Here is a 56653-nt window from a genome sequence, read left to right on the forward strand (position 1 = left end):
GGCCCGCAAACCACGGTGATCGAGGTCGAAATCACCAGTGGCAAGATCAATCGTGCCCGCATCAACCGCGCCAACCCGGTTCGCGCTCGGGAGATCCTGGGCATGGTGCGCACCGTGCTCTTCGCCCCGGAGGACATGGCACTGATCAAGGGCGACCCGTCCAACCGCCGCAAGTTCTTGGACGAGCTCCTGGTAGCACTGCGCCCGGTAGAAGCCGGCACCAAGAATGACTACGACCGCATCGTGAAGCAACGCAATGCGCTGCTCAAATCCATCCGCGGCAAGTCCAAGCTGAGCACCTCGCAGGAAAACACCCTCAAGGCCTGGGATCTGCAGTTGGCCTTGACGGGTGCTCGATTGATCCGCGGACGCCTTGACGTCCTGGCCTTGATACGCCCGTACATGCAGGCCGCCTACGCGGATTTGGCCGATGGCGCGAAGGAAGCGCGCGCCGTCTACCGGTCCTCGCTCGAGGGCGAACTCGATGAAAACAGCCTGCCGGCAGAGGATCTTGAGTCCTTGGACCAAGAAGAAATCCAGGAACTGCTGCTGAACGCCATTGAAGTTAATCGCGGTCGGGAAGTCGACCGCGGAATTTCGCTCTTTGGACCGCACCGGGACGATCTGACCCTGATCCTGGGACCGACCCCTGCCAAGGGCTATGCCTCGCACGGGGAAACCTGGTCATTTGCCCTGGCCCTGCGCCTTGCGGCCTACCGTGTTTTCGGCGATGACGATCCGCGCCCAGGTTCCGGACCCATCCTGATCCTGGATGATGTCTTTGCCGAACTGGACACCACCCGTCGTGATCGTTTGGCGCATATCGTTGCCGGAGCCGAGCAGGTTCTGGTGACCGCCGCCGTTGTCGAAGATGTCCCAGAAGCGCTGAAGGGACATTTCTTCCAGGTCTCCCCTGGCCAGGTTGTCGATGCATGAGCCATCAGAACGGGATGAACACCGCTTCGATCCAGAGATCGATGCGGCCAAAGCACTGCTCAACCGCATGCGGAAGCTCGCCGAAGAACGTGGCGAGAAGCGCATAGATGCGGCGCGCATGGACAAAGTGCGCAAGCGAAAAGCCGCCCGCCGCGGATTCGCCGCGGAAAAGCCGGAATCAGCCGAGGGCGCGATCCGCGATCCGCGCGCCATCGGCGAAGTAGTCTCCCGCTTGTCCAAGTCCCGCGGCTGGAACACCCAGGTCGCGGTCGGATCGGTACTCGGCCGCTGGCCCGACATCATTGGCGTGGAGAACGCGAAGCACTGCAAGCCGGAATCCTTTGAAGACACGGTGGTGGTGATGCGCTGCGATACAACAGCGAGAGCTGCGCAAATGCGCCTGCTCAGCCACGATATTCTGAAGAAATTCGATGCCGAGTTGGGTCCCGGGATCGTCACCGTGATCAAGGTGCTCGGTCCTAATGCTCCCTCCTGGCGCCATGGCATGCGTTCGGTGGCCGGCCGGGGTCCACGCGACACATACGGGTAGAAATTGCTGGCACGGCATATGGCGCACTCACGGACCCGGAGGGTGGATCCCCCCACACTTGATCGCCCCAACTGCCTCAGAACGTCAATTAGCAGCTTTTGGTGGGCGATTTAGGCCTCAAAGTCACCGTTTATTTTGGTCTACGCGGTAGAATTAGAGGTAGTGAAATGACTCCGCTGCGGGCTTGCCCGGCGGCGGTGTCCCTCCAGACCATGATTGCCTGACGCGCTGAATCCATCGCAGCGGGCAATCGCGCGCCAAATCCGAGGAGTTCGTAGCACCCGTGTCTACCGAAAATGCTTCACCGCAGGAACCGGCTGAAAGCCAAGCCCCCGCGGAATCGATGACTTCCAAAGTCGAACACACTTACGGCGCCCAGGATATTACCGTCCTCGAAGGACTCGAAGCGGTACGCAAACGCCCGGGCATGTACATCGGTTCCACCGGCCCTCGAGGCCTGCACCACTTGGTCTACGAAGTCGTCGACAACTCCGTCGATGAGGCGCTGGCTGGCTACTGCGACACCATCAACGTCACGCTGCAGGCCGATGGCGGCGTGCGCTGTGAAGATAACGGCCGCGGCATCCCAGTAGACATCCACCCAACCGAGGGCAAGCCAACCGTAGAGGTTGTCATGACCATCCTGCACGCAGGCGGCAAGTTCGGCGGCGGCGGCTACGCGGTCTCCGGCGGCCTGCACGGTGTGGGCATCTCCGTGGTGAACGCGCTGTCCGAGAAGGTCAACACCATCGTGCGCCGCCAGGGCCACGCTTGGCGCATCGGCTTCGGCAACGGCGGCCACACCGTCCAGGAGCTGACCAAGGGCGAAGAAACCGAGCTGACCGGCACCAGCCAGACCTTCTACCCTGATCCGGAAATCTTCGAGACCACCGAATTCGATTTCGAGACGCTTCGCGCCCGTTTCCAGCAGATGGCCTTCCTGAACAAGGGCCTGCGCATCACCCTCACCGATGAGCGCGTGCAGGACAACGAAGAGCCCGAAGCCGAGGTCGAGGAGGAAATCGAGAACCAGGTAGTCAAGCCGCGCACCGTTGACTACCTGTACAAGGACGGCCTGCTGGACTACGTCAAGCACCTGAACGCCGCCAAGAAGATCGAACTGGTCCACGACGAGGTCATTGCCTTCGAATCCGAAGATGCTGCCCGCGGCATCAGCCTGGAAATCGCGATGCAGTGGACCAGCGCCTACGCCGAATCCGTGCACACCTACGCGAACACCATCAACACCCATGAAGGCGGAACCCACGAAGAGGGCTTCCGCGCGGCCCTGACTGGCTTGCTCAACCGCTACGCACGCGATAACAAGATCCTGCGCGAAAAGGACGACAACCTCACCGGCGAGGACGCCCGCGAAGGGTTGACCGCGGTGATTTCGGTCAAGCTCTCCGAGCCCCAGTTCGAGGGCCAGACCAAGACCAAGCTGGGCAACTCGATGGCCCGAGGCTTCGTCCAGGGCGTGGTCAACGAGGAACTGGGCGACTGGTTCGAGCGCAACCCGAACGTGGCCCGCGACATCATTCGCAAGGCCCAGCTGGCTTCGCAGGCCCGCATGGCCGCCCGCAAGGCCCGCGACAACGCCCGCCGCAAGTCGCCGATGGAATCCTTCGGCATGCCGGGCAAGCTCTCGGACTGCTCCTCGAAGAACCCTGCCGAGTGCGAAGTGTTCATCGTGGAGGGCGACTCCGCAGGCGGCTCCGCCAAGCGCGGACGCGACCCGCACACCCAGGCCATCCTGCCGCTGCGCGGCAAGATCCTGAACGTGGAGCGTGCCCGCCTGGACCGCGCGCTGGGCAATGCCGAAGTGCAGGCGATGATCACCGCCTTCGGCACCGGCATCGGCGAAGAGTTCGACATGGCCAAGCTGCGCTACCACAAGATCGTGCTGATGGCCGATGCCGACGTCGACGGCCAGCACATCACCACGCTGCTGCTGACCTTGATCTTCCGCTTCATGCGCCCGCTGATCGAGCACGGCTACGTCTACCTGGCAGCCCCGCCGCTGTACCGCATCAAGTGGTCCAATGCGCCGCATGACTACGTGTTCACCGACAAGGAACGCGACCAGGAGCTGCTTGCCGGCCAGGCCGCCAACAAGCGCCTGCCCAAGGACAACGGCATCCAGCGCTACAAGGGCCTGGGCGAGATGGACTACTCGGAACTGTGGGACACCACCATGGATCCGGAACACCGTACGCTGCGCCAGGTCACCATGGATGACGCCGCAGCCGCGGACGAGGTGTTCTCCGTGCTGATGGGCGAGGATGTCGAGTCCCGCCGCAACTTCATCCAGCAGAATGCCAAGGACGTGCGCTTCCTGGATATCTAGCCGGCCGCCGCCACCACAGATATCCACCGAAGACTTTTTTGACTTGTAAGGGAAGAAATTGAGCGACGAGCAAACCCCTGAGAACGCACCAATGGACGGCGAGATCATCGAGCCGGTCCCAGAAGGCGGTCGCATCGACCAGATCGACCTGCAGACCGAAATGCAGCGTTCGTACCTCGACTACGCCATGGCCGTTATTGTCGGCCGCGCGCTGCCGGATGTGCGCGATGGCCTGAAGCCGGTGCACCGCCGCGTGCTGTACGCAATGTACGACGGCGGCTACCGCCCTGAGCGCTCGTACAACAAGTGCGCCCGCGTGGTCGGCGAAGTCATGGGCCAGTACCACCCGCACGGCGACACCGCGATCTACGATGCGCTGGTCCGCCTGATCCAGGACTGGGTCATGCGCTACCCGCTGGCCCTGGGCCAGGGCAACTTCGGCTCCCCGGGCAACGACGGCGCCGCCGCCCAGCGTTACACCGAAACCAAGATGGCCCCGCTGGCCATGGAAATGGTCCGCGACATCAACGAGAACACCGTTGATTTCCAGGACAACTACGACGGCAAGAACCAGGAACCAACGGTTCTTCCGGCGCGTTTCCCCAACCTTTTGGTCAACGGCTCCTCCGGCATCGCCGTGGGCATGGCCACCAACATCCCGCCGCACAACCTGCGCGAAGTCGCCGAGGGCGTGCAGTGGTACCTGAAGAACCCGGAAGTTTCGCGCGAGGAGCTGCTCGCCGAGCTGATGCTGCGCGTGAAGGGCCCGGACTTCCCATCCGGCGCCATGATTCTGGGCACCAAGGGCATCGCCGATGCCTACCGCACCGGCCGCGGCTCGATCACCATGCGCGCAGTGGTCAACGTGGAGGAAATCCAGGGACGCACCTGCCTGGTGGTCACCGAACTGCCGTACATGGCCAACCCGGATAACCTCGCGGTGAAGATCGCCGAGCTGGTCCGCGACGGCAAGATCGCCGGCATCGCCGACATGCGCGACGAGACCTCGGGCCGCACCGGCCAGCGCCTGGTCATCGTGCTCAAGCGCGATGCCGTGGCCAAGGTCGTGCTGAACAACCTGTACAAGCACACCGAGCTGCAGTCGAACTTCTCGGCCAACATGCTCGCGATCGTCGACGGGGTGCCGCGCACCCTGCCGCTGGATGGATTCATCCGCCACTGGGTCACCCACCAGATCGAAGTGATCGTCCGCCGTACCGAATACCGCCTGAAGAAGGCCGAGGAAGAAGCCCACATCCTGCGCGGCCTGCTCAAGGCCCTGGATGCCCTGGACGAGGTCATCGCCCTGATTCGCCGCTCGGCTACCACCGAGGCGGCGCGCGACGGGCTGATGGAACTGCTGGACATCGACGAGGCGCAGTCCCGCGCCATCCTCGACATGCAGCTGCGCCGCCTGGCCGCCCTCGAGCGCCAGAAGATCCAGGATCGCCATGCCGAGCTCGAGCGCATGATCGCCGAATTCCAGGCGATCATCGCAGATCCGGCACGCCAGCGCCAGATAGTCTCCGAAGAACTGGCCGAGATCGTCGACAAGCATGGCGACGACCGCCGTACCAAGGTGCTGATGGGCTACGACGGCGACATGAGCGTCGAAGACCTGATTCCCGAAGAGGAAATGGTCGTCACCATCACCCGCGGCGGCTACGTCAAGCGCACCCGCATCGACAACTACCGTTCGCAGGCACGTGGCGGCAAGGGCATCAAGGGCGCGAACCTGCGCGGGGACGACGTGGTGGAGCACTTCTTCGTCACCTCGACCCACAACTGGCTGCTGTTCTTCACCAACCACGGCCGGGTTTACCGCACCAAGTGCTACGAGCTGGCCGAGGCCGGCCGCGATGCCAAGGGCCAGCACGTAGCCAACGTGATGGCCTTCCAGCCGGATGAGCACATTGCCCAGGTGCTGGACCTGCGCACCTACCAGGATGCGGCCTACCTGATGCTGGCTACCCGCAACGGCTTGGTGAAGAAGACCCGCCTGGAGGATTACGACACCAACCGCACCGCCGGCGTGATCGCGATCAACCTGCGCGAGGACGATGAACTGGTCTCCGCGCAGCTGGTCAGTGAATCCGATGACGTGATGCTCGTCTCACGCAAGGGCCAGTCGGTCCGCTTCACCGCCACCGATACCGCGCTGCGCCCCATGGGCCGTGCAACCTCGGGCGTGACCGGAATGAAGTTCCGCGAAGACGATGAGCTGCTGGCAGCCGATGTGGTCCGCGAAGGCTCCTATGTCTTCACCGTGACCAACGAGGGCTACGCCAAGCGCACCACCGTGGAGGAATACCGTGTGCAATCCCGCGGTGGTTTGGGCATTAAGGTGGCCAAGCTCAACGAGGAACGCGGTGAGCTGGTTGGCGCGCTGATCGTCGACGAGACCGATGAGGTCTTGGTGGTGATGGGCTCGGGCAAGGTGGTCCGCTCGGCCGTTTCACAGGTTCCTTCGAAGGGCCGCGACACGATGGGCGTCATCTTCGCCAAGCCGGACAAGAAGGACCGGATCCTTGCGGTTGCCAAGAACTCTGAGACCGAGCTCGAAGAGAACTTGGAGGAAGATGCCGTAACGTTGGACGCAGAAAACACGATCGATGAGTCATCGGCTGTGCCAGAAAACGAATCCGGCGCGGAAAACGATGACGACACTAACGGAGGTAACGCATGAGCACGCCCTCGACGCCACGCCCCAGCGGCGGTGCCCCGAAGAGCGCAGCGCCGCGACCTACCCAGGTAAAGCGTCCGGCTCCGACCGGTACTGGCGCCCGTCCGGCTAGCGCCGGCGCACGACCAGCAACAGGCCAAGCGCGTCCAGCGGGCCAGCGCCCGACAGGAGCGCCGCAGCGCCCAACCAGCCAGCAGCGTCCGGCCAATGGCCAGGATCGCCTGGTTCGTCCAGCGCCCAAGGCAAAGGTCCGCAAGGCCCGCCTGCTGGTTTCCAAGGTGGAGCCCTTCTCGGTTCTGAAGCTGGCCTTCCTGCTCTCGGTAGCTTTCGGTGTGATCACCGTGGTTGCCGCCGTGGGCATCTGGGCTGTCTTGGATCTGACCGGAACCTTTGATGCGTTCAACCAGCTGATGCGCGAGGCCATTGGCGCCGACGGCAACTTCGACCTGCGCGACACCATGTCGCTGGGCCAGGTGGCTTCCTACGCGACGATCATCGCAGTGGTGAACGTAGTGGTAATTTCCGTGGTCTCCATGCTTGGCGCGGTGCTGTACAACATTGCTGCTTCACTGGTCGGCGGAGCCGGAGTGACCCTCACCGACGACTAGGAACACCCCAAGTCGAGCCCGGGATTCATGCTGTGATGCATGACACCCGGGCTCGATTTGTATCTTTGGGAGAACACCGGTAAAGTTTTATTTCGTTCCGAAGGGAACAAAAACAAAAGCAAGGGCGTATAGCTCAGGCGGTTAGAGCGCTTCGCTGATAACGAAGAGGTCCCAAGTTCAAGTCTTGGTACGCCCACGGAAACCTTGCTGGAGAGAAAGAGGGAGTAATGAAAAAGTTCCTGGTTCTCGCATCGATCGCGGCTGCTGCAGTAGTCTTGGTCAAGAAAGCGAAGGCTTCGTCGGAAACGAAGGAAACCTGGCATCAGGTAGCCGATAAAGTTTCCTAAAGCTTTTGGGGCCTTAGCTCAGTTGGTAGAGCGTCTGCTTTGCAAGCAGAATGTCAGGAGTTCGATTCTCCTAGGCTCCACAAAAGAAAGTGGCGGAAAGTGAAAACTTTCCGCTAATTCTTTTTGATTGATTCGGATGAATTGATCTTGGAGTGGAAACTTCAAAATTGAATACGGGGCCTTAGCTCAGTTGGTAGAGCGTCTGCTTTGCAAGCAGAATGTCAGGAGTTCGATTCTCCTAGGCTCCACATTTGCCAAAAGGCGGAAAGTGAAAACTTTCCGCCTTTTGCGTATCCAGAAGAAAATTCTATTTCGCTAGTGCCGGATCCGGGCCATCCGGACATGCTCATAGTGTCCAATAAGCTGCTCGCCAATGCTGTGCCAGGACCGATCCTGGACACTGCTAAGCGCAGCGCTGGCAAAAGCCAGCCGTTTGGCATCGTCATAGGCCAAGTCGCTGACCCGACTGCGCAGCTCACTAAGGTTTCCTGGCTGATAGAGCCAGCCCGTGCGCGAGGAATCCACCAGATCCAGCGGTCCCCCACGGCCTACGGCCACGACAGGCACACCACAGGCCATGGCTTCCTGAATGGTCTGGCAAAAGGTCTCTGAGGCGCCAGGATGCACAAAGATGTCCATCGAAGCCATGACCTCGGCCAAGCGTTCCCCGGAAAGGAAACCGGTGAAGTGGGCGTTGGGCAAAAGGCTGCGCAGTTCGTCCTCGAGTGGGCCGGAACCGACGATCACCAGCCGAGTATTCTCAAGACTCGCCAGGGCCTGCAGGTCCGCGACCTGCTTCTCTGCTGCCAGCCGGCCGACGTAGCCAATGACTACCTCGTCATTCGGGGCAACCGCCTGCCTGAACTGCTCGCTTCGCCGTCTTGGCGTGAACTGCGCTGTATCTACTCCCCTGCCTGAAATGGCAAGCCGCGGAACGCCCAGGGATTCGAGCTGGTGGTAGGAAAACGTGCTTGGAACCAGAGTGAGGTCCGCACCCGTGTGGATCGCTCTGACGTGCTCCCAGAGCCTCTGCGTCAGCCACGGCATTTTGTAGCGTGCCGCGTAGCTGGGAACCTCGGTCTGATACAGCGCCACGGTGGGCAATTCGAGTTCCTGTGCAGCGCGCAGAGCCTGCCATCCAAGGATGAACGGGCTAGCCAGATGAACTACGTCGACGCGCTCTCGAGCCAGCATCTTGCGCAGGCGCGCCACACTGGTGGCAGCTACCCGAACCTCGGGATAGCTTGCCAAAGGCATCGACGGAACTGTGAGGATCTTGAAGCCCTGATAGAGCTTTGGCACGCCATGGCCTGACAGCTCCCCTGCCAGCGAGCCTGCAGGGGTAATGACCACGGCCTCCTGGCCAGTCTGCCTGAGGTGATCCAGCGTCTTGAGGATTGAGTTGGTGACCCCATTGAAATGGGGAAGGAACGATTCAGCGACGATTGCTACCTTCACATCTTCAGCATGCTTTTCGTCAATTACACGCAAGTGAATATGACAAGGGCAGTGGATTAACTTCAGTTGTCTCGTTGTGGCCGCAACTCTTTAGTGGCAAAATACCTAGGTGCCCTATGAACAGTCCAGCCCTTCCGCCGCGGCGGCAAATGCCAACAAGAACGAAAAAGACTCCCGCATCGCGGTATTGCTCTTCCCTGTGCTGATTTTGCTGGGCGGACTGTGCGGAATGCTTGTTCCCCAAGCGTTCGTGGGGTTTTCCGGATGGATAAATCCCCTGCTGATGGTGATCATGTTCTGCATGGGGCTGACGCTGACCTTGCCAGACTTCGCCCTGGTGTTCAAGAACCCGTTGCCGGTGCTCGGCGGTGTCACAGCGCAGTTCATCCTGATGCCATCCATGGGCTGGCTGGTCGCCACGCTGCTGCAGCTTGAACCTGCCTTGGCCGCCGGCCTGATCCTGGTTGGCTGCGCACCAGGAGGCACGGCATCGAATGTGGTTTCCTACCTGGCTCGAGGCAATGTCGCCCTGTCCGTTGCCATGACTTCCGTGTCGACCTTGCTCGCACCGCTGCTGACCCCGGCGCTGGCCTTGTGGCTGGCTGGCCAGTACATGCCAGTCGATGCTGGATCCATGGCCGTCAGCGTCATCAAGATCGTACTGATCCCTGTGGTCCTAGGCATCGTCCTGCGTATGCTGTTCAACCAGTACGTGGCGAAGATCGATGGTGTGCTGCCATGGCTGTCGGTACTAGCCATCACCTTCGTGGTGACGGTCATCGTCGCGGGCAGTGCACAAACGATTTTGACTGCTGGCCTGCTGGTCCTGGTTGCGGTCATTTTGCATAATGCCCTGGGCCTGGCTTTGGGGTATGCCATGGGTGTCCTGTTGCGCGTTCCCGAAGCTTCCCGGCGAACAATCGCCATCGAAGTCGGCATGCAGAATTCAGGCCTCGCCGGTGGGCTCGCGAAGCAATACTTCTCGCCTGAAGCCGCTCTGCCAGGTGCAGTATTCTCTGTTTGGCATAACTTGTCCGGCGCATTGATCGCAGCTTATTGGCGGAGAAAAGACGCTAAATAGCTCGAGAGTGCGGGCACAGATAAAAGTATTCCATCATAAGAATATCTTGATCTGTCCAAGTATTCGCCGGATCCGGCACGTTCCAAGTTCGAATGAAGCCCATGCGCTGGGAAACTGTAATCTTGGTTGGTGACCATCTTGCTTGCCTTGGTCGGAATTCTCGGGATTTCGGCATCTGGCCCCATTATTGCCGCCTTCCCTGGTGTCCCGGTTCTCTCCATGGCCTTTTGGCGCAATGGAGCTGCGGCGGCCGCGCTCAGCGCACCGGCACTGCGAAAGAACTCCAAAGCTTATCTGCAGATGACCGGGCGAGAATGGTTCTTCACCGGGGTAGCAGGTGTAGCTCTCGCACTGCATTTCGTGTGCTTCATGTATTCGATGCGACTAACCAGCGTGGCTGCTGGAACGGCACTGGTGTGCATCCAAGGTGTCTGGATCGCGATTTACCAGGTTCTTCGCGGAACCAAATATCGAACGCAGGTTTTCCTTGGCATGGGCATTGCGCTGCTTGGTGCAATCATCATCACGGGATTCGACATGGGGCTGGGACGTGATGCCATCATTGGCGACCTCTTGGCACTAGCCGGTGGCGTCTTGGCCGCTGTGTACACGCTGGCCGGATCCGTGGCTCGCAGGACCTTGGGAACTACAACGTATGCCTCGAGCTGCTATGCCATTACCGCCGCAGTGCTGCTAATCCTTTGTTTCCTGACTGGAACGCCGATTTGGGGTTTCGACGCCCGAGGATGGATGGCGATCATTCTGCTGACGCTTTGCGCGCAGATCTTTGGCCATACCGCCATGAATCATTTGCTCAGCGTGCTCGGTCCGCTCACGGTCTCGACGCTGATTCTGCTCGAGATTCCTGGCGCGGCAATCCTAGCGGCAATGTTCTTGGGGCAGGTAGTTCCTATCGCTACCTATGCCGGGTTGGCCGTGATACTTGTTGGGCTTGCCCTCGTGATTCGAGGGCAAGCCCAACCAAAAGCAGCCTAGACGGCTTTATTTGTCATCTTCGAGGATTTCGCGGATTTCTTCCACGCTGGCTTCACGCGATTCAACAGGCTCGTGCGGTTGTGCAGGAAGTGGTTCGTTTTCCCATGGATCCTCAATTGGTTTCGAGGCCTTCCACACGGCTACCAGCACTGCGACAAGTCCCGCAATCAAGCCAACGGCTAGTACTTTTCCTGCTTTGCTCTTCTTGCTCATGCATTGCTCCCGATCCGAAAAAATTCACGCTATCCGACAGTCCAAGACTAGGCAGTTCTATGCCCAGTGGCCAGCAGTATCGGACAAGCAACCTAAGAATGGTCCAAATTTTCTCTCAACGCGTACGTCAGTATTTGGCGGGTCGAGCATAGATCATGGAAGAATGAAGGCATGACCGCAAACGCAACTCATAAAGCCACGATTCACACTACTTTGGGCGATATCGTTGTCGATCTCTTCGGCAACCACGCGCCAAAGACCGTAAAGAACTTCGTTGGCCTCTCGACCGGTGAGCAGGAGTGGGTACACCCAGAATCCGGTGACAAGAAGACCAACACCCCGCTGTACAGCGGAACCATCTTCCACCGCATCATTTCTGATTTCATGATTCAGGGTGGCGACCCACTGGGCCAGGGCTTCGGCGGCCCAGGCTACCAGTTCGATGATGAGATCCACCCAGAACTGAACTTCAACGAGCCTTACAAGCTGGCCATGGCCAACGCGGGCATCCGCATGGGCCGCGGAACCAACGGTTCGCAGTTCTTCATCACCACCGTTCCTACCACCTGGCTGCAGGGCAAGCACACCATCTTCGGTGAAGTCCTTGACGCTGACTCGCGCAAGATCGTTGACGCGCTGAACGCCGTTGCTACCGATGGCCGTGACAAGCCACTGGAAGACGTCGTTATCAACTCGGTCGACATCGAGACCCTGTAACAACACAGGCGCACCAACCCGAGGCTCCGACGATTCCCTAGCGGCATTGTCGGGGCCTCGAGTATTTAATCCTTCTCCCCCAACTCAAGGCAGGTACTGATGTCCTTTGGACAGGTTTTCCCAGAGGGCCAAGCAACTCCGACGTGCTATCGACACCCGCAGACGGTGTCCTATGTTTCATGCCACCGGTGCGGACGTCCGGTCTGCCCGCAGTGCCAGGTCTCTGCGCCTGTAGGTGTGCAATGCGTAGACTGCGTCGCGCAAGCCAATAAGAACCTGCCGCGGCAGAAGACCCAATTCGGTGGCCGGGCTCGATCCGGTGCTCCTGTTATCACCTACACTTTCATCGGCCTGAACGTGCTGGTGTATCTGCTGCAGTGGATCATCCCTGGATTCACCAATCAGCTTGTACTTGCGCCGGCTCTGGCCGCCTATGAGCCATGGCGCCTGATCACCAGCGCCTTTGCCCACTCCACGAGCTCCTTCTTGCACCTTGCCATGAACATGTACGGCGTCTACATCTTCGGCACCATGCTCGAACCAAGGATGGGACGGCTGCGCTTCACCTGGCTATACCTGCTCAGCGCTTTTGGCGGTTCACTGGGCGTTCTCCTGCTGAGCAACCCGATCAGCGCCACGCTCGGCGCTTCGGGCGCACTGGCAGGCTTGTTCCTCGCAACTTTCGTAGTGTTCCGTTCCAATAAGCAGGCACTTCGCTCCATGGGAATTATCCTGGCGCTGAATGTCGTTCTCGGCTTCGTCATTCCCAGTATTTCGTGGCAGGGGCATCTGGGCGGAGCGATATTGGGTATCCTCGCAGCCTGCTGCATTGTGCTGATCCCGCGAAGTAATCCACAGCGTGCGCGTACCCAGATACTTTTACTCACGGCCTTGTCGATTGCGTTGCTGGCAGCCCTTTACCTCTCCACGGAAGCAGTGAAGTGGCCCTTGGGATAGTTCGAAAAGAGGCAATACAGTTATCCACACTGCTTATCCACACTGTTAATAACTTACAAGCGTGTAACTCTCGAGGCCTAGTGGTTATTAACAGCCCCTAGGCCCCGTGATATCAGGGATATTCGCCTTCGAGTACCCAATACTCACAACCTTGTCCCCAGTTGTGGATAACTTTTTAACAACCCCTGTAGATAGTGCATATACGAATCCACCGACTGTTAATAACTTCGGGTTCGAAAGTTTAAACGAATCATGAGAATCACGGTTCAATATGCGGAATCACGCCTTATCCACAGCCGGAATCCACAGTGTTAATAACTTACAAGCATGTCATTTCAGTTTCCAATATCTCCGTCGACCTGTACTTTATCCGAAAAATCATGAACTCCACCCAAGTTCTCCCCAGCTGTGGATAACTTTGTGAACAACTGTTTGTAAAAGTTGTTCACAGTCATTGTGGATAAGAGTGTTTGCCTGTGGATTACTTGGTGAGAACTGGCAGGATCAGCATGCTGGCAAAGATGAGCATGACGATTCCGATAAGTACATCAAGTACCTGCCACGCCTTGGGGTTGGCAAAGAGCGGGGCAAGGAAGCGTGCGGCGTAGGCAAGTGCGAAGAACCAAGTGACGCTGGCAATGATCGCACCAGTGGCGAAATAGGGTGCGCCTGCGGCTTGGGAAGTAGCAATTGAACCAAGAAGCAGTACCGTGTCGATATAGACATGTGGATTCAGCCAGGTGAGGGCCAACGTCGTTCCGATGATCGAGACGGCTGTTGTTGCACCGGGGAGCCCTGAGACTTTCAGCGCCTCGGGCTTCAGTGCTCGGCGGAAAGCGAAAATCGCGTAGCTTGCCAGGAAGATGAAGCCGCCTATTCGCGCAATCACCAATATCCAGGGCGCTCGGTCGACAAGCGCTCCCATGCCGCTGGCTCCGGCGGCAATCAGGATCGCATCTGATAATGAGCACACCAAAGCGGTGATGAAAACATGCTCTTTCCTGATTCCCTGGCGCAGCACAAACGCATTTTGCGCACCGATGGCGACGATGAGGGACAGGCCAGTGGTAAAGCCGAAGAACAAGGATCCAGAGAGCATGTAGAAACTGTAAGAGATTAGCTGATCTGCGTCGAACTTAAGTTTCTGATTCTAGATTAGAGTTCCTAATGTGAACATGGATGTAGAACACCTCGAAACCCTGCTTGCGGTAGTTGATGCGGGAAGCTTCGATGATGCCTCGATTGATCTGGGAGTGACCGCTTCGGCCGTCAGCCAGCGCATCAAGGCCTTGGAGAACCGCCTGGGCGCAGTCCTGCTCGTCCGCAGTCGCCCGGTTAGGCCTACCGAGCATGGACTTAAAGTTCTGCGCTATGCGCGACAGATGACGCTGCTCAGTGCAGAGTTCTCCAAAGAGATAGCCTCCGAAAATCCGATCCCGATCGCCATTGGAGTCAACGCGGATTCGCTCTCCACTTGGTTCGGTCCGGTATTCTACGAGCTCGCGAAGTTCGAAGACCTCTCCTGTGAAATAGTGCGTACCGATGAAAACAGGGGACTGGAGCTACTTCGAACCGGTCGCGTCAGCGCCGTGGTCACCAATGCGGAGGAGAATATCCAGGGTTGCATAAGTGACAAACTGGGTGCACTGCGCTATCGCGCAGCCGCGCAAGCTTCGGTGGTCCAACGCCATGTACCAACTGGGGCCGTGGAAGAGCTCATTCGCACTCCGATGGTGGTCTTCGATCGTGAGGATCCCTTGCAGCATGAGATGCTCCAGCGGGTTGCCGGGGCTAAAGCGCGGCCGGAAGGCCAAGTCCACCATGTTCCAGATTCCATGCAGTTCGTTGCGGCCATAGAAGCGGGGATGGGGTGGGGGATGGTTCCAGAAACGCAGCTGCAGAAAGCCAGCGGGCTGCAGGTACTCAACGAGCAATGGTTTATCGATGTGCCACTGTATTTTCAGCGCTGGGCTGTGGACTCGCAGATCCTCGCGAGGATAGGTGGCATTTTGGTCACAGCCGCGAGACAGCAAGGCCTGCATTTGCTAGCCTGAGGTGGTCACCAGCAATCATTGCTTGGACCCGGACGAGGGAGCCGTACCCGGAGGGCGACAAGACGGCCAGAAAGTATCTGGCATGCATTGGGTAATTTTGATCGTTTCCGGACTATTCGAAGCGGTATGGGCCATCGCTCTTGGCATGAGCGAGGGGTTCTCCAAACTCGTTCCGACCATCGTCTTCTTCGCGGCGCTGGTTGTGTCCATGGGTGGACTGGCCTACGCCATGAAGGAAATTCCCGTCGGCACTGCATATGCCATCTGGGTAGGCATCGGAGCCTCGCTTGCCGTCATTTACTCGATGGCCACCGGGCAGGAAGCCTTCAGCGTACTGAAGATGGTCTTCATTCTCGGATTGGTTGGTTGCATCATCGGCTTGAAAGCCGTCAGCCACTAATATCAAAAGCCGCCATTAAACAACTTCGCCGGCCCCCTCAGCAGGGGGCCGGCGATACGGCTATTTCCAGCCCGTTGTCATGAAAAAGCCGACCATCGCAATACCGAAGCCGACAACGATGTTCCAACCGCCGATATTCGGAATCGGGTACAGGGTCTGCGAAACATAATAAACGATGATCCATAGCAGGCCCAGAAGCATCAGTCCGAACATGACTGGCTTGTACCAGCCTGGCATCGGCTTATCGATGGCATGGGCGCTCTGGCGCGTCTCCTGCGGCTGTGAATTCTTCTTGCGTCGTGGCTTTGACTCCGGCACTCGAATGCTCCCTCGGCTTCATCTGCTTAATGTAGTAAATGTGGGTGACCTTCAGGTCTTCCCGGTAGGCTTGGGTGCAAGAATGCTGAGAACTGCTTAGTGCATTCCTACGTAGCTTCCATACTAGCCGTTACCCGCTGGAACTCTGGGTTTTGGCCAGTATCGACCCATCTTAGTTGACCTATTTCGCGCATTTCTTTCCCTTAAGGAGCCAGACCGCCGTGAACCGATCAGCCACTGCGCAGGGACGTCGCATGCAGCACCGACGACCGTCGGCAGGAAACCGTATTGCCGGATTCTTTGGCGAACTGCTGATCACCCTTGGCATCTTGCTGATGCTCTACGTGGTGTGGGAACTGTGGTGGACGAATATCGATTCGGCCCAGGCCCAGAAGGAAGTCACCGCAAACCTCGTGCAAGAACTCGGCGAGGTCGTGGTGCCGGAAGGCGACGAGAAGGAAGAGGAGAAGAACTACGGTCCGGCTCCGGTCACGGAAGTGGCTCCCGGAGAAACTTTCGGGATCATGTATTTCCCGCGCTTTGGCGCTAGCGGATCGCACCACCCGGTGACCTACGGCGTGGAAGACCACGTGATCGATAATCTCGGCATTGGCTATTACCCGAGCACGCAGCAACCGGGGGAGCTGGGCAACTTCGCCGTCGCGGCCCACCGCCAGACCCATGGCCAGGTCTTCTGGGATATTGACAAGCTGCAAGACGGCGACAAAATCTATCTGCAGACTGCACAGGGGTATTACACCTACACCTGGTATGCCACCGAGATTGTGGCTCCATCCAATGGCGATGTCCTGTTGCCTACCCCGCACCAGTGGGGAGTGGAACCAACGAAGTCCATCTTGACCATGACCACCTGCCATCCGAAGTACTCGACCCAGCAACGCATGATCGCGTATTCGGAACTCACCGATTGGCGTCCACTGGATGCAGGTCCGCCGAAGGAAATCCGTGACATGGTCATCGACGCAACGAGCTAGGAGAAGAGATGTACGCCTGGATATTTAGAAATCTGCCCGGCCCTTTGTGGCTTCGTATTTTTGAAGCATTGATTCTCATTGCCGCGATCGTGCTATTACTGATGATGTACGTTTTCCCATGGCTGAACCAGTACATCAGCCCATTCACCGATTCAACGATTGGCCAGAGCACCCCGTGAGCAGCACCAGGATCCTCGTGATAGATAACTACGACAGCTTTGTGTACACCCTCGTGGGTTACCTGCAGGAGCTGGGCGCGGAAACCACCGTATACCGCAACGACGATTTGAGCGTTGGGGAAGCAACCAATTTGGCTGCGGAATACGACGGTGTACTGATCTCCCCGGGCCCGGGCGAGCCTGCAGGAGCGGGTGTCAGCATCGATCTGATCAAGTGGTGCGGGCAGCAGCGCAAGCCAATGCTCGGTGTCTGCCTTGGGCATCAGGCGCTCGCTGAAGCTTATGGCGGCACGGTCACGCACGCCGAAGAACTAATGCACGGCAAGACCTCGCTGGTGAGCCACGAAAACCACCCGGTCTTCAACCAGGTAGCCAACCCCTTCACCGCAACGCGCTACCACTCCCTGGCAGCCGTACGCGAGAGCATCCCTGCTGAGCTTGAAATCATCGCTGCTACCGCCGGGGGAGTCATCATGGGGCTGGCGCACCGGGAAGCACCACTATGGGGCCTGCAGTACCACCCAGAGTCGGTGCTGACCGAGCAGGGATACCAGATGCTGGGCAATTGGCTGGAATTCGTAGGACTTCAGGGGGCAGCCAAGAAGGCCACGACCCTGAGCCCGCTCTTCAGCGGAGAGTAGCCTAGCAGCCTATCGGTCGCGCCCGTTTTCCCGTGGCGGGTTAATCCGATCTGGCGGGCCGTTCCCATTGGAAGGAGCCGGAGCGTCACTGGTAGGCGAAGCACTGTCGGACGGATCATCGGATTCTTCTGAATCTGGAGATTCGGTCTCGCTGGGCGATGGTTCTTCACTTGGTTCTGGTGCCGGCGGAGCCTTGGCCACAGAAATCTTCACCAGGCTTCCCTGAGCCACGTCCTCGGAGGCCTCGGGGGACTGCTTGAAAAGGGTTCCCTCAGGGTAGTCGTCGGTTGCCACCTCATCGAACTGAACCTCCAACCCGATGTCGTCCGCAGAGAGCTTCTCTTCAGCTTCCTCACGGCTCATCTCGGTAACGACCGGAACGGTCACCATGCCGGCAGAAAGGATCAGGTCGACTTCGCTGCCGGCCTTCACCTTGGAGCCCAGCTCCGGGCTGGTGCCAATAACCCAGTCGGTTGGAATGGTTGCAGAGTTCTCCCGGCTGACTTCACCCACTTCGAGGCCAGCTTCACGCAGGGCATCGCGGGCAGCCGTCTCGGACTGGTTCGCTAGATCCTTGGGAATCGTGCGCTGTTCCGAACCATCGGAAATGAATAGCGCAACCGTGGATTCCTTGGAAACCATGGACCCTTCTGCCGGGTCGGTTCGGGTCGCCTTGCCCTGCTCTACTTCATCACTGAATTCCCGCTCTACACGCACCTGGAAGGTGGAATCGCGCAGCAATTCACGTGCGTCGTCTTCGGACATCTCCAGGACCTTGGGCACAGCAACTGGGGCACGCTTTTCAGCCTCGGCCTGGATCGAGCGGATCACCAGGAAACTGGCGATACCCACAGCGATCAGGGCAATGATGGTCAGCAGGATGATCAGGCCGCGGTTGGACTTGTGCCGTGCAGGAGCTTCGGGAGCCTCATCTTCGACGAAGACCGGGTGCTGGCTGGTGCCTGGCGCTGACTGCGCGATGAACCCGGTTTCAGTCTCGCCGTGCATGCCGTATATCGGCAAAGTGTAGGTTGATGGTGCCGGTTCGTCATCATGGAATTCAATGCCGTTCAGTGCATCTTCCAACGCAGCCGCGAAAGCGCCTGCGCTCTGGAAACGGTCATCGCGTTCCTTGGACAGAACCTTGGAAACGATCGGGTCGAAGATCGGGTCAACGTCGTGCTTGACCTCGCTGGGCGCTGACGGAATCTCGCCAACGTGCTGGTACGCGACCGAAACCGGCGAATCACCGGTGAACGGGGGGCGCTGGGTCATCAGCTCGTAGAACAGGCAGCCAACAGAGTAGATATCCGAACGGAAATCGACCTGTTCGCCGCGTGCCTGCTCAGGAGAGAAGTACTGGGCGGTTCCCACCACAGCGGCGGTCTGCGTCATTGTCGCCGATGTGTCCAAGGCACGGGCTATGCCGAAGTCCATCAGCTTCACGTGGCCGGCATCGGTCACCATCACGTTGGCCGGCTTGATGTCGCGGTGGACGACATTGTTATTGTGCGAATGATCCAGGGCATTGCATACGCCGCGGGTGACGTGCACAGCGAAGGAAGCGTCGACATCGCCCGAAGCGATCACCTGCTTCAGGGTCCGGCCGGTCACGTATTCCATGACCATGAAGGGCAAGCGCTCACGGCTATGATCGGTAGCAGGCAGCTCGCCGGTGTCGTAGACGGCAACGATATTCGGATGGCTCAGGCCCGCGACGGCCTTGGCTTCACGGCGGAATCGATTGACCACCATGGGGTTGCTTGCGGTATCCGGGCGCAGCACCTTGACCGCGACCTTGCGCGAAAGCACATGGTCGGTGGCAAGATAGACATCCGCCATGCCGCCGCGGCCTACCAGCGATTCGATCTCGTAGCGATCGTTGATCAATCGTGGCAAGCCGGGGGGCAAGGCTTCGACTTCACTCATGGCGCTTCGCTTTGGTCCGGCTCTGCAGCTTCTGGGGATTCAGATGCCGACGGGGTAGCGGACTCGGATGCTTCGGGCTCTGGGCCCATGGAAATATCCAGGGTCACCGTGGTGCCCGGCTCTACTTCGCTGCCGGCTGGAACGTCCTGCGCAAGCACCGTGCCAGCGACCGAAGAGTCATGGCGTTCCTCGCCCTTGGCCACGGCCAGCCCAGCGTCCTGGATGCGCTTCTGCGCGGCTTCGTAGCCCATGCCGGTTACCGAAGGCACGCCAACGGTTTCAGGAGCCATGGCGTAGGTAATCGAAATGGTTTCGCCCTTTTCGACGCTGCCGGTCGGGTTCAGCGAAATGACTTCGCGTGGGTCGTACTCGTTGGTTTCCTGCGGGGTCGCGTCAACGACCAGGCCCTTGCCCTCAAGCTCTGCCGTCACGGTGTCGATATCCTGGCCCACCAGCGAGGCCGGAACCTCTACGTAGGTCACGGTTTCACTCGGGGTCGGGGAAGAGGACTCGGAGGTCTCCGATGCTTCGGTGGTTTCCTCCGAAGGATCGGTGGATTCCTCGGTCGGAGAAGGGGATTGGGAAGCATCGGTGCTCTGCGTGACCGAAGCCGTCGGCTGATTGTCCTTGTCGCTGCTCATGGCAGGGATCAGCCACGCCAGCAAGGCAATCACGGCGGCCAGCGCGATGATCACGATCAGCGGGATCAGCCAAGGGCTGCGTTTGGCCCCGGCCTCGCCAGCCGGATCCTGGGTATCCACGTCCTCGTCATCGAATCCGCCGGCTGCGGCACTGGACCCGGAGAAACCGCTGGTAGCGCCGGCAGGTTCCACCACAGTTGGCATCGCATTGGTCATTGTCGGCGCGGAATCAGCACGCGGCACCACCTGGGTGGCGTCGTTACCCATGTTGACCACTTGGGTTGCGTCGGTGGCGATACCGGTGGCTAGCATGCCGGGAACGGCCAAGGTCGCGGTATTGGTATCACCGGAGCGCAGTGCATCGGCGGCCTTCGCCAGCGCCGTTGCGTCCTTCGGGCGATCCGACGGGTTCTTGGCCAGCATCGACATGATCAGCTGGCGTACCGGTGCCGGGATGGTGTCCGGCAGCGCCGGGGGAGCATCGTTGACCTGTGCCAAGGCGATGGCGATCTGCGATTCGCCGGTGAACGGGCGGCGTCCTGCCAGGCACTCGTAGCCGATCACGCCCAAGGCGTAGATGTCAGAGCTGCCGGTGGCGATCTGCCCGGTGGCCTGTTCCGGGGCCAAGTACTGGGCGGTTCCCATTACCTGCCCGGTGGCGGTCAGCGGAACCTGGTCAGCAAGCCGGGCAATGCCGAAGTCGGTGATCTTCACGACGCCCGAAGGCATCACCAGGATGTTACCCGGCTTCACATCGCGGTGCACCAGGCCGTGCTCGTGGGCTGCTGCCAGCGCGCGGGCGGTCTGCGCGATCAGCGAGAGCGTACGGTCCACGTCGAGCTTGCGCTCGCGCTCGATAATGGTGGACAGCGGCGGGCCGGGAACCAGTTCCATCACCAGATAGGCGGAGCCCTGTTCCTCGCCGTAGTCGAAGACGCCAGCGATGCCAGGGTGGTTCAGCAGCGCGGTGTGGCGTGCTTCCACGCGGAAACGCGTCAGGAAGCTCTCATTATCGGTGTATTCCTCTTTGAGGATCTTGATCGCTACCAGACGTCCTAGGACCTGGTCTCGTGCCTTCCAAACTTCGCCCATGCCACCGATCGCAATGCGGTCGGTCAGCTTGTAACGACCGCCCAAGGTGGTGCCGGTTACTGGCCTCACTTGTTGAACACCGCCTCTAACATCGTCTTCATAAGTGCACCTGCCGTGTTGTGGCCGGTGTTGTAATCTACGTCTTGAATATTGACCGTGATGGCAACCTGCGGATCATCGGCCGGTGCGAAACCGGTCATCCAGGAGTTCACCATGCGGACTCCGTTCTCTGACGGTCGCTGCGAGGTGCCGGTCTTGGCTCGGAAATCCACGCCTGGAACGCGGGCATTCATGGCCGTACCGCTCACAACCGGGCCTTCCATCAGCTCGGTGAGCTGTTCGGCAACTTCCGGGGTGGTGGCCGTGGAGAACTTCTCCGGCTTCGGGTCCTCGATAACTCGAAGATCCGGCGCGATGACCTTGCCGATCAAATTCGGCTTCATGATCACGCCGTCATTGGCGATGGCCATGGCGGCCATGTTCATCTGCAGCGGAGTAGCCTTGTTTTCCCATTCGCCGATTGCCATCTGCGCCATCTGCGCTTCATTGGCCTCAGCAGAAGGGAACTCGCTTGGAACAACATTCTGCGGGATGCTCAACTGCTGCCCGTAGCCGAAGCGCTCGGCAACCTCGGTGAAGGCATCCTTGCCGACGGTCTGGCTGATTTCCATGAACGGGGTGTTGCAGCTCTGGGCAAAGATGAACTCGAGCCTTGCCCGGGTATCCCGCGCGCAGATGCCCTCATTGAAGTTGTTCATCTTAGCGGTCGAATGCGGATAATTCACCGACACCGGATTGTCGATGGGGGTTTCCATATCGAACTTGCCCGATTCCAGGGCCGCAACGGTGCTGAGGATCTTGAACGAGGAACCTGGGGTCACCGGATTGCTGATGGCCGGGTTCCGGTAGGGGCTCAAGCCGTCGATGTTGCTGATGTCCTTCAGATTCTGGGCCGCCTGGGAGGTCGAGTGCACCGCCAGCTGGTTGGTGTTGTAGCTTGGCTTGGAAGCCATCGCCAGGATGTCGCCAGTCTTCGGATTGGTCACGATGATCGTGGCCTTCAAGTCGTCAGGAATCGCTTCGAAGGCAGTCTTCTGCAACTGCCCGTCAATGGTCAGCTCAACCGAGGCGCCTTCGGAACGGGTACCGGTGAACATGGCCGACAAGCGGTCGAAGAGCAGATCCGAGCTCGTGCCGGTCAGCCAGTCGTTCAGCTGCGATTCGAGCTGGGTGGTGCCATTCGCGAGCGAATAGTAGCCAGTCAGGTGGGCGTAGGTTTTCGCGTCGTGGTAAACACGCTGGAATTCGAACTGTCCATCATCGGTCGGAACGGATTCGGCAATCGGCTTGCCGTCGACCAGGATCGCGCCGCGGGGCAGGTCGAACTCGCGGTAGAGTTCGCGCTTGTTCAGCGCATTCTCGGAGAGCGGCTTGGCGTCGAAGAACTGGATGTAGCTCAGTCCACCCAGGCAGATGACGAACAGGACGGTTAGCGCAACCCAAACGCGCTTGATTGCATGATTCACTTTTTCGTCACCGCCTTGGTGCTGGAGGTAAGGGTCGTGCTGGCACTTGCAAATTCATCGGTTGGTCCTACGCCGCCAGTCTTCGGGCGGCGCGAGTTGTGGGAGATCAGGAGCAGCAACGCGATGATGATCCAGTTCGCCAGCAGCGATGAGCCGCCGGCGGCCATGAATGGCGTTGCCAGGCCGGTCAGCGGGATCAGCCGGGTGACGCCTCCGATGATAACGATGCATTGCAGGCCCAGGGTGAAGGACAGGCCTGCAGCTAGTAGCTTGCCGAAGGTATCGGCCGAGCCCAAGGCGGCCCGCAAGCCGCGGGAGATCAGCAGCATGTAGAGCAGGATGATCGCGGCCACGCCGATCAGGCCAATTTCTTCGCCGAAGGAGGCAATGATCATGTCGGAGTTGGCCAGCGGAACACGGTAGGGGGAACCAGCGCCCAGGCCGGTGCCGAACAAGCCGCCGTCAGCCATGCCGAATAAGCCTTCGACGATCTGCATGCTGCCACCCTTGGCCTGGTAGATCGCAGGGTCAAAGGCGTTGAGCCAAACGTCCAGGCGGCGGGTTACGTGGCCCATGGTCAGGCCCGCGACGATGCCGCCGGCAACAACCATCAAGGCGCCAATGAGCACCCAGGAAATACGCGCGGTTGCCACATAGATCATCACGATGAACAGGCCGAAGAAGAGGATCGCGGAACCGAGATCGCGCTGCACCACGAGCACGCCGATGGAAAGCAGCCAAGCGATAACCATCGGAGCCATATCCCGCAGGCGGGGCAGCTGCAGCGGTCCGAACTTGCGGCCAGCCATCAGGATCAAGTCGCGGTTCGACGAGAGATAGCCAGCGAAGAAGATCGACAAGGTGATCTTCGCGAGTTCGCCTGGCTGCAGCGAGAACATGCCCATGCGGATCCAAATGCGGGCACCGTTGATCGTGACACCCAGTCCGGGAACCAGCGGAAGCAAGAGCAATACGACCGATAGCAGCAGTGCGATATAGGTAAACCGACGCAGCAGGCGGTGGTCCTTGATAGCCCAGAGAACTACCGAAGCAATGACGATGGCAATGGCGGTCCAGAGCAGCTGGCGCGCCGACTGGGACGTTCCTTTAGCCAGGTCAATGCGGTGAATCATAGCTAGGCCGAGGGAGTTCAACGCGATCGTAATCGGAAGTATTACCGGATCGGCATATTTAGCGAAGATGCGCAGCAGCACATGAACCGTCAGGGATAGTGCCGCCAGGATGCCCATCTGCACGTAGAAGTCGGTGTTGTCGACATCCTCGGTGGAGCTGCCCACCAGATAGAACGCGGCACCGCCCACACAGAGGGCCAGCAGCACCAGCAGCAGCTCGAGATTGCGCCGTGGCACCGGTGCGGTTTGCACTTCGGTCATTGCATTATCTCCTGGCAGTAGGCGGGCAGTTCGAGCTGGTTGGCGGAATCCGCGGATCCGGGAACGGTGACCGGGCAGTTCTGCTTCGCGGTGACCAGGAGTTCCTGGATGATCATCTGGGCATGCTGCTGGTTCTCTGCCGAGATGGTCGATTCAACGCGGTGGCGTGAATACTCCGGCAGGGCTTCGAGCGGCACCTTGCTGACTGTATCGACCTCGGAGAGCGAAATCGGTCCAAGCTCCTGGGGAACGCCCTTGTAGATTGCGACCTTTCCATCGACAGTGCCCACGAAGTACTGGGTCTGGGTCCACATGTATCCCCAGACGCCCAGGGCAATGACGAAGAAGGCCGTCAAGGTCAGCAGGATCGGCATCATCCAACGGCGCTGCTGCACCGGCGCGTCCAGTGGATCCAGCACCTCGCCGGCCGCCGGGGAACGGTGGGTCAGCAAGGCAGCTGCACGGCGTTCGCCGGTGTGCTGGGTCACCACCGGGATCTGGCCGGTTTGCGTCGCAAGCTGGGCGGCGCCCACCAGCAGGTGGGGACGCTGGGAAATCTCATGGCGGAGCAACGAAGCGCTGGCTTCGACATCGCCTTCGGCGGCGATGGTGAGCTGGCCGGTATCCGGTGCGGGTTCTGGTTCGGCAGGCGCTTCGCCCTCGACGACAGCGTTTTCGACAACCTCGAACATCACCACGGTGACGTTATCCGGCGCACCATTCTTCAAGGTGATGGCAACCAGGTCATTGACCGCTTCATCCATGTTGGCGGTAGTGCGGATGATCTGCTCGATTACCGGAACCGGCACCGCGTCGGTGAGTCCGTCAGAGCACAGCATCCAGCGTTCGCCGGGTTCTGCCTCGAACTGGTCGACATCGAGTTCCGGGGAGGCATCCGAGTCGCCCAGCACGCGCAAGAGCACGTTCTTATGCGGGTGGACCTCGGCCTCGGCCGGCTTGATGCGGCCTTCGTCGACCAGCCGCTGCACGAATGTGTGGTCCTTGCTGATCTGCTCGAAGACCCCGTGCTTCAAGCGGTAGGCGCGGGAGTCGCCGATGTGTGCCATGTGCAGGTTACTTCCCGACAGCAGCAGGGAAGTGACGGTGGTGCCCATCCCCGAAAGCTTCGGGTTGGCGCCGACGAGTTCATTCAGCACCAAATTGGCGGCCTGGATTTCATCCGGCAGGGCATTTTGCGGATCTGCGGTGCCATCGTGGTCCAGATGCACCAAATCAAGCACGGTGGAGGCTGACGCCACGTCACCGCCGACGTGTCCGCCCATGCCATCGGCAAGCACCGCGAGGTACGCACCGGCGTAGGCGGAGTCGTCATTCTTCTTGCGAACCCGCCCCACGTCGGATTTCGCAGCAAATTTTAGTTTGAGGGCCATAGGCTAGGGCTTCAATTCCAGGACAGTCTTTCCGATGCGGATTCGCTGGCCGGGCTCCACTGCCTGGGCGCGTGAGAGCTGGTTGTCACCCACGAAGGTGCCGTTGGTTGAGCCGAGATCTTCAATGAACCAGCGCGATCCCTGCGGGAACAGGCGGGCATGGCGTCCTGAAGCGTAGTCATCATCGAGAACGACGGTGGCATCCTGAGCTCGCCCGAACATGATCGGTTGGCCGCGGAGGGGAATGCTGCTGCCGGCCAGTGGGCCCTCAACAACTTCCAATGACGTGGCGGCCTTGCGCGCAGGCACTTCTGGTTCCGCCAGCTCAGGATTCTTCTTCAGTTCCCGAGCGCTGGGCTTGCCGGCGCGGGCCCGCGATCCGATGGCCAAGTCGCGGCGCATCGATCCGACAACGCTTAATACGAGCAGCCAGATGAGGACCAAAAAGCCCAATCGGAACAAGCTTAGAACCAGGTCGTTCACGCGCGGCCTCCGTTGTTCGAGGTAATCAGCCGAAAGACGATTTTTGTCTGTCCGATAGTAATGATCGAACCGTCAAATATACGGGTTTCTTCCGAAATCTTCTTGCCGTCCACGTAGGTTCCATTGGTTGAACCCAGATCGGTGACGACGAAACTGGTTTTGCCACGGGTTTCGACGCGCACATGCTGGCGGGAAACGCCGGAATCATCCACGGGAATATCGGTGCTGGCCGAACGGCCCAGCACGATGGAGTGGTGATGCAGGGCGTAGCGCTGTCCAGCGACCTCAAGAATTGCCTGCTTCTGCATGGGTTTCTTGGGGATCTCTGCAATCGGACGGACCGATGGACGTGGCTGTGCGGTTGTCGGCGGGGTGGCGGATGGTGCTGCGGGCGCTGCTGCTCGCTCTTTTACCGGAGCCGAGGCTGCTGGGCGCGAGCTGGACTCCTTGACCGAGCTGGCAATCTCCATTTCTCCGGGCTTGAAATCGTCCTTGGAAACAAAATGGATCGTGATATCGCCGTGGACCGAGTAGTCCTGGGCTGCCGCATGCTCGGCGGTGACCTTTGCCATTTCGTTGACGACGCCCCGCCCCCAACCCTGCGCGGTGTTGTAGTCCTTGGTGCTCAGCGAGACAACGAAGTCATTGGCTGCAAGGCTGCGGCCCTCGCTGATTGGCATGATTCCGCGGTCCATGTCATTGCGTAGCGCGGTAGTCAGTTCGACTGGCTTGAGATCTGCGGTGCTGGTGCCACGAAAGAAGCTAGTGACGACCTTCTCTAAGCCGCGTTCGACATTGTCGAGAAAGCCCATTATTCGTGCTCCTTCCTTAGGGTCCATGGCTGGTTATTGCGAGCCTGCATTCACGCCGTCCAAGCTGTGAACACAGAACTTCATATTCGATCTTACTGTTTTCAGCTGTGCAAATGCCGAAAAATCCTTGAGCGGCTCAAGTGCGTCAATATCAACGATAAATGCCCCAAAAAGGTTTCCCATGTGTCCCTAACCACAAATGAGGGTTTCGATTAGGTGAACGGAAAATGAGTGTGTAAGCTATTTCTTGTTGCAAAGAACGATGGCAACGAAAACAGAATATGCGCGAGTGGCGGAATTGGTAGACGCGCTGGCTTCAGGTGCCAGTGATCGCAAGGTCGTGGGGGTTCAAGTCCCCCCTCGCGCACAAATGGAAAATAACCCTTGATCTTCGGATCGAGGGTTATTTTTTTGTTTAAAAGAGCAACTGAATCGTTATCTTGCAGGGTGTGTCAGTTTGCCGGTGGCGCGCTGACGTTGACGCCCCGGCGCTTGAGCAGGGCGGCCAGTACGCCATCGCCGGCAACGAGTTTTCCGGTGTGCGAGCCATCGTAGATGGTGCCGCAGCCGCACGAGGGGCTGCGATCCTGCAGGATCGCCTCGGTGATTCTCTGGTGCTGGACTAGATCCAAAACCTTCTGGGCACCAGCTATGAACTGCCCGCTGATGTCCTCGCCGTTGATGTCGATCACGCAGGCCCGGCCTTCCAGCACATCGTGGCCATCGCCACCGACAATCTCCGCTGGCGGACGCGGAGTAGGGAGCTCACCCAATTCCTCAGCGCAGGCCGCAACGGCTTCTCCTCGTGCCACGGCCTCGACGATGGTAGGGTTTGCCTTCGCCTTGCCGTTGTAGCGGCAAGGGATGCCGGCCAGGCAGGAACTAACGAGCAGCGGAGGTTGGGTCATAACAGCAGTCTAGCCACGTGGAAGCGCAATGCCGCCGTGCCATAGACTGCCCTTGGACAACGGAGAAGGGGAATTCCCATGGCGGTATCCAATGAGATATTCGAACTGAATGGAGCTGCAGATCTGGTCAACGATCGGAAGATAATCAGGCTCGACCAGGAATCCAGCGACAAGTTGCCAAGCCGCGGACAGGTTGCGGTGGAACTTCTCCAGGCGCATGAAGGCCACGTGGTCGTAATAGATCCCGACGGGCGCCGAGGCCACTGGTTGGCCCTCGATGGACAGGGCGCGCCCCAGCTGTTGGCCGAGGCGGGGGATCAAGTGGAATTGACCGCCCGGGTCGCTAGAACCTGGCCGGAAACAGGGATTCCGCAAGACCTGGCCAGTGCCCTGGGCGAGGCTGGGGATCTGGATGAGATGTGGGCAGGGCTCACTGCCATGGCCCGCTGGGAATGGGTACGCTGGATCGGTGCGACCAAGAACCCTTCCACGCGCGAACGCCGAGTGGAGGCCAGTATTTCCAAGCTGCGTGATGGCAAGCGCCGGCCGTGCTGCTTTGATTTGTCCTCATGCACCGATCCCGAAGTTTCGAAGAGCGGAAAGCTAATCCAGTAGCACCCAGCTGCGCGCGGCGGATTCGATGCCGGTGCCCGGTGGGGTTGCCGGGCTGGTAATGAGGCCCAGCACTCCGCTGGACATGACGATCAGCCCCAAGGCAATCAGCAGGGCGATGGCGGCAGTGACCTTGGCAGGCCATTTATGCATGTTCACCGGTTAGTCTCCTTTGTAGCCCAGCGTCGATCGGCGGACAATCAACGAACTGGGCAGCATTGTCTGCAGTGGGTCAGGGGTCTTTCCATCGAGCAGCGCGCGCAGCTTCAATGCGGCCTGGCGTCCGCCTTCCTGGGCGTTGAGCTGCACGGAAGTGATGGAAGGGCTGGACGTTGCCGAGTAGGGAAGGTCGTCGAATCCGGCCACCGCAAGCTGCTGCGGAATGCGGATACCAAGCAGGCGCGAAGCATGCAGCACGCCGAAAGCGTGGTTATCGGTTGCGCAGCCCAGTGCGGTCACGCCCGATTCATGCCACTTGGGCCAATGCTGGCCAAAGGCTGCTGAAGCCTCAGTGACGTCGATCATCGAGCTGGCAACAGAAGATGGCAGCACTTCGATGCCGTACTCCCTTGCCGCCGCCAGGAAGGCCTCGCGGCGCACTGCCAGGGTCTCGGTGCCGGTGCTGGCATCCAGGTAGGCGGCCTTGGTGTGTCCCTGTGCAGCGAAATGGGCTACGACTTCCCGCGCTCCCTGGGCGACGTCCATATTCACGGCAGGAATCGATGGATCGATGCCCGGGGCATCCAGGGCCACCAGCGGGAGGTTGCTCGAAATTTCCTCAAGGAAATCCTGGCTTGGGGCATGGACCAGCAGCCCGGCCGGACGGAGGCCCATGATCTTCCTCGTTTCGCTGGCGCTGGGGGAGACGCCGGCATCCGTGACCGAGAGCAGGAGCTGGTAGTCGCTAGCCAATACCGAGCGCACGCCAGCGATCACCTTGGCAAAGAAGGGGTTGGAGATATCCGGGGCCACCAGGACCACCAGCGAACTGACGCCCTTGGCCAGCGAGCTGCCGATGCTGTCGACGAAGTAGCCCAGTTCGCGAATTGATTCACGCACGCGCTGCTCATTCGCGGTCGAGACCCGGCCCGCCGACTTCCCGTTGGCAACAAGAGAGACCGTTGCGGTGGAAACGCCGGCGTGTTCGGCTACCATCGCTGCGGTCACGCGGCGTGGAGCGCGCGAGTTGCCGGACTTCTCACCATTCTTCATGGCTCCATCGTAGTCGGAGTTGTGACACGCGACAGCTTTGCGTTAAGCGCTTGACGATAGCATGGGGACGCGAAAGAATTATCAAAGGATGCCTATCCGCCCCCACGACTTAGCTACCGGCCACCAGCTGGCAGAGCGAAGGAAGAAGCCATGACCCAGGACAGCAATGCCCCGCGCAAGATCATTTTGGACTGCGACCCGGGTCATGATGACGCCGTGGCAATGATTCTTGCCCATGGCAATCCCAAGATCGACCTGCTAGCCGTGACCACCGTGGCCGGCAACCAGACCCTGGATAAGGTCACTGCCAACGCGCTGGCCGTGGGTACCATCGCCGGCATTACCGGCATTCCCTTCGCGGCCGGCTGCGCCCGTCCGCTGGTGCGCGAAGTGGAAACCGCGGGAGACGTCCACGGGGTTTCCGGGATGGACGGGCCGGCCCAGCCGGAGCCGGGCATCGAACTCGATGGGCGCCACGCCGTGGACGTCATCATCGACCTGGTGATGAGCCATGAACCCGGTGAAATCACCTTGGTGCCCACCGGCGCATTGACCAATATCGCCTTGGCGGCCCGGAAGGAACCGCGCATCGTTGAACGCGTGCGCGAAGTGGTGCTGATGGGCGGCGGCTACCACACCGGCAACTGGTCGGCGGTGGCAGAATTCAATATCAAGATCGATCCTGAAGCTGCGCACATCGTCTTCAACGAGGCCTGGCCGGTGGTGATGGTCGGATTGGACCTGACCCACCAGGCGTTGGCCACCTCCGAGGTGGTTGAACGCATAGAGAAGATCGGCACCGGCCCATCGACCTTCGTGCGCGAGCTGATGGACTTCTTCGCCCGGGCCTATCGAGACCACCAGGGCTTCGATGCACCGCCAGTGCATGACCCATGCGCCGTGGCCTACGTGATCGACCCGGATATCGTGCGCACTGTCAAGGCCCCGGTCAGCGTTGAGCTGCGTGGCGAGCTGACCTTGGGAATGACCGTCACGGACTTCCGCGCGCCGGCTTCCGCCGACTGCAATACTTCCGTGGCGGTGGACCTGGACCACGAAGGCTTCTGGAATCTGGTGGTCGATGCGCTGGAACGTATCGGCGAGGCCACGCTCGGAAAATAGAACAACTTTGGCGCAATGTGGGGCAGGTCAATGCCAATGGCGTCCAGACCTGCATAAACTGGAGTCACACGCAGAGCAGGAGGCACCATGGCGGACAAAACCCCGCACCAGAACGTGACTTTCCCTTCTTCAGGCGCGCAAGCGCATGGCTATCTCGCCTTGCCGGAGTCCGGCAAGGGCCCTGGGGTCATCGTGATCCAGGAATGGTGGGGTCTGACCGACCATATCCGCGACGTCGCCGACCGGCTGGCCGCGCAGGGCTTCGTGGCTCTGGCTCCTGACCTCTATGGCGGTTGGATCACCCACGACGGTGAAGAAGCCGGGCAGATGATGTCCCAGCTCCCGGAAGCCGCCGGGGCCCAGCTATTGAGCGGTGCCGTGGACTACCTGCTGGCCAATGAGCACGTCACCAGCGAGAAGCTGGGCGTCATCGGCTTCTGCATGGGTGGCGGTTTCGTGCTGCAGATGGCTGCCCAGCAAGGCGGGAAAATTGCCGCGGCCGTGCCTTTCTATGGCGTCGGCCAGGGTGTGCCCAACGATTTTTCCGGAGTCCGCGCGGCCATCCAGGGCCACTACGCGAACCTGGACCAGATGTACTCGCCGGCTCAGGCGAAGGCTCAGGAAGAGCAGATTCGCCAGGAATCAGGCGCGGAAGTCCAGTACTTCTACTACGACGCCGATCACGCATTCCACAACGACGAGAACCCTGCCGGCAACTACGATCCCGAACAGGCTGCCATCGCATGGCAGCGCGCCGTGGACTTTTTGCAGGCTAAAGTGGCCTGAAGGCCATAAAGTGTTACCCATCACTTAATGCATCACTCATATAAGGAGAACAATATGTCTGAAACCATCATCGTAGGCGTAGACGGTTCCGAAACCGCACAGCGCGCAGCCCGCCGCGCTGCAGAACTCGCCGTCAAGCTCGACGCTGACTTGGTGGTCATCACCGCTCACGCTTCGGATAACACCGAGGTCGTTTCCATCGGTTCCGATACCTGGATCCTGGATGACGCAGAGCAGGCCCGCAAGCTCGCCCAGCGCGTAGCCAACGACGTGAAGAACGCTGTGCCAGGCGTCAAGATCACCGCTGCTGCCGGCCACGGCAAGCCAGGTGACGTGCTGATCTCCGACGCCGAGGACCGCAAGGCTTCGATGATCGTTGTCGGCAACGTGGGCATGAAGGGCCTGGGCCGCGTGCTCGGTTCGGTAGCTTCCTCGGTGGCCCACTCGGCACCATGCGACGTTCTGGTCGTCAAGACCGACAAGTAGGCCTCCCAGGCTTGCGCGGACGCAGGCGGGCACCGGTTCACCGGTGCCCGCCTGCGCCATTTAACCCGGCAGAGCGTAGGCTTAACCCGTGCAGAAACTTCGAATCGCCTACGCAACCGGCGTCACCCCCGGCAAATGGATGGACCGCTTCCAGGAACGCTATCCTGCCATCGAGCTGAAAGCCTGGCGTCTGGATGAGGGGGAAATCCTGGATCTGCTGGCCCATGGCGAGGCTGACGCGGTATTCGTGCGCTATCGCGGGGACTCGCCCAAGGACGCAACGCGCCACGTCATCCCGCTTTACGAGGAACTCGAAGTGGTCTGCGCGGGCAAAGACCACGACGTGGAGTACTTCGAAGAATCCGTTCCGCTGGAAACCGTAGAGTCCTTCCCGCAACTCGACTTGGCCGACTACCCGGAATCCGTGGGCGGCATTCCGGTAGCGATGGAAGTTGTCGCTTCCGGAGCCCAGGTGCTGCGCACCACGCAGTCCATTGCCCGGCTCTTCGCCCGCAAGGACGTGGTGGTCCGCTTCATTGACGACGGTTCGCCAACCCAGGTGGGCATCGCCTGGCCTACCGCCACCGAAGACACCGCCTTGCTCGAAGAATTCATCGGCATTGTGCGCGGACGTACCGCCAGCTCCTCGCGCCAGAGTTCGGTGCGCAACCAGGAGCAGAAGGCCAAGCGCATCAATGAGCAGAAGAAGGCCAAGGCGAAAGCCCAAGCCAAGGCAAAACAGCAGGCCAAGAGCTCATCCAAGAAGCCGCAGGGTGCCAAGGCAAAGCCACGCAAGCACCGCTGACAATCCAATACGTGACGCGCGTTACGTGAGAGAGTTAGGGGTATGAAGCAATTCGATACCCTCAGCCTGAGCACCCAGTGCTCGGCCCTCATCCTGACCGTCAACCAGCCGAAGTCGCTGAACGCGCTGGCAAAAGAGGTCGTCAACGACCTTGAAGCCTTCCTGGACTGGTTCGAGGCCACCGGCTATGAATACCGCGGCGTGATCCTCACCGGTGCCGGCGAGAAGTCCTTTGTCGCCGGCGCCAATATCGTCCAGCTGCGCGAAATGGACCCGGCGGCGGCGCTGGCCTACGGGCGCCAGATGCACGCGGTCACCGAACGCCTGGAGAAGCTGCAGGTTCCAGTGATCGCCGCAGTCAACGGCTTCGCCCTGGGCGGCGGCTGCGAACTCGCCCTGGCTTGCGATTTCATCTACGCTTCCGAGACGGCCAGCTTTGGGCAGCCGGAGGTCAACCTCGGGCTGGTGCCCGGCTTTGGCGGCATGGTGCGCCTGCCGCGACGTGTCGGCAACGCGATGGCCCGTGAATTGGTTTTCACCGGCCGCCGCATCAAGTCCGAGGAAGCATTGCGCATTGGCCTGGCCAACCGCGTTGTCCCGGCCGGGGAACTGATTGACCAGGCCGTGGCCACCATCGAGGAGATCGCGAAGGTGGCACCGACGGCCGTTGGCAATGCCAAGGCCGCGATGGTGGACATGGACGCGCTGAACACCCATGACGCCCTGCTGGTTGAAGCGCAGTCCTTCCAGCAGGCCTTCGGAACCGCCGACTCGGTGGAAGGCCGTGCCGCCTTCGTCGAAAAGCGCGCCGCGGTTTTCCCGGGCAACTAGCCGGGGCGCCGACCATGCACTACGGGGCGCACCCGGACCAGCAGGTCCAGTTCTACGAGCCGGAACGCACCACCGCTCGCGGAGCGGTGATGATCATCCACGGCGGATACTGGCGTGAAAAGTACACCGCTAGCCTTGGCGTGCCCCTGGCAGAGGATCTCGCCGCCCGCGGGATCCCTGCCTACAACCTCGAATACCGGCGTGGGCCGGGCAGCGCGGCGAAAATGCTGGCCGATGCCCGGCTCGCGCTGGGCCTGGTCAAGGAAGAAGGGCCGATCACGCTGATCGGCCATTCAGCCGGAGCGCAATTGGCCTGCGTGCTGGCCGCCCATGATGCACGGGTCTCCCAGGTGATCAGCCAGGCCGGGGTCCTGGACCTTGAAACGGCGCAGCGCCTGAAGCTCAGCGGCAGCGCAGTGGACGAGATGCTCTCAGGCGCGTCATTGGGCGCCTGCAATCCGGTGGAATTATGGCCAATGCATGCCCGTGTCGTAATCTTTCATGGACGGGACGATGGCGATGTTCCGGTAAGAATTGCCCGTATCGCAGTCCAGAAAGCGGCTGCGCTCGGACAGGAGCACAGCTTCTCGCTGTTCGCGGGAGACCACTACACCTGGATCGATCCGCACAGCAGCCAATGGGCTGCCTGCGTGCGTGCCCTGTCCCCACTGCATTACTGAAGGAGCAGCATGAACCCGACCGTGATCGGCGAGGCCCTCGTTGACGTCCTGGCCTCCGGCATTGCCCCAGCCCAGGAGTTCGTTGGCGGCAGCCCGTTGAACGTCGCGGTTGCGCTTTCCCGCCTGGGGTACCCGGGAACCTTGATTTCCCGCTGGGGCGCCGATGACAAGGGCCGCAAGATCGAGGATTACCTCAAGGACAACAACGTGGCATACCTGGGCGGAGCCGATGACCAGGCCACCGTCATTGCCCATGGCATCCTCGACCCGGCCGGCGGCGCGGCCTTCGCGTTCAACGCCTACTGGCAGATGCCGACCATCGGGCCGGAGCTGGCCCAGGATGCCGAGCTGGTGCACACCGGCTCCATCGCCACCCTGTTCAGCCCCGGAGAACTGCTGCCGCTGCTTTCGGCCGCGCGCACCCATGCCACCATCAGCTACGACCCGAACCTGCGCCCGTCGCTGGTCACCAACCATTCGCAGACCGTGGCCGAGGTCGAGCGATTCGTCGGCCAGGCCGACGTGGTGCGGGTCTCCGGCATCGACCTGAAGTGGCTGTACCCGATGCGCTCGGTCCAGGACTCGGCCCGTGCCTGGCTGGACATGGGTCCGGCGATCGTGGTGTCCACCGCAGGCTCGCGCGGGTCCTGGGGCGTCGTTCGCGCCGGCGACGCCGAATTCACTGCGCCGTCGGTGGAAGTCACCGATACCGTGGGTGCCGGCGATACCTTCACCGCCGCGCTGCTGTGCTGGCTGGCCGAACATGGCCTGATTGGCGCGGCCAACCGCGAAAAGCTGAACCAGCTGCAGATTGCGGAGCTTTCGCGAGCCCTGGAATTCGCGGCCATGGCCGCCGCGGTGACCGTGCAGCGTGCCGGGGCGAACCCGCCACGCCGCCAGGAGCTGTAGATGATCAAGCTGATCGCCTCGGACCTCGACGGCACCATTGTCGCCAAGGACGGCACCATCTCCGAACGCACCCAACGTGCCTTCATCCAAGCCCGCGACGCTGGCATCCAGATCGTCTTTGTCACCGGACGCCCCTTCCGCTGGCTGAGCCCGATCATTGAAGCCTTCGGCGGGATGGGCACGGTCATCTGCTCCAATGGCGCGGTGCTCTACGACCTGGAACAAGACGAAGTGATCTGGTCGCGCACGCTCAGCGCGGCTACCGCGCGGCGGGCGAGCGAAATCATCCTGGAGCTGGAACCGCGCGCGTCCTTCGCTGCCGAGACCACCAAGGGGCTGCACCTGGGTGAAGGCTTTGCCGACCGCCACCACAACTTCGGGGTGCAGGCAGTCCTGGATCTGGCTAGCGAGTCAATTGATTCCGAAGGCATCGTGAAATTCCTTGCCCGCTCCCAGCACCTGCCGATAGACAAGTTCTATTCCTCGGTTGAGCCGCAGCTGGCAGAACTGGTATCGGTGACCCACTCCGCCTTCGACGTTTCCCTATTGGAAATGGCGCATGTGGATATCCACAAGGCCACCACGCTGCATGAATACTGCCAGCGCCTGGGAATTGCCGCAGCTGAAGTGATGGCCTTCGGCGACATGCCCAACGACATCGAGATGCTCGAATACGCCGGCCACGGCTACGCCATGTCCTCCGGACACCCCATGGCGCTGGCCTCCGCCCGCTTCCGGGCACCCTCGCTGGCCGATGACGGGGTAGCCCAGGTCATTGAAGGCCTGCTGAAATGACCTACGCTTTTTCGCACCGCGGCGTACGCACGGGCAACGAGGAAAACACGCTGGCAGCCTTCCAGCGCGCCGCAGACCTGGGCATCACCCATCTGGAATCGGATGTGCACGCCTCAGCCGACGGCACGGTCTACTTGTTCCATGACCAGAGCCTGGACCGGGTGACCGACGCGAGCGGGAATTTCAACGACTTCACCGACGAGCAGCTGGCAATGGTGCGGGCCGGAGGGGAACCGCTGTGCACGCTTGATGCACTGCTCGATGCGTTCCCGCACGCCACACTGAACCTGGACGTCAAGGACGAGCACGTGATCGGCCCGCTGGCCGAGCTCATCGAGCGCAGGAAAGCCCATCGGCAAATTGCCCTAGCGTCCTTCTCCACGGCACGCAGCGCCGCGGTCGGCCACCTGCTTTCCGCTCCGATACGGCGCTCGCCGGGTCAACGGGAAATTGTCGCCATCTGGCTGTGCGCCCACCTGCTGGGCTGGGTTCCCAAGCGGCTGCTGGCAGGCTTCTGGGCGGTCCAGGTGCCGCTGAACCAGGGCATGCTGCCGGTAGCGACCCGTCGATTCATCAAGGCGGTCCACCGAGCCGGCGCCCAGGTGCATGTCTGGGTCATCAACGACGAGCCGACCATGCGGCTGCTGATGGAGCGCAAGGCCGACGCCATCATGAGCGATGACGCGGCCTTGCTGGCCAGGGTTCTGGGCTCTTGAACTGCGGCCCTAGGAGATATCCAGGGTTCCCAAAACGGTCTCGGCGTGCTCCTGCAGTTGCTCGTCGCTGGCATCCAGGAGCAGGCGCAACCAGGTCTCGTGCTGCGACAGCGGCGCAACCAGGCAGGCTGGATTAATCAGGTCGTACAGCTCATCTGCTGAGCCGTAGGCAGAGAACTGGTCCAGGTACGCGAAAAGCACCTTCATCACGCGCTCATCACCGGTATCGCAATCCCACGCTTCGCACATGGCGGCCAGCGGCGTGTTCAGGGATGAGAAGGGGTGAGCCCAGTGCGCGGAGGACAGATTCAGGATGCGGCCGTGGTCTCCGGCTTCGGCAGGAACCACCACCTGCGACAGATCGAAGTTGCCGTGCTCGATGCTCAACGGCACCGCACCGGCATGAAGGGCAGCGGTGGCCCTCCTCAACTCATCGAGATGAGAAACCATCTTGTCCGCCATGGATCCCTCCAGGTACAGCGGGTGTGCCGGGTCCAGGGACACATGCATCATCAGCGCCTGCTCGTACTGCTCGGGCAGGAACTGCGGGTCCACTACGGTGACCCCGGAATCAAAGAATTCTTCCTCGTGGCCCATCAGCGCGACCTGGAAGGAACCGAGCGAGGCCATGGCCAGCTCCCAGTTCTCCACCGAATCGCCCAGATCCGCCAGGGTGTGCCCGAAATCCGGGCTGAGCATGTAGCCGGCGATCCGGTCGATAGCCAGTGGCATCACCACGCGATCGGGCAGCAGCTGGCCGGCAGCGACCGTGGTCGCTGGTTCCGAAGCCAGCCCCGGGGCGTTGGCGCTGAAGATCAGATCTGCGGCACCGGTCTGAACCGCCGCCTGGATCTGGTGCAAATCTGCGGGCCAAAAATCCGGTCCTGCGGTGCGCTGAATGCCATATGCCTCGCACGCAGCATCGATCCACTCGGCGGTTGCCTCACGCCAGTCTTCGCTATTCCATACATCTATCCACTGAGCCACATTCTTATCGTAGTATGTCGAAGCAAGCGCGTTCAGTTGCTACGGTAAGGACTACGGCCAGTAATTCGCTCCTCTTTCGAAGGATTTCGATTGTGAACGCTTTTCGTCCTGAGTACCGACATCGTGATTACAAGGCCGTCCTCTTTGATCTGGATGGCGTGATCACTCCTACCGCGTTGCTGCATCGCAAGGCGTGGGAAGAACTTTTCACCACCTTTTTCGACAAGCACCCGGGCGTGGCCCCATACACTTCCGAGGACTATTTCAACCTGCTTGACGGCCGTCCGCGTTATGACGCGGTGGCGGCTACCCTCGAATCCCGCGGCATCAGCTTGCCCCGCGGGGCTGAAAGCGATCTGCCGGGGGAAGGCAGCATCTGCGCGCTGGGCAATATGAAGAACGAAAAGTTCACCCAAGTGCTGCAGCGCGACGGGATCGACCCCTATGCCGGCTCCGTGGCCTACCTGCAACAGGTGCTGGATGCCGGGCTGGACGTCGCGGTGGTGTCCTCCTCGCGCAATGCCCGCGTGGTATTGGCTGCCGCAGGACTGGCCGAGCATTTCCCATTGGTGATGGGCGGCCAGGAAGCTGCCGCGCGCCGGCTGGCGGGCAAACCGGCCCCGGACACGTTCCTGGCTGCCGCCGCCGATCTGGGTTGGCGTCCGGAAGAATGCGCCGTCATCGAGGATGCCACCAGCGGGGTGAGGGCAGCGCGTGCCGGAGGCTTCGGAGTCATCGGCGTGGCCCGCGAAGGCAATGAGGCCGCCTTGCTGGATGCAGGGGCCCATTTTGTGGTTCATGACCTTTCCGAACTGGTCTCCGAGCAAGCAGCCAAGGCCTGGGAAGAGGACTCCTGGTCGCTGTGGCGCGGGAACCAGCGTGACAGCGATGGCGCCGAAGACACCGTTTTCTCCTTGGGCAACGGTTTTCTGGGTGCACGGGCTGCGCAACTGGGTCTGGGGGACCAAGGAGGCGGCACATTCATCAACGGGCTGCATGAGACCTGGGAAATCCGCCATGCCGAGAGCGCCTTCGGGCTGGCCGAAACCGGGCAGACCATGATCAGCGCCCCGGATTTCCGGACCCTGCGCGTGTTCATCAATGACGAAGCCCTGGAAGTCGGCCGCACGGAGATGCTGCGTGATGAGCTGCGCCTGGATTTCCTTGACGGGACGCTGACCGCGCACACCCTGTGGCGAACTGCCGAGGGGCACCGGGTAGCCGTCACTGCCCGCTCAATGATTTCCTTCACGGATCGCCACGTGGCGCTGCAGGACGTGCATGTGCGCCTGCTCGATGCTCCGGCGCAGGTGCTGATCCAGTCTTCGGTCATCGGGTACCGCTCCAGCCGGAAGGTGGCTTCCCCGGAGGAAACCGATGCCGGGGTTCCTGCCGATCCGCGCAAGAGCGAGGAAGCCAGGGCCAACCCGCTGCATCCGGCGGGCACCCACCGCGATGGCGCCCGGCTGGGCATCTCGTACCAGGTCTTCGGATCCGGGATGTCGGTAGCAGCAATGGTGGAGCACGAGGTGGCCACCACTGGCGGAGCGCAGGCGGAGCTGTCCGTGGTCCGCAAGGTGGACGATGACCGCGCGGATGAAGTGATCAGCACCAGGCTGGAAGCCGGGCAAGGCGTGCGCGTCTCCAAGTACGCGGTCTACCACTCCTCGCGGCGCCATCCTGCCCAGGAGATGCTCTTGCGTTCTGAGCGGGCCTTGGAGCACCTGGTGCCGTTGGGGATTGACGAGCACTTCCGCACCCAGCGCCGTTTCATGGCCGACTACTGGGACCGCAGCGATGTGGTGGTGGAGAGCGATGAGCCCGAGCTGCAGCGCAAGATCCGCTGGAACCTGTTCCAGCTCGCCCAAGCTGCCGGACGTGCCGACGGCCTGGGCATCAGCGCCAAGGGCGTGAGCGGCAACGGCTATTCCGGGCACTATTTCTGGGATACCGAAATCTATGTGATGCCGTTCTTGACCTATACGAACCAGCAGTGGGCGCGCAACACGCTGCGCGCCCGGGTCTCGATGATTCCTGCAGCGACCCGGCGGGCGCTGATCATGAACGAGGAAGGCCTGCTCTTCCCATGGCGCACGATTAACGGCGAGGAAGCCAGCGCCTATTATCCGGCTGGCACTGCGCAGTACCATATCAATGCCGACGTGGTGTATTCGCTCAACCGGTACCTCGGGGTCATGGAGGATGACGAGTTCCTGCTGGCCGGCGGTGCCGAAATCCTCGTGGGAACTGCGCGCATGTGGGCCTCGCTGGGGTTCTGGCGTGGCGACCAGGGCAATGAGCGCTTCCATATCCATGGGGTCACCGGGCCCGATGAGTACACCGCGGTAGTCAACGACAACCTCTACACCAATGTCATGGCGCGCTTCAATTTGCGCCGCAGCGCCCAGCTGCTGGCCGAAATGGCCCAAGAGCATCCGCGCGAGTTCGCGCAACTGGCCAGCAGGCACTCATTGGAAAACGAGGAGATCGCCCTGTGGCTCAAGGCCGCTGATTGCATGCACATCCCGTATTCCGAAACGGTCGGAATCCACCCCCAGGACGAGCATTTCTTGAACCGCGAAGTCTGGGACCTGGCCAATACCGGTGCGGATAAGCGGCCGTTGCTGCTGCACTACCATCCGCTGGTGATCTACCGCTTCCAGGTCATCAAGCAAGCCGACGCGGTGCTGGCTTTGTGGCTGCGTTCCAGCGATTTCACCGCCGAGCAGAAACTTGCGGATTTCAACTACTATGACCCGCTGACTACGGGCGACTCGACACTGTCGGCGACAGTGCAGTCGATTCTCGCCGCCGAGGTGGGCTACCGCGATCTTGCCTGGGAGTATTTCGAGCACGCGCTGAACGTGGATCTGGAAAACCTGCATGGCAATACCGCTGACGGCGTGCATGTGGCATCGACCGGTGGCGTCTGGTCGGCGCTGATCTACGGCTTCGCGGGGCTGCGCGACGATGACGACCAGCTGCGCTTTGATCCGCGGCTCCCGGAGAAATGGCGGGCCCTGCGCTTCAACCTCGGGTGGCGGGGCATGAGGATTTCCGTGGGCTTGCGGGCTGAAGCCATTGATTTCACCCTGCACGGAGCCTTCTCCCGTCCGATCTGGGTGCGCGGCCAGCAGGTCGATCTGCAGCCGGGGCAGACAGTCAGCGTGGCGCTCGCCGGCCAGGGCCCGACGCTGGAAGGGCGGCCAAGCTTGGAGCATGTGCTCTCGCTGCAAAGCGACGTCGGCGTGGATGTGCCCAACAAGGCCTGGTAAGCATCCGGGCACGCAAAAGGAGGCAGGAACCATCTTGGTTCCTGCCTCCTTTGCGCAATCCGCAATGCCCTGCGGGTGGTGCCTAGAGGGTCATCTCCTCGAGCTGGCGCCCCTTGGTTTCCTTGACCAGGAAGATCACGAAGATCAGGGAAAGCAGCGCGAAGAATGCGTAGATGCCGTAAGCCAATGCCAAGCCTGCCTCGGCGAGGGCCGGGAAGGTGGTGGAAACGGCGAAGTTGGCGATCCACTGCGCCGAGGCTGCCACTCCGAGTGCCATGGCGCGGATCGAGTTCGGGAAGATCTCGCCGAGCAATACCCATACGGCCGGACCCCAGGTGGCGCCGAAGCCGACCACGAACAGGTTGGCCGAGACCAGGGCGACGATGCCCCAGCTGCCCGGCAGCGACACGGCGCCGTCGATGGTGACCGACTGCGCGAACGCTACCGCCATCATGCCCAGCGACACGGTCATGATGGCCGAGCCGATGGTGAGCAGCAGCTTGCGTCCCAGCACGTCGATCAGCAGCACCGCCACGATCGTTGCCAGCACGTTGGTCGCCGAGGTGATCAGCGAAATCGTGAAGGAATCCGATTCGGCAAAGCCGACGGACTTCCACAGCGTCGTGGAGTAGTAGAAGATCACGTTGATGCCGACGAACTGCTGGAAGACCGAGAGCAGGATGCCGACCCACACCAGCGGGTGGAAGCCGAAGCGGCCCAGCAGGTCCTTGAAGACCTGGCGACGCTCGATGTGCACGGTGGAGCGGATCTCTTCGATCTTCTTTTCGGTATCCGTGCCGGCGTTCATGCCCATATCGCGGGTCAGCACGGTAGCTGCTTCAACGAAGCGGCCGCGCTCAACCAGGTAGCGGGGAGATTCGGGCAGGCGCAGCGAGAGCAGGCCGTAGAGCACTGCTGGAACCAGCAGCGACAGGTACATCCAGCGCCAGGCCGTCAGGCCGAACAAGCCGACGGCATCCGCCGAGCCCATGACGAAGACCAGCAGCGCGCTGACCAGGAAGGCCACGAAGATGCCCAGCACGATGGCCATCTGCTGCATGGTGCCCAGGCGTCCGCGATGCGCGGCCGGGGAGACCTCGGCAATGTAGGCAGGGGCGATCACCGAGGCGAAGCCCACGCCGATGCCGCCGACAATGCGCCAGATGATCAGGTCGGCTACGCCGAAGCACAGGCCGCAGCCGATGGCTGATGCTGCCAGGAGGATGGAGGCGAAGAGCATGGTGCGCACGCGTCCCACGCGTTCGGAGACCACACCGGCTATCCAGGCTCCCAGTGCTGCGCCGAGCAGGGCGCAGGAAACGGTGAATCCGATGGTTACCGCGTTGAGCCCGAATTCGTGCTCGACAGCGTCCACGGTGCCGTTAACGATTGATGAGTCATATCCGAAAACGAACCCACCCAATGCCGCCCCGAGGGCGATGAAGATGAGTCGCGCGGAGAGTTTTCCGTCTGATGTAGTCGCAGTCACAATGAGCCATGCTATCGGATTCGAGAGCCGCAGAATCCCGATTTTCCGATTTTTTATGGGAGATCGATCACAAATTGGAAGGAGTCCTTACTTCAAGACCGGGGGAGGCCCAGTGCGCGTCGCCGCTTCATGACTGGCCAGCTTCCGAATTCTTGGCAAAAAAGCAGGCCGGCATTGCGAGTTCTCGCGATGCCGGCCTGCGGGGAATTTATTTGCTAGCTATCCGCAGGCTTCTGCGAGTCCGCCAAATCGTTGCCGCGCATCTTGGCGACGATACTCATCAGGTGGAAGACCACCAAGGTGGCGATCGAGCCCAGGGCGATGCCGCCCAGCTGGAGCTGGCCGAAGGCGATTTCCTTGGTCACTGCAATGGCGATGATCAGGCCGGTGCCGGCGGTCATCAAGTTGATCGGGTTGCCGAAATCGACCTTCGCCTCGATCCACAGGCGCGCGCCGACGATGCCGATCATGCCGTAGAGCACGATGCCCAAGCCGCCAATCACGCCTTCTGGAATGGTGCCGATCAATGCGCCGAACTTCGGCAGGAAGGCCAGGGCCACGGCCACAATCGCAGCGATCCAATAGGCCGCGGTCGAGTACACGCGCGAAGCGGCCATCACGCCGATGTTCTCGGCATAGGTGGTCGTGGCCGAACCGCCGCCGAAACCGGCGAGCACGCTGGCAGCGCCATCGGCCATCAGCGCACGGCCGTTGAACTTCGACAGGTCGCGATTGGTCATCACGCCCACGGTGCGCACATGGCCGATGTTCTCGGCGATCAGCACGAACACCGCAGGCAGGAACATCAGCGCAGTGTCGAAGTGGAAGGTCGGGGTGTGGAATTCTGGCAGTCCGATCCACTCCGCGGCAGCAACCGCCTTGAAGCTCACCTGCCCCTGGGCCAGTGCAACAAGGTAGCCGCAAAGAAGTCCCATGAGGATCGACAGCCGGCCCAGCAGGCCCTTGAACGCAACGGTCGCGACCACGGTAAAGATCACCGTGAGGAAAGTGGTCAGCGGGAACTCGGTCATGGGAACCAGCGTTGCGCTGGCCAAATTCAGGCCGATGAGCGCCACGATGGTGCCCATGACCACCGGCGGCATCAGGGCGTGGATCCAGCCGGTGCCGGTCTTCTGCACGATCAGCCCGACGACGAACAGCAAGGCCCCGGTCATCACGATGCCGCCCAGCGCGCCAGACATGCTGTGCGACTGGGTGGTCGAGACGACCGGAGCAATCATCGCAAAGGACGAGCCGAGGTAGCTGGGCACCTTGTTCTTGGTCATCAGCAAGAAGATGACGGTGGCCAGGCCGGTGAACAGCAAGGTCGTGGTGACCGGGAAGCCGGTGATGGTTGGCACCAGGATGCTGGCGCCGAACATCGCCAGGATGTGCTGGGCTCCGATGGAAACGGTCTGCGGCCAATGCAGCCGCTCATCCGGGGCAACTACCTCACCGGGGGTGATGGTCCTGCCGTTGCCGTGAATGCTCCAACTCATGATTCCTCTTCCCGGGCCTTGCGGGTTTTAGGCCGTAGAGAAGTCTACTCGGTTCTCGTGCGCCTGCGCGAAGAAAGAGCGCTCATGTTCCGCGGAGCGGATGAAAGCGGCCTCCATGCGGGCCCGCAGCTGCGGATCTGCCTGCTCGAACGCCTGGCGGACCATTTCGATCGCCTGCTCGGTGGCGGAATCGAATTCCTCGGATGCATAGGTTTCCAGCCATTGCCGATAAGGATGCTCGGCATGGTTGGCTGCCGCCAACCGCTTGCCGATGTCCTGGTACAGCCAGTAGCAAGGCAGGATCGCGGCAATCAGCTCCCCGTAGCTCTCCTGGCTGGCGGCCAGGTGGTTGGTGTAGTTCAGCGTGGTGGCGCTGGGCGTATCAGCGAACTCGTCCAGGTAGCTGCCGTGCAGCTGCAGCTCGCCATCGAGGATGCCGTTGGCGCCACGCGACCAGAAACGCTGGGCACCGAGATCCGGCGCCATCGAGCTGGCCAGCGAAAGCACCTTGGCATAGCGCAGCAGATACAGCGCATCCTGGGCGATGTAGTAGTGGAAGTCATCCCGGTCCAAGGTGCCCTCGGATAGACGGGTGATGAAATCCAGCTGGTCGATTTCCTCGCGGATCGGCTGGATCTTCTGCCACCAGTCGCCCATGGGATCTGCCGTGCCGAAGAAGTCGATGAAGTGGTTGACCGGGCCGTGGCCGCTGCCCACCTGCAATTGGTCGGCCGCTGCGATGGCCTTGGAGAGATAGGACTTGGATTGCTCCAACGCGGAGATCCAATCTCCAGTGGCAGCGAAGCGGGTAGCCAGAGTGCTGGAAAGGGTGCAGCCGGTGCCGTGGGTGTTCCTGGTGGCATGGCGCGGTCCGTGCAGCTCCAGCTGCACCCCGCCCGCCGACACCAGGGCATCGGGGCAATCCGCCCCGGCCAGGTGCCCGCCCTTGGCCAGCACCAGCGTGTCGTGCTTGGCAGCCAGCCGCTGGGCCTGGCGCAGGGCTTCGTCCCAGGAAGGGGCCACAGGCTCGCGCAGCAAGCTGGCCAGCTCCAGCAGGTTCGGGGTAATCACCGTGGCGCGATCCAGCAGCGAATCAAGGGCCGATTCGTCGTCGAGCAGGCGATCCCCGCTGGTCGCCACCATGACCGGGTCCAGCACGACGGGGGCGTCAACAGTTTCCAGCCAGCTGGTGACTGCGCGGATCACCTCGGCGTTGGCCAGCATCCCGATCTTGATCGCATCGATGCGGATATCCGTGCTCACGGCTTCGAGCTGCGCGAGGACGAAATCGCCGCTGATCGCCTGAACTCCGGACACCCCATGGGTGTTTTGTGCAGTCAAAGCGGTGATCACGCACATTCCGTAGCCGCCGTTGGCGGCAATGGCCTTCAGATCCGCTTGGATTCCGGCGCCGCCGGAAGGATCGGAGCCTGCGATGGATAGGATGTTCATTTCGAGGCCTCCCAGGCTGCGACCAGCTGCGCGCTGGCAAGTTGCGGATCTTCGGCGTTGCAGATGGCGCGGACCACGGCCAGGCCTGCGCCGCCGCCGGCGCGGATCGCGGCGGCATCGTCTTGGGTAATTGCGCCGATCGCTACGCAGGGCAGCTTGGCCAAGGCGGCGGCTCGCGCAAAGCCGTCCAGTCCCAGGGGAACAGGATGGTCTTTTTTCGTCGGAGTGGCGCGGATGGCTCCTACGCCGAGGTAGTCGATCACCGAGGCGTCCTTGTTCGCCTGGGCCAATTGCTCATCGCTGGAAGCACTCAAGCCGATGATGCCCTCGCCGATGATCTGGCGAGCCAGCTGTACCGGCACATCTTTTTGCCCGATATGGATGCCGTTCACTGCTGCGCCAGCAGCCCGTGCCGCGAGATAGACGTCAATGCGGTCATTGATCAGCAACTGGGCTTTGCCCTCGGTGAGCTTGGCAGCCGCGCAGGCCAGCTCGAAGAATTCCCGGGCGCTTTCATCCTTGGCGCGCAGCTGGATCCACCCGATCCCTCCGGCGACGGCTCCCTCGATAACTTCCAGGGTGCTGCGTGGGGTGCAGCTGGCAGTGTTGGCTACTAGATAAGCGCCGTAATTATGCATGGTTCAATTCCTCGTACTTCAAAGTCTTCAGTTCCCCGGGATCGGCAGCCGACAGCGCATCAAGGAAGGCAACTGCGAAGCTGCCCGGACCGGAGCTGCCAGCCAAGGCCTTTTCCGCGGCCAGGCCATAGAAACCGTGGGCTGCGATGGTGGCCTCGAACGGGTCATCGTGGACCGCAACCATCCCGGCGCAGACCGCGCCCAAGGCGCAGCCGCCACCTGTCATCCGGGTCAAGCCAATTCCGTTGGTATGCACCAAGACGGTACGCGTGGCGTCGATGATGGCGTCAGCCTGGCCGGAAATGGCCACCACGCAGTCGTGCTCCGTGGCCAGTTCGCGTCCCGCCGCCAAGGCGGCAGAAACCTCATCCAAGGCATCGACACCGCGCGAAGCAGATTGCCGGCCGGCCAGGGCCAGGATTTCCGAGGCGTTGCCGCGAATCAGGGTCGGGCGTTGCCGGACAATGCGCCGGGCAAACTCCGTGCGCACCGGAAGCGCTCCCACCGCCACTGGATCCAGGACCCACGGGGTGCCTGCAGCGCTCGCCGACTGCACAGCTTCTTCCATGGCGGTCAGCTGTTCAGTGCTTGGAGTTCCCAAATTCACCAATACGGCTGAAGCTGCCTGCGCGAATGGACCGGCCTCTCCGGGCAGATCCGTCATGGCCGGGGAAGCCCCGGATGCCAGCAGGACATTGGCGGTGAAATTGGATACGACGGTATTGGTCAGGCAAAAAACCAAAGGTGATTGTTGCCGGTATTTCTGGGCAACTGCATGCAAAGCCATGCGACATCCCTCCGCTAGCGTGAACTAGATCAGGTTCTACGGGTCTTATCTCAGTCGGTTGATCCGACACCCCGTGTCACTGCCATAGAGCGTACGCACAACCGGTTCCGAGGACAAGTTACTTACGCTCGCGCCGCGCCACCAAGGCCTTGAGCGTGGCCGCATCCACCTTCTGCGCGGCCGCCAGCGCCCAGAGGCGATCCACGGCGGCCAGCAGATCTTCACTGGTGTCCACCGGCTGCGGCCGCTCGTTGACCACTGTGCCGGCCCGGCGCCGGGAGGTGATCAGCTCTTCGGCTTCCAGCTCCTTGTAGGCGCGCGCCACTGTCCCGGCAGCGACGCCGAGGTCCGTGGCCAGCGCACGCACAGTAGGCAGCTTGCTTCCCGAGGGCAGATCGCCCAGGGAGATCAATGAAGCAATCTGCGAGCGGATCTGCTCATAGGGCGGGGTAGCTGCTTGGAGGTCAACACTGATCTGCGTGCTCATGAAGTAGCTGCCGGCTGATGTTCCCGCACGAAGGCGCTACCGGGGCGCTCTAGGAAAATGACTGCTGGGACAACGAAGATGAGCAATGCAAAGAGTCCCAGCCCGGCCGGGAATCCGTAGCCAATGAGCAGCATGGCTACCACTGCACTGGTGATAACACGCATTGAACGCAGTTCCAGGACCTTGCGGTACCAGATTTCTTCGGCCGACGAGACAGCCCAGGGAATAATTGCCCGGCGGGAGAACCAGACGAATCCAAGATGGGTTGCCAGCAACAGCACGATCAACCCCGCAACCACTGTCTTGCCTGGAGGCACAAAGCCCCACAAATAGTCCAGCGGCGGATCGAGCAGAAAATAGGCGCTGGTGGCAAAAAGCAAGCCAGCGGCGATGTAGGACCACAAGGGCAAGGAAGCCGAATGCCTACGAGCGTTGGACACCTGTCGAGATACCAAATTCATGTAGCACAAGTACAAGGCATTTACTGCCAGGTACAGCATCGCAGCACCGGCAAAGAGTACTAGCTTCCAGGTGGCGCGCTCGCCGGTAGGCCATTCGGTTTCATCGACGACAGGCAAGAACCACCACGCGGCAAAGAGCGCTACGAGCGTTACGACTGCGGTGAAGTATTGCAGTGAGAGTAGCTGTGTGCGTGCTCGAACGAAAGGGGTGACTGTCGTGGTACGAAGGTTTTCGAAGTTAATAGGAGGACGCCAGAACAGCATCAACGCCGAAATCGCAAGCGTCGCGTAGTTTGCGCCCCAATCCAAGGTAGAGCCGATCCTGGACATCGAGTCCATGTAGTCGATGCCTGCCCCAGAGCCATCGATGTACTTTGTTGATTCGTCGTGGAACCAGCGCGCCTTGTAGTGAATGGCTTCCCCAGCTTGTGTAGCTAGCAAGACGGTGACCGTGCGATATAGCCGGTTCAGCCAAGTCGTGCGCAAGAGCCGGTTATTGTGTTCTGAGATCCCTGGCAAGGGTTTGCGTCGAAGAATCACAATGGAAGCGACAATGGTGGATACCATCAGGAAGCCAAAGCTCAAATAGAGATACGGCAGTACTTCCGCGGAAGCGCGTAGCCCATCCTGAGCTGGGTTGCTATACGAATAGTCAGCAGTTTCGTAGTCAACCGCCGGTTGGGGGCTGATCGCTCCCACATCATGTACCGAATAGACCGTCACGCATGCTGCAGCCAAGACGAGCATCATGGCAACGAGAATTTTCTTTGGCAGTGGACTAGTTAAAGACCGTGGGGACAAGGTTGCCGTGCGCTGGGGCTTGAGCTTACGCGGCCAGGTGTACTGGCTCGCGACGTAGATGAAGGCTATCCAAAGGGCAGGGGTAGCTGCCACGGTGACACTTGGCGCAAGCGACAGTCCGCTTTGATCGTCATAAGGAATTGCTATTGCATCACTGAACCACAATGAGTTGCTACTGGCGAAATACCCGATGATTGCACACCACAGCGCATGTTGCCTTGCGCCTTCGACTAGACCTTTTTCTTTGTTTGGGCCGAAAGCACGAAGGATGAAATAGATAATGAACGCCGCTATGGCGAAATTGCCGAACTGCGCTGCCAGTGAATTCATGTCGTGGCCTCCTGGAAATCAATGTATCAACTATTTGATACATATTGAATCCCCGGACGAATTAAACGATGAAAAATTGTCCCAGTAACGTACGCTCAAATCATGGGTCTGTTTACTTCCACTCCGTTGCCCGAACCGGTCGGTGATTCCGCTCCTCCGGTGGACGAGCATCCATCGCGCATAGCAACAGTTCTGAGCCATTTGCGGCGTTCTGCGGACACGCGGATCACGCATCCGCGACGCTTCCGCCTGCAGCAGCTCAAGGCACTGGAGAAGATGCTGGAAGAGCATCTGGAAGACTTCGTCCAGGCCTTGGCCGAGGACTTGGGCAAGAGTGCCACCGAAGCCAAATTCTCCGAAATCGACGTGGTGCGCGCGGAAATAGATTTCGCCCAGCGCCACCTCGTTGAGTGGATGGATTCCACCAGTGTCAAGGTTCCGCTGGCCTTGCAGCCAGCCATGGCCAAGGTCGAGCCGCGCCCGCTGGGGGTCGTGCTGATTATCGGAGCCTGGAACTATCCGGTTCAGCTGGTGCTCGCACCGCTGGTCGCGGCCATTGCTGCCGGCAACGCTGCGGTCATCAAGCCATCCGAGCTGGCTCCTGCGACCTCAGGCGCCTTGGCCAAGTTCCTCCCGGTCTACCTCGACGAACGGGTTTACGCGGTAGTTGAAGGCGGCGTGGATACCTCCACGGAGTTGCTTGCCGCCCGCTGGGACCACATTTTCTACACCGGCGGCGAACGCGTGGCCAAGATCGTGGCTGCCGCGGCCGCGAAGCATCTGACGCCTACCACCTTGGAATTGGGCGGAAAATCGCCGGCCGTGGTGGAGAACGATTCGTTGGCTTCCGCGAAGCGCTTGGCTTACGCCAAGTTCATGAATGCCGGCCAGACCTGCGTGGCGCCGGATTACGTATTGAGCGTGGGCGACTCGTCTGAGCTCATCAGGCGCCTAGGCCAGGCCATCACCAGCTTCTACGGCAAGGAACCGCTGACCCATCCGGACTTTGGCCGCATCGTCAGCCGCAAGCACTTTGAGCGGCTGCTGTCGATGTTCGAGCAAGGCGAGGTGGTTTTCGGCGGTGAGTACGACGAGGATACCCTGCGCATTGCTCCGAGCATCATGCGCAATGTGGACCTCGAGGGAAGCTTGATGACCGAAGAGATTTTCGGTCCGATCCTGCCGGTGATCGAAGTGGAAACCTTCGAGGAAGCGCTCGAATTCATTGCCCGGCGGCCGTCACCGCTGGCCGCCTACCTGATGAGCGAAAGCCCGCGACTGCAGTCGATTTTCTCTGATCGAGTGCGAGCCGGCGCCATTGTCCATAATGCTCCGTTGGCCCAGATGATCGTTCCAACCCTGCCTTTCGGCGGTGTGGGACCGAGCGGAATGGGGGCCTACCACGGCAAGCACGGGTTCGAACGGCTTTCGCAGATGCGCTCGGAATTCAACAAAACGACCGTCGTTGATACCCTGAGCGCAATATATCCTCCATATTCATGGGCCAAGCGAAAGATTATTGATCGCTTACTGTAGCGCGGTTCATAGCTTTATGGCTTGTCAGGGTGCTTGGATTGATAGGTTGGAAATTTTCAAGCATCAGGAGATGTAACGCATGACTGAGCCCGCACCGTCCCAGGACGGTCTGAAGCGTGGCCTCAAAGCTCGCCATATGCAGATGATTGCCATTGGCGGCTCGATTGGTACCGGACTATTCGTCGCGTCCGGCGGCACCATTGCCCAAGCTGGCCCCGGTGGCTCGCTGGTGGCCTACGCGCTGATCGGCATGATGGTGCTGCTCCTGATGCAGTCGTTGGGAGAAATGAGCGCCCGGCTTCCGGTCGCCGGTTCCTTCCAGACCTACGCAACGGTCTTCGTGAATCGCCACTTCGGCTTCGCGATCGGCTGGAACTACTGGTTCAACTGGGCCATCACCGTGGCTGCCGAACTGGTGGCAGCTGGCATCATCATGTCCTACTGGTTCCCTGATGCCCCGGGATGGATCTGGGCGGCCATCTTCCTGGTGCTGCTCACCGGATTGAATGCGCTGTCCGCCAAGGCCTTTGGCGAGGGCGAATACTGGTTGGCCGCGATCAAGGTCATCACCGTGGTGGTCTTCTTGATCTGCGGTGTCGCGATGATCTTCGGCATCCTGGGCGACTCCACCCCTGGCTTCAGCAACTGGACCGATGGCGAAGCGCCATTTGTTGGCGGCTGGCTGTCCATCGTCTCGGTCTTCATGATCGCCGGCTTCTCCTTCCAGGGAACCGAACTGATCGGTGTGGCAGCCGGTGAAGCCGAGAACCCCAAGCGCGATATCCCACGCGCCATCAAGGCGATCTTCTGGCGCATCATGCTCTTCTACATCGGCGCGATCTTCGTCATTGGCATGCTGATCCCCTATATGGATCCATCGCTGCTCTCTTCCGAGGCGTCGGATATCACCACCTCGCCATTCACCCTGGTCTTCGAGCGTGCGGGCGTAGCCTTCGCCGCGGCACTGATGAATGCGGTGATCCTGTCGGCTATCCTCTCCGCAGGCAACTCCGGCCTATATGCCTCTGCACGCATGCTTTATTCGATGGCGTTGGACGGCAAGGCTCCAAAGATCTTCGCCCGCTTGAACAAGCGCGGCGTGCCCATGCCGGCAATGCTGCTAACCGCCTCGGTAGGCCTTTTCGGCTTCCTGACCGCGATTGTCGGCCAGGGTTCGGCGTATACCTGGCTGCTGAACGTTTCGGGTCTCTCCGGCTTCATTGCCTGGGTGGGTATCGCGGTGTGCCACTACAAGTTCCGCAAGGCATATATTGCCAGCGGGCAGGATCTCGCGAACCTGCCGTACAAGGCGCCACTGTTCCCGCTGGGACCGATCCTGGCTTTCGTGATCCTGATCGTGGTGATCGTCGGCCAGAACTACCAGGCGATCGTGGATGGAAACCTGCTGCAGATGGCTTCGAGCTACATTGGCCTGCCGATCTTCCTGCTGCTCTGGCTGGGCCACTGGCTGGCTACCCGCAAGCAGCCAGCCGTGGCCATCGATCCATGGACCGCAAAGCTGCACTAGCCAGCTAGCGCAGCATCAACAATCACCCGAGCTTCAGCCAGCACCTGCTGCAGATGCTCGGGTGATTTTGTTGATTCTGCATAGATCTTGTAGATGTCTTCTGTGCCCGATGGGCGCGCGGCAAACCATGCGTGCTCGCTGGAAACCTTCAAGCCGCCAATGGGGAAGCCGGCCGCTTGCGTGGCCTTGGCCGTAATCGGATCCGATGCCAGTTCGGTAGCGGTGACCATCGATGGGTCCAGCTTGCCCAGTACGGCCTTCTGCTCGCGGTTTGCGGGCGCGTCAAAGCGGTCGTAGAAGCTGGGGCCGTGGCGCTCTACCAGTTCGGCATGCAGCTGGCTGGGGCTCTTGCCGGTTACTGCGCGGATCTCGCTGGCCAGCAGGGCCAGCATCAGGCCGTCCTTGTCGGTGCTGAACGCCTTGCCGGAGAAGTCCAAGAAGCTCGCCCCGGCCGATTCCTCCCCGCAAAAGGCCACCCTGCCGGAAGCCAGCGGTTCAACGAAGTACTTGAAGCCCACCGGTACCTCGCGCAGGGTCCGGCCGTGGGAAGCCACCACCTTGTCGATGAGCACCGAGGAGACCAGGGTCTTGCCGATCTGGGCATCAGCCGGCCACTGCGGACGGTGGGTGAGCAGGTAGTCGATGGCCACGGCCAGGAAATGGTTCGGATTCATCAGGCCGGCATCCGGGGTGACAATGCCGTGGCGGTCAGCATCGGCATCGTTGCCGGTCGCGATGTCGTACTTCTCGCGATTGGCCACGAGGGAGGCCATCGCGTGGGCGGAGGAGCAATCCATGCGGATCTTCCCGTCCTTGTCCAAGGTCATGAAGCCGAAGCGCGGATCCACGGACTCGTTGACCACTTCGAGGTTCAGGCCGTATCGCCGGCCGATTTCGCCCCAGTAGTGCACCGAAGCCCCGCCCAGCGGATCTGCGCCAATGGAAATGCCGGACTCGGCGATGGCCTTGAAGTCGATGACTTCAGCCAAATTGGCGATGTACAGTTCGCGGAAGTCGAAGGGCCGGGCATTCGGCTCGCCGCGCTTGATCGCTCCGCTGGCCAGCAATTCGTTGGCCCGTGCAGCGATGGGTCCGGTGATTCCGGATTCTGCCGGTCCGCCATGCGGCGGGTTGTACTTGATGCCGCCGTCGGTTGGCGGGTTGTGCGATGGGGTGATGATCAGGCCATCGGCCTGTTCGCCGCCGCTAGCGTTATGTACCAGGATTGCGTGGCTGACCGCTGGAGTGGGAGTCAGTCCGTCATCGGCGAGCACGGTGACGCCGTTGCCTGCCAAGACTTCAAGGGCGGTGCGGTATGCGGGCGCGGAGAGTGCGTGGCTGTCCTTGCCCACGTACATCGGGCCGGTGATCCCCGCACCGTTGCGGTAGTCGACCACGGCCTGGGTGATCGCAGCGATATGCGTTTCATTGAAAGTGGTGTTCAGGGAGCTTCCGCGATGTCCCGAGGTGCCGAAAATGACGGCCTGGTCGGGGTTGCCGCTGGAAGGAACCAGGGTGCTGTAGGCATCGAGTACCTCCTGCAAATTGATCAGGTCTGATTCTTGGGCTGGCTGGCCAGCTCGGAGGTGTGCCACAGATTGCCTTTCAGATTGATGCGCTTATCGCAGTTTCGTAGAAGAATGGTAGGCAAATGAGCTACTACCAGTATCCGCAGAACCCCTACCAACGACCGCCTGAATCCGCCGGCCTCTCGGTGGCTTCCCTGGTGCTTGGCATCTTGTCGTTGCTAGGCTTCACTGTCATTATCCTTGTTCCGCTGGCCGGAGTCATTACCGGGCACCTGGCCTACCGGCGTGAACCCAGCTCCCGGGGCCTGAGCTTGGCCGGGCTAATTACCTCATGGATTGGATTGGCACTAGCCATAGTCATTTATGCGGTAGCCATCTGGTTCTTCTGGGCATTGTCAACCGGGTTCGGCTACGACTCGTATTACGACAACGTGACCTTCTCACAAGGGCTTCTTCGATAATCCCCGGGCATGAAAAAAGCGGTTGGTTCAAATGAACCAACCGCTTTTCGCATGCTCGAACGCCTAGAGGATCGGGCCCATCAGCTTCTTCAAGGCCGGGGTAGCTGCCATCATGGCAATACCCAGGACGACAGCGGTGCCGCCCATGGCGATGAAGTACGGGATCTCGTTGCCCTCGGTGTAGTAGCCGGCCAGCACACCCGACAGGGTGGTGCCCAGCGAAACCGACAGGAAGAACAAGGCGATCATCTGGGTGCCGAAGGCGGCCGGAGCCAGCTTGGTGGCAATTGCCTGGCCCACTGGCGAGAGCAGCAGCTCGGCAAAGGTGCACAGCAGCAGGATGCCGACCAGCGCCAGCAGCGGGGTCTTCACGAAGGATTCCAGCGGGATGAACAGCAAGAAGGCCGCACCCACAACCACCAGTGCCAGGCCGAACTTCATTGAAGTGCGTGGCTGGCGCTTGCCCAGTTTGGTCCACAATGCGGCGAAGATACCGGCGAAGATGATGATGAAGACCGGGTTGATCGAGGTAACCCAGCTCGGTGGCATTTCCCAGCTGCCCAGGTGGCGGTCCAGGCGCTGATCCGAGTAAGCGGCAATGAAGGTGAACTGCTGCTGGAACAGGGCCCAGAAGGCAGCCGAGCCGATGTAGAACGGAATGAATGCCCAGACTTGCTTGCGCTCGGTGGCGTCAACCTTCTTGCTGCGCAGGATCAACGCGAAGTAGATGATCGAAGCGGCGATCACCACGTAGGCGATGGTGCTTGCCAGATTCTCCGGAGTCACGATCTTGGATGCGAAAGCGGCAATGATCAAAACGATCACGGCAGCGAAGATGACCACGTAGCGGTTGCGCTCAGAGGCAGGCAGCGGGTTGCTTGGGATGCGGCCGGAGTCCGGCAGCTTCTTGCGTCCAAGGGCATAGATCCCCAGGCCGATAGCCATGCCGACCGCGGCAGCGGCGAAGCCGATGTGGAAGCCGTACTGGACCTGCAGCCAACCGGTGAGCAGTGGGCCGAGCAGCCCGCCGATGTTCACGCCCATGTAGAACAGGGAGAAGCCGGCATCGATGCGCGGATCTTCCTTGGAGTACAGGGAGCCCACCAGGGCTACAGCGTTGGCCTTCAGGCCGCCGGAACCGACGGCAACGAAGATCAGGCCGATAACCAGTCCGGCATAGCCGGGCAGGAGCGCCAGGCCAATATGGCCGATCATGATCGCGATGGCCGAGAAGAACAGGACGCGTTCCGAGCCGAACAGGCGGTCGGAGAGCCACGCGCCCAGGATGGTGGACAGGTAGACAGCGCCGCCGTAGGCGCCGACCAGCGACAGAGCCAGGCCCTGGTCCATGCCCAAGCCGCCATCGGTGACCGAGTAGTACATGTAGTAAGCCAGCAAGCCCTGCATGCCGTAGAAGGAGAATCGTTCCCACATTTCCACGCTGAAGAGGCTTGCGAGCGCACCGGGGTGACCGAAGAAGGTCTTTCCGGAAGCTTTGGTGCTCGTTGTTGCAGTAGACATACGTAATATTTTTCGCCCTTGCCCACCCGAGTACCTACTTATATGGGAAAGGTCACACCTGCATCTGGGTGGCCAGCGCGAGTAGCAGTCCTTCGTCCGAGCGCGGGGAAATCAGCTGAATACTCATTGGTAACCCCTCGTTGGAGTGGCCTACCGGAACGGTGATGGCCGCTACTGAGGCGACGTTCACCATGGAAGTGTAGGGGGTGTACTGGCACTGCAACATATAATCCACATCGGCTGTGGATTGTGTATAGTGCCCGATCTTCGGCGGGATCGAGGCCATGGCAGGGGTGGCCACGACATCGTAGGCGGACCATTGGCGCACGAAGTCGGCCGCAATCTGCTTCAACCTCGAACCTGCCTGCAGGCTCTGTTCCAGCGAGCGGTCGGCGGCGCGTCGGCGGAAATCCCTTGCCAAATCGCCGAGCAGCGAATCATCCGCGACCGGAACGTCTTTCAGGCCATTGGTCCACACCGCCGCGAAGGTTTCCGGATAGTCCGTGGCGTAGTGCAGGTTGGCCGGCTGGACGCGATGCCGTTCTCCAAGGCGTTCAAGGCCCTGGGCAAATGAAGCCCGCGCTTCTTGCGCCAGGGTAATTTCATAGACCGGTTCAAACGGGGAATGGGTGCTGTACCCAATCTTCAGCCCGTCCAGGCGCTGGGGGTAGCTTCCCTGCAGCAACGGCAGATAGTGGTCCTTGCCGCGCATGGCATCAAGCAGCAAAGCCGCATCCAGGGCATCATGAGCCAACGGTCCGCTGACCGTTAGCTTCGGTGCGCCCATGGGATCGGTGTAGCCATCAAGGATGTCGGCGGGAACGCGACCCAAAGAAGGCTTCAGGCCAACCAGTCCGCAGGCGGCCGCGGGGATGCGAACCGAACCGCCGCCATCAGAGCCCGGACCCAGCGGGATCATGCCGGCGGCAATCGCCGCGGCCTGCCCGCCAGAGGAACCGCCCGACGAGCGCGTGGGATCAAAGGGATTGCGTGATGGGGGAGCCACGAGGTTCTCGGAATAGCTGCTCAGCCCGAATTCCGGAACCTGCGTCTTGCCCAGGACCACCACGCCCTCGGCGCGCAGCCTGGCCACCAAGGAGTGGTCACGTTCAGCGACCATCGCAGGCATCGCCGCAGTGCCATAAGTGGTAGGCATCCCGGCCACGTCATTGAGGTCCTTGAACGCGGTGGGGAGCCCATGCAAGCGGCCAATGTCCCCGCGGGCATGCGCCTGGTCCGCCGCTGCCGCGGCCTCCATCGCA

The 56653-nt window shown here is 60.8% G+C and carries 54 protein-coding genes, 4 tRNA genes and 2 riboswitches (2 of these 60 only partly in view); of the genes, 33 read left to right on the forward strand and 25 right to left on the reverse strand.

Translation table 11 applies throughout. The features are described from left to right. The 9 genes from recF to AAZQ98_RS03990 form a co-directional block, all read left to right on the forward strand. On the forward strand, positions 1-936 hold the 3' portion of the coding sequence (gene recF, locus AAZQ98_RS03950; RefSeq protein WP_332726980.1) for a DNA replication/repair protein RecF. 228 nt of this gene lie to the left of the window's left edge; only the last 936 of its 1164 coding nucleotides appear in the window; its start codon lies beyond the left edge, outside the window; its stop codon occupies positions 934-936. Next, positions 929-1486: a DUF721 domain-containing protein gene (locus tag AAZQ98_RS03955; RefSeq protein WP_105658690.1), complete on the forward strand. Its 558-nt coding sequence runs from the start codon at positions 929-931 to the stop codon at positions 1484-1486. The genes recF and AAZQ98_RS03955 overlap by 8 nt, the downstream gene beginning before the upstream one ends. 343 nt (positions 1487-1829) lie before the next feature. Next, entirely contained in the window at positions 1830-3833 is a 2004-nt protein-coding gene (gyrB, locus tag AAZQ98_RS03960) for a DNA topoisomerase (ATP-hydrolyzing) subunit B (RefSeq protein WP_208294252.1), read from the forward strand. A gap of 58 nt (positions 3834-3891) precedes the next feature. Further along, positions 3892-6519, forward strand: coding sequence for a DNA gyrase subunit A (gene gyrA, locus AAZQ98_RS03965; RefSeq protein WP_400289696.1), 2628 nt, complete (start codon positions 3892-3894; stop codon positions 6517-6519). Continuing rightward, on the forward strand, positions 6516-7124 hold the full coding sequence (locus AAZQ98_RS03970; RefSeq protein ID WP_133833758.1) for a DUF3566 domain-containing protein: 609 nt from the start codon (positions 6516-6518) through the stop codon (positions 7122-7124). Before gyrA ends, AAZQ98_RS03970 begins: the two co-directional genes overlap by 4 nt. Positions 7125-7246: 122 nt before the next feature. Then, positions 7247-7320 (forward strand) — tRNA-Ile (locus AAZQ98_RS03975). A 31-nt stretch (positions 7321-7351) separates the two neighbouring features. Beyond that, positions 7352-7471, forward strand: a complete 120-nt coding sequence (locus AAZQ98_RS03980) for a DLW-39 family protein (RefSeq protein ID WP_219844366.1) — start codon at positions 7352-7354, stop codon at positions 7469-7471. Between the two features lie 7 nt (positions 7472-7478). Next, positions 7479-7551: transfer RNA gene (locus tag AAZQ98_RS03985), tRNA-Ala, on the forward strand. A 95-nt stretch (positions 7552-7646) separates the two neighbouring features. Then, positions 7647-7719 (forward strand) — tRNA-Ala (locus AAZQ98_RS03990). A 67-nt stretch (positions 7720-7786) separates the two neighbouring features. Here the strand turns inward: AAZQ98_RS03990 and AAZQ98_RS03995 are convergent. Then, complete coding sequence (locus tag AAZQ98_RS03995) at positions 7787-8929, reverse strand: glycosyltransferase family 4 protein (protein ID WP_286134352.1); 1143 nt, start codon at positions 8927-8929, stop codon at positions 7787-7789. A 109-nt stretch (positions 8930-9038) separates the two neighbouring features. Here AAZQ98_RS03995 and AAZQ98_RS04000 point away from each other — a divergent pair, with 109 nt between their 5' ends. Next, positions 9039-10010: a bile acid:sodium symporter family protein gene (locus AAZQ98_RS04000; protein WP_434689995.1), complete on the forward strand. Its 972-nt coding sequence runs from the start codon at positions 9039-9041 to the stop codon at positions 10008-10010. Positions 10011-10139: 129 nt separating this feature from the next. Then, positions 10140-11006 (forward strand): DMT family transporter, encoded by an 867-nt coding sequence (locus tag AAZQ98_RS04005; RefSeq protein ID WP_105658702.1) that lies wholly within the window; start codon positions 10140-10142, stop codon positions 11004-11006. 6 nt (positions 11007-11012) lie between these two features. Here the strand turns inward: AAZQ98_RS04005 and AAZQ98_RS04010 are convergent, their stop codons facing one another. Then, positions 11013-11219, reverse strand: coding sequence for a hypothetical protein (locus AAZQ98_RS04010; protein WP_105658684.1), 207 nt, complete (start codon positions 11217-11219; stop codon positions 11013-11015). A 171-nt stretch (positions 11220-11390) separates the two neighbouring features. Here AAZQ98_RS04010 and AAZQ98_RS04015 point away from each other — a divergent pair, with 171 nt between their 5' ends. Both AAZQ98_RS04015 and AAZQ98_RS04020 read left to right on the forward strand, forming a co-directional pair. Beyond that, complete coding sequence (locus tag AAZQ98_RS04015; protein ID WP_105658683.1) at positions 11391-11936, forward strand: peptidylprolyl isomerase; 546 nt, start codon at positions 11391-11393, stop codon at positions 11934-11936. 237 nt (positions 11937-12173) lie between these two features. Continuing rightward, the gene (locus AAZQ98_RS04020) at positions 12174-12893 is read left to right on the forward strand and encodes a rhomboid family intramembrane serine protease (RefSeq protein WP_332594768.1); all 720 of its coding nucleotides are present in this window, start codon (positions 12174-12176) and stop codon (positions 12891-12893) included. A 481-nt stretch (positions 12894-13374) separates the two neighbouring features. Here AAZQ98_RS04020 and AAZQ98_RS04025 read toward each other — a convergent pair whose 3' ends face one another. Continuing rightward, positions 13375-13992 (reverse strand): LysE/ArgO family amino acid transporter, encoded by a 618-nt coding sequence (locus AAZQ98_RS04025; protein ID WP_400289691.1) that lies wholly within the window; start codon positions 13990-13992, stop codon positions 13375-13377. A 76-nt stretch (positions 13993-14068) separates the two neighbouring features. Between AAZQ98_RS04025 and AAZQ98_RS04030 the strand changes: the two genes are divergently transcribed. Both AAZQ98_RS04030 and AAZQ98_RS04035 read left to right on the forward strand, forming a co-directional pair. After that, positions 14069-14947, forward strand: coding sequence for an ArgP/LysG family DNA-binding transcriptional regulator (locus AAZQ98_RS04030; protein ID WP_133833754.1), 879 nt, complete (start codon positions 14069-14071; stop codon positions 14945-14947). Between the two features lie 5 nt (positions 14948-14952). Beyond that, positions 14953-15018: riboswitch (guanidine-III (ykkC-III) riboswitch) on the forward strand. An 11-nt stretch (positions 15019-15029) separates the two neighbouring features. Beyond that, positions 15030-15347 (forward strand): DMT family transporter, encoded by a 318-nt coding sequence (locus tag AAZQ98_RS04035; protein WP_105658679.1) that lies wholly within the window; start codon positions 15030-15032, stop codon positions 15345-15347. 60 nt (positions 15348-15407) lie between these two features. Here AAZQ98_RS04035 and AAZQ98_RS04040 read toward each other — a convergent pair whose 3' ends face one another. Next, positions 15408-15665: a cell division protein CrgA gene (locus AAZQ98_RS04040; protein WP_105658678.1), complete on the reverse strand. Its 258-nt coding sequence runs from the start codon at positions 15663-15665 to the stop codon at positions 15408-15410. Positions 15666-15886: 221 nt separating this feature from the next. Between AAZQ98_RS04040 and AAZQ98_RS04045 the strand changes: the two genes are divergently transcribed. Genes AAZQ98_RS04045 through AAZQ98_RS04055 form a run of 3 tightly spaced genes read left to right on the forward strand, consistent with a single transcriptional unit; the run spans position 15887 to position 17480 of the window. Then, positions 15887-16660, forward strand: a complete 774-nt coding sequence (locus AAZQ98_RS04045) for a class E sortase (protein ID WP_400289689.1) — start codon at positions 15887-15889, stop codon at positions 16658-16660. An 8-nt stretch (positions 16661-16668) separates the two neighbouring features. Further along, positions 16669-16839 carry a hypothetical protein gene (locus AAZQ98_RS04050; RefSeq protein ID WP_013347422.1) on the forward strand — a complete coding sequence of 57 codons (171 nt, stop codon included), beginning with the start codon at positions 16669-16671 and terminating at the stop codon, positions 16837-16839. After that, positions 16836-17480 carry an anthranilate synthase component II gene (locus tag AAZQ98_RS04055; protein WP_400289688.1) on the forward strand — a complete coding sequence of 215 codons (645 nt, stop codon included), beginning with the start codon at positions 16836-16838 and terminating at the stop codon, positions 17478-17480. Before AAZQ98_RS04050 ends, AAZQ98_RS04055 begins: the two co-directional genes overlap by 4 nt. Positions 17481-17489: 9 nt before the next feature. Here AAZQ98_RS04055 and pknB read toward each other — a convergent pair whose 3' ends face one another. The 7 genes from pknB to AAZQ98_RS04090 are packed head-to-tail and all read right to left on the reverse strand — an operon-like array spanning position 17490 to position 26748. Continuing rightward, on the reverse strand, positions 17490-19409 hold the full coding sequence (gene pknB, locus AAZQ98_RS04060; RefSeq protein ID WP_434690001.1) for a Stk1 family PASTA domain-containing Ser/Thr kinase: 1920 nt from the start codon (positions 19407-19409) through the stop codon (positions 17490-17492). Continuing rightward, positions 19406-21211, reverse strand: a complete 1806-nt coding sequence (locus AAZQ98_RS04065; RefSeq protein ID WP_434690004.1) for a protein kinase domain-containing protein — start codon at positions 21209-21211, stop codon at positions 19406-19408. The genes pknB and AAZQ98_RS04065 overlap by 4 nt, the downstream gene beginning before the upstream one ends. Next, on the reverse strand, positions 21208-22668 hold the full coding sequence (locus AAZQ98_RS04070) for a peptidoglycan D,D-transpeptidase FtsI family protein (protein ID WP_400289684.1): 1461 nt from the start codon (positions 22666-22668) through the stop codon (positions 21208-21210). Before AAZQ98_RS04070 ends, AAZQ98_RS04065 begins: the two co-directional genes overlap by 4 nt. Continuing rightward, positions 22665-24062, reverse strand: a complete 1398-nt coding sequence (locus AAZQ98_RS04075; RefSeq protein ID WP_400289682.1) for an FtsW/RodA/SpoVE family cell cycle protein — start codon at positions 24060-24062, stop codon at positions 22665-22667. The genes AAZQ98_RS04070 and AAZQ98_RS04075 overlap by 4 nt, the downstream gene beginning before the upstream one ends. Further along, a complete protein-coding gene (locus AAZQ98_RS04080) occupies positions 24059-25453 on the reverse strand; it encodes a PP2C family protein-serine/threonine phosphatase (protein WP_434690008.1) in 1395 nt (464 codons plus the stop codon). Before AAZQ98_RS04080 ends, AAZQ98_RS04075 begins: the two co-directional genes overlap by 4 nt. Before the next feature lie 3 nt (positions 25454-25456). Next, positions 25457-25936, reverse strand: coding sequence for an FHA domain-containing protein FhaB/FipA (locus AAZQ98_RS04085; RefSeq protein WP_434690011.1), 480 nt, complete (start codon positions 25934-25936; stop codon positions 25457-25459). Next, entirely contained in the window at positions 25933-26748 is an 816-nt protein-coding gene (locus AAZQ98_RS04090; protein ID WP_181148929.1) for an FhaA domain-containing protein, read from the reverse strand. Before AAZQ98_RS04090 ends, AAZQ98_RS04085 begins: the two co-directional genes overlap by 4 nt. Positions 26749-27031: 283 nt before the next feature. On the opposite strand from AAZQ98_RS04090, the gene AAZQ98_RS04095 reads away from it, so the two are divergent. Then, a tRNA-Leu gene (locus AAZQ98_RS04095) sits at positions 27032-27115 on the forward strand. 85 nt (positions 27116-27200) lie between these two features. Here the strand turns inward: AAZQ98_RS04095 and AAZQ98_RS04100 are convergent. Continuing rightward, positions 27201-27656: a DUF523 domain-containing protein gene (locus tag AAZQ98_RS04100; RefSeq protein WP_434690013.1), complete on the reverse strand. Its 456-nt coding sequence runs from the start codon at positions 27654-27656 to the stop codon at positions 27201-27203. 78 nt (positions 27657-27734) lie between these two features. Here AAZQ98_RS04100 and AAZQ98_RS04105 point away from each other — a divergent pair, with 78 nt between their 5' ends. Beyond that, positions 27735-28271: a YdeI/OmpD-associated family protein gene (locus tag AAZQ98_RS04105; RefSeq protein WP_434690015.1), complete on the forward strand. Its 537-nt coding sequence runs from the start codon at positions 27735-27737 to the stop codon at positions 28269-28271. On the opposite strand, the gene AAZQ98_RS04110 is transcribed toward AAZQ98_RS04105, so the two are convergent. Beyond that, on the reverse strand, positions 28260-28421 hold the full coding sequence (locus tag AAZQ98_RS04110; protein WP_402472077.1) for a hypothetical protein: 162 nt from the start codon (positions 28419-28421) through the stop codon (positions 28260-28262). The genes AAZQ98_RS04105 and AAZQ98_RS04110 overlap by 12 nt on opposite strands. Positions 28422-28430: 9 nt before the next feature. Further along, positions 28431-29480 (reverse strand): LacI family DNA-binding transcriptional regulator, encoded by a 1050-nt coding sequence (locus AAZQ98_RS04115; protein WP_434690018.1) that lies wholly within the window; start codon positions 29478-29480, stop codon positions 28431-28433. A gap of 150 nt (positions 29481-29630) precedes the next feature. On the opposite strand from AAZQ98_RS04115, the gene AAZQ98_RS04120 reads away from it, so the two are divergent. The 9 genes from AAZQ98_RS04120 to AAZQ98_RS04160 all read left to right on the forward strand — a co-directional run bounded on the left by AAZQ98_RS04120 (position 29631) and on the right by AAZQ98_RS04160 (position 36610). After that, positions 29631-30602, forward strand: coding sequence for a nucleoside hydrolase (locus AAZQ98_RS04120; protein ID WP_332498245.1), 972 nt, complete (start codon positions 29631-29633; stop codon positions 30600-30602). A gap of 87 nt (positions 30603-30689) precedes the next feature. Beyond that, positions 30690-31388: a dienelactone hydrolase family protein gene (locus AAZQ98_RS04125; RefSeq protein WP_105658664.1), complete on the forward strand. Its 699-nt coding sequence runs from the start codon at positions 30690-30692 to the stop codon at positions 31386-31388. A gap of 54 nt (positions 31389-31442) precedes the next feature. Beyond that, positions 31443-31874 carry a universal stress protein gene (locus AAZQ98_RS04130; RefSeq protein WP_038992696.1) on the forward strand — a complete coding sequence of 144 codons (432 nt, stop codon included), beginning with the start codon at positions 31443-31445 and terminating at the stop codon, positions 31872-31874. A gap of 88 nt (positions 31875-31962) precedes the next feature. After that, the gene (locus tag AAZQ98_RS04135) at positions 31963-32679 is read left to right on the forward strand and encodes a LysR family transcriptional regulator substrate-binding protein (protein WP_332594767.1); all 717 of its coding nucleotides are present in this window, start codon (positions 31963-31965) and stop codon (positions 32677-32679) included. Between the two features lie 42 nt (positions 32680-32721). Next, positions 32722-33510 (forward strand): enoyl-CoA hydratase/isomerase family protein, encoded by a 789-nt coding sequence (locus AAZQ98_RS04140; protein ID WP_434690022.1) that lies wholly within the window; start codon positions 32722-32724, stop codon positions 33508-33510. Between the two features lie 14 nt (positions 33511-33524). Continuing rightward, a complete protein-coding gene (locus tag AAZQ98_RS04145) occupies positions 33525-34190 on the forward strand; it encodes an alpha/beta hydrolase (protein ID WP_434690025.1) in 666 nt (221 codons plus the stop codon). A 9-nt stretch (positions 34191-34199) separates the two neighbouring features. Continuing rightward, positions 34200-35099 carry a PfkB family carbohydrate kinase gene (locus tag AAZQ98_RS04150; protein ID WP_400289668.1) on the forward strand — a complete coding sequence of 300 codons (900 nt, stop codon included), beginning with the start codon at positions 34200-34202 and terminating at the stop codon, positions 35097-35099. Further along, positions 35100-35894: an HAD family hydrolase gene (locus tag AAZQ98_RS04155; RefSeq protein WP_105658659.1), complete on the forward strand. Its 795-nt coding sequence runs from the start codon at positions 35100-35102 to the stop codon at positions 35892-35894. It begins immediately after the preceding gene. After that, positions 35891-36610: a glycerophosphodiester phosphodiesterase family protein gene (locus tag AAZQ98_RS04160; protein WP_332594765.1), complete on the forward strand. Its 720-nt coding sequence runs from the start codon at positions 35891-35893 to the stop codon at positions 36608-36610. Before AAZQ98_RS04155 ends, AAZQ98_RS04160 begins: the two co-directional genes overlap by 4 nt. A 9-nt stretch (positions 36611-36619) precedes the next feature. On the opposite strand, the gene AAZQ98_RS04165 is transcribed toward AAZQ98_RS04160, so the two are convergent. Beyond that, positions 36620-37597 (reverse strand): hypothetical protein, encoded by a 978-nt coding sequence (locus tag AAZQ98_RS04165; protein ID WP_332486985.1) that lies wholly within the window; start codon positions 37595-37597, stop codon positions 36620-36622. A 92-nt stretch (positions 37598-37689) separates the two neighbouring features. Between AAZQ98_RS04165 and AAZQ98_RS04170 the strand changes: the two genes are divergently transcribed. Continuing rightward, positions 37690-40872 carry an HAD-IA family hydrolase gene (locus AAZQ98_RS04170; protein WP_434690027.1) on the forward strand — a complete coding sequence of 1061 codons (3183 nt, stop codon included), beginning with the start codon at positions 37690-37692 and terminating at the stop codon, positions 40870-40872. Between the two features lie 82 nt (positions 40873-40954). Here AAZQ98_RS04170 and AAZQ98_RS04175 read toward each other — a convergent pair whose 3' ends face one another. The 7 genes from AAZQ98_RS04175 to AAZQ98_RS04205 form a co-directional block, all read right to left on the reverse strand. Further along, positions 40955-42361 (reverse strand): sugar porter family MFS transporter, encoded by a 1407-nt coding sequence (locus tag AAZQ98_RS04175; protein ID WP_434690028.1) that lies wholly within the window; start codon positions 42359-42361, stop codon positions 40955-40957. Positions 42362-42576: 215 nt separating this feature from the next. Then, entirely contained in the window at positions 42577-43860 is a 1284-nt protein-coding gene (locus AAZQ98_RS04180; protein ID WP_434690030.1) for a uracil-xanthine permease family protein, read from the reverse strand. A 27-nt stretch (positions 43861-43887) separates the two neighbouring features. Next, entirely contained in the window at positions 43888-45312 is a 1425-nt protein-coding gene (gene thiD / locus AAZQ98_RS04185) for a bifunctional hydroxymethylpyrimidine kinase/phosphomethylpyrimidine kinase (protein WP_434690032.1), read from the reverse strand. Beyond that, positions 45309-45950, reverse strand: coding sequence for a thiamine phosphate synthase (gene thiE, locus AAZQ98_RS04190; protein WP_105658652.1), 642 nt, complete (start codon positions 45948-45950; stop codon positions 45309-45311). The genes thiD and thiE overlap by 4 nt, the downstream gene beginning before the upstream one ends. Beyond that, entirely contained in the window at positions 45943-46737 is a 795-nt protein-coding gene (gene thiM / locus AAZQ98_RS04195) for a hydroxyethylthiazole kinase (protein ID WP_013347455.1), read from the reverse strand. Before thiM ends, thiE begins: the two co-directional genes overlap by 8 nt. Then, positions 46727-46821, reverse strand: a riboswitch (TPP riboswitch). It overlaps the preceding gene by 11 nt. A 34-nt stretch (positions 46822-46855) precedes the next feature. After that, a complete protein-coding gene (locus tag AAZQ98_RS04200) occupies positions 46856-47224 on the reverse strand; it encodes a GntR family transcriptional regulator (RefSeq protein WP_434690035.1) in 369 nt (122 codons plus the stop codon). Then, positions 47221-48816, reverse strand: a complete 1596-nt coding sequence (locus AAZQ98_RS04205) for a hypothetical protein (RefSeq protein ID WP_434690037.1) — start codon at positions 48814-48816, stop codon at positions 47221-47223. The genes AAZQ98_RS04200 and AAZQ98_RS04205 overlap by 4 nt, the downstream gene beginning before the upstream one ends. A gap of 102 nt (positions 48817-48918) precedes the next feature. Between AAZQ98_RS04205 and AAZQ98_RS04210 the strand changes: the two genes are divergently transcribed. Both AAZQ98_RS04210 and AAZQ98_RS04215 read left to right on the forward strand, forming a co-directional pair. After that, positions 48919-50352, forward strand: coding sequence for an aldehyde dehydrogenase family protein (locus AAZQ98_RS04210; RefSeq protein ID WP_434690039.1), 1434 nt, complete (start codon positions 48919-48921; stop codon positions 50350-50352). 79 nt (positions 50353-50431) lie between these two features. Beyond that, on the forward strand, positions 50432-51880 hold the full coding sequence (locus AAZQ98_RS04215) for an amino acid permease (RefSeq protein WP_434690041.1): 1449 nt from the start codon (positions 50432-50434) through the stop codon (positions 51878-51880). Here the strand turns inward: AAZQ98_RS04215 and pgm are convergent. Beyond that, entirely contained in the window at positions 51877-53475 is a 1599-nt protein-coding gene (pgm, locus tag AAZQ98_RS04220; RefSeq protein ID WP_434690043.1) for a phosphoglucomutase (alpha-D-glucose-1,6-bisphosphate-dependent), read from the reverse strand. The genes AAZQ98_RS04215 and pgm overlap by 4 nt on opposite strands. A gap of 56 nt (positions 53476-53531) precedes the next feature. On the opposite strand from pgm, the gene AAZQ98_RS04225 reads away from it, so the two are divergent. Further along, positions 53532-53870, forward strand: coding sequence for a DUF4190 domain-containing protein (locus AAZQ98_RS04225; protein ID WP_105658645.1), 339 nt, complete (start codon positions 53532-53534; stop codon positions 53868-53870). 63 nt (positions 53871-53933) lie between these two features. Here AAZQ98_RS04225 and AAZQ98_RS04230 read toward each other — a convergent pair whose 3' ends face one another. Together AAZQ98_RS04230 and AAZQ98_RS04235 are read right to left on the reverse strand one after the other, a co-directional pair. After that, positions 53934-55391 carry a peptide MFS transporter gene (locus AAZQ98_RS04230; protein WP_105658644.1) on the reverse strand — a complete coding sequence of 486 codons (1458 nt, stop codon included), beginning with the start codon at positions 55389-55391 and terminating at the stop codon, positions 53934-53936. A 52-nt stretch (positions 55392-55443) separates the two neighbouring features. Then, positions 55444-56653, reverse strand: the 3' portion of a protein-coding gene (locus AAZQ98_RS04235) for an amidase (protein ID WP_434690046.1). 137 nt of this gene lie beyond the right edge of the window; 1210 of the gene's 1347 nt are visible here — the last part of the coding sequence; its start codon lies beyond the right edge, outside the window; its stop codon occupies positions 55444-55446.

The organism is Glutamicibacter sp. Je.9.36 (assembly GCF_051129975.1).
Classification (GTDB): domain Bacteria; phylum Actinomycetota; class Actinomycetes; order Actinomycetales; family Micrococcaceae; genus Glutamicibacter.

Coding starts and splice junctions, on each gene's coding strand:
- AAZQ98_RS04205 (WP_434690037.1), bottom strand. CDS start 48,816: ATGAATTCACTGGCAGCGCAGTTCGGCAATTTCGCCATAGCGGCGTTC.
- AAZQ98_RS04180 (WP_434690030.1), bottom strand. CDS start 43,860: ATGAGTTGGAGCATTCACGGCAACGGCAGGACCATCACCCCCGGTGAG.
- AAZQ98_RS04140 (WP_434690022.1), top strand. CDS start 32,722: ATGAAGCAATTCGATACCCTCAGCCTGAGCACCCAGTGCTCGGCCCTC.
- AAZQ98_RS03980 (WP_219844366.1), top strand. CDS start 7,352: ATGAAAAAGTTCCTGGTTCTCGCATCGATCGCGGCTGCTGCAGTAGTC.
- AAZQ98_RS04110 (WP_402472077.1), bottom strand. CDS start 28,421: ATGCATAAATGGCCTGCCAAGGTCACTGCCGCCATCGCCCTGCTGATT.
- AAZQ98_RS04210 (WP_434690039.1), top strand. CDS start 48,919: ATGGGTCTGTTTACTTCCACTCCGTTGCCCGAACCGGTCGGTGATTCC.
- AAZQ98_RS04105 (WP_434690015.1), top strand. CDS start 27,735: ATGGCGGTATCCAATGAGATATTCGAACTGAATGGAGCTGCAGATCTG.
- AAZQ98_RS04025 (WP_400289691.1), bottom strand. CDS start 13,992: ATGCTCTCTGGATCCTTGTTCTTCGGCTTTACCACTGGCCTGTCCCTC.
- AAZQ98_RS04225 (WP_105658645.1), top strand. CDS start 53,532: ATGAGCTACTACCAGTATCCGCAGAACCCCTACCAACGACCGCCTGAA.
- AAZQ98_RS04115 (WP_434690018.1), bottom strand. CDS start 29,480: ATGAAGAATGGTGAGAAGTCCGGCAACTCGCGCGCTCCACGCCGCGTG.
- AAZQ98_RS04230 (WP_105658644.1), bottom strand. CDS start 55,391: ATGTCTACTGCAACAACGAGCACCAAAGCTTCCGGAAAGACCTTCTTC.
- AAZQ98_RS04035 (WP_105658679.1), top strand. CDS start 15,030: ATGCATTGGGTAATTTTGATCGTTTCCGGACTATTCGAAGCGGTATGG.
- AAZQ98_RS04015 (WP_105658683.1), top strand. CDS start 11,391: ATGACCGCAAACGCAACTCATAAAGCCACGATTCACACTACTTTGGGC.
- AAZQ98_RS04075 (WP_400289682.1), bottom strand. CDS start 24,062: ATGACCGAAGTGCAAACCGCACCGGTGCCACGGCGCAATCTCGAGCTG.
- thiE (WP_105658652.1), bottom strand. CDS start 45,950: ATGCATAATTACGGCGCTTATCTAGTAGCCAACACTGCCAGCTGCACC.
- AAZQ98_RS04145 (WP_434690025.1), top strand. CDS start 33,525: ATGCACTACGGGGCGCACCCGGACCAGCAGGTCCAGTTCTACGAGCCG.
- AAZQ98_RS04200 (WP_434690035.1), bottom strand. CDS start 47,224: ATGAGCACGCAGATCAGTGTTGACCTCCAAGCAGCTACCCCGCCCTAT.
- thiD (WP_434690032.1), bottom strand. CDS start 45,312: ATGAACATCCTATCCATCGCAGGCTCCGATCCTTCCGGCGGCGCCGGA.
- AAZQ98_RS04150 (WP_400289668.1), top strand. CDS start 34,200: ATGAACCCGACCGTGATCGGCGAGGCCCTCGTTGACGTCCTGGCCTCC.
- gyrB (WP_208294252.1), top strand. CDS start 1,830: ATGACTTCCAAAGTCGAACACACTTACGGCGCCCAGGATATTACCGTC.
- AAZQ98_RS04090 (WP_181148929.1), bottom strand. CDS start 26,748: ATGGGCTTTCTCGACAATGTCGAACGCGGCTTAGAGAAGGTCGTCACT.
- AAZQ98_RS04215 (WP_434690041.1), top strand. CDS start 50,432: ATGACTGAGCCCGCACCGTCCCAGGACGGTCTGAAGCGTGGCCTCAAA.
- AAZQ98_RS04120 (WP_332498245.1), top strand. CDS start 29,631: ATGACCCAGGACAGCAATGCCCCGCGCAAGATCATTTTGGACTGCGAC.
- AAZQ98_RS04125 (WP_105658664.1), top strand. CDS start 30,690: ATGGCGGACAAAACCCCGCACCAGAACGTGACTTTCCCTTCTTCAGGC.
- pknB (WP_434690001.1), bottom strand. CDS start 19,409: ATGAGTGAAGTCGAAGCCTTGCCCCCCGGCTTGCCACGATTGATCAAC.
- AAZQ98_RS04155 (WP_105658659.1), top strand. CDS start 35,100: ATGATCAAGCTGATCGCCTCGGACCTCGACGGCACCATTGTCGCCAAG.
- AAZQ98_RS04050 (WP_013347422.1), top strand. CDS start 16,669: ATGTACGCCTGGATATTTAGAAATCTGCCCGGCCCTTTGTGGCTTCGT.
- AAZQ98_RS04130 (WP_038992696.1), top strand. CDS start 31,443: ATGTCTGAAACCATCATCGTAGGCGTAGACGGTTCCGAAACCGCACAG.
- AAZQ98_RS03955 (WP_105658690.1), top strand. CDS start 929: ATGCATGAGCCATCAGAACGGGATGAACACCGCTTCGATCCAGAGATC.
- AAZQ98_RS04030 (WP_133833754.1), top strand. CDS start 14,069: ATGGATGTAGAACACCTCGAAACCCTGCTTGCGGTAGTTGATGCGGGA.
- AAZQ98_RS04010 (WP_105658684.1), bottom strand. CDS start 11,219: ATGAGCAAGAAGAGCAAAGCAGGAAAAGTACTAGCCGTTGGCTTGATT.
- AAZQ98_RS04080 (WP_434690008.1), bottom strand. CDS start 25,453: ATGGCCCTCAAACTAAAATTTGCTGCGAAATCCGACGTGGGGCGGGTT.
- AAZQ98_RS04100 (WP_434690013.1), bottom strand. CDS start 27,656: ATGACCCAACCTCCGCTGCTCGTTAGTTCCTGCCTGGCCGGCATCCCT.
- AAZQ98_RS04160 (WP_332594765.1), top strand. CDS start 35,891: ATGACCTACGCTTTTTCGCACCGCGGCGTACGCACGGGCAACGAGGAA.
- AAZQ98_RS03970 (WP_133833758.1), top strand. CDS start 6,516: ATGAGCACGCCCTCGACGCCACGCCCCAGCGGCGGTGCCCCGAAGAGC.
- thiM (WP_013347455.1), bottom strand. CDS start 46,737: ATGGCTTTGCATGCAGTTGCCCAGAAATACCGGCAACAATCACCTTTG.